Below are 56,537 nucleotides of genomic sequence, written 5' to 3'. Positions count from 1 at the left end.
GGTGGGTGGGTCAGACGCCGAGGGCGGGGAAGACCACGGCGTCGAGATAGGCGGACAGGAACGCGCCGTCGGCGGGGCGGCCCTCCATGAGCTGACAGGCGATGAGCGCACCGACGATCATGTGCGGGGCGAACGGCAGCGCGGGGCAGTCGGCCGCGATCTCGCCACGGTCGATGGCGCGTTGCAGCATCGCCGTCAGTCCGGTCACCTCAGGGTCGAGGAGCACGTCACGCAGGGCCTGATGGAGATCGGGGTTGCCGTGGATGGCCATCCCCAGACCGCGCATCAGCGCGGCGTCCTTCTCGACCTGTCCGTGTTCATCGGCGCGGCGCACCAGTTCGGCGAAGTCGCCGCGCAGCGTGCCGGTGTCGACATCGCCGGTGCTGACCGGTTTGCAGTGCCGCAGCGCCCTGGCCACCAGCTCCGGCTTGCCCTGCCACTGGCGGTAGAGGGTGGCCTTGCTGGAGCGGGTACGGGCGGCGACGGCGTCCATGGTCAGGGCGTCGTAACCGACCTCGCGCAGCAGGTCGAGTACGGCGTCGTAGAGCTCGGCCTCCCGCTCGGGAGTCAGCCGGCTGCGTCCCATGGCACACACCTCCGTCCGGACCGTATCAGCGCCGTCGCCCCGTCGATGACGAACGAAACTGTTTCGTACACTTCGACTGTAGCCACAGGTTCAGCGAAACGGAACCGTTTCGAAAGTGGTCTGCGTCACCCGATCGACTTGCCGCGGCTCCCCCGTCTCGAAACGATGGGGGCGTGAGCGAGGGCAGCGAGCGAACCATGAAGAGGTGCGCGCCTCGCGAATGCGGGGCCGAGCGAAGCGAGGTTTCGGCATGAGCGATGCACCCGAGGCCGTCGGGCCGCGCCCGGAGCCGAACCCCGCCAAGCCTCGCGGACGGCTGCGCCGCATGCCCGCCACCCCGGGCCCGCCCGCCGGCTCGTATCTGCGCTTTCCGCATCTGCACGGCGATCTCCTCTGCTTCGCCGCCGAGGACGATCTGTGGGTCGCCCCGCTCGCCCCGGAGGGCCGGGAGGCCGACCGCGCCTGGCGGCTGACCGTGGACCGCACCCGCGTCGGCCACCCCCGCTTCTCCCCCGACGGGCAGCACATCGCCTTCACGTCCTGGCGCAGCCTCGACCCGGAGGTCCATCTCGCGCCGGTCGAGGGCGGCCCGGCCCGCCGGCTGACGTACTGGGGCAGCACGGATGCCCGGGTCTGCGGCTGGACACCGCCCGACCACGAGGGCAACGCCCATGTCCTCGCGGTCTCCTCGCACGGCCAGCCGTTCTCGTACTACTCGTGGGCCTACAGCCTGCCGGCCGACGGCGGCACCGGCGGCAAGCTGCCCTGGGGGCCGGTCTCCGACATCGCGGTCACCGATGTCGACGGCGAGCGCCGCACCCTGCTGCTCACCGGCAAACCGCCGCACGAGCCCGCCTCCTGGAAGCGCTACCGGGGCGGTGCGACGGGGCGGATGTGGCTGCACGGCACCCGGCTGATGCCGGATCTGCACGGGCATCTCGACTCGGTGATGTTCGTCGGCGGCCGGATCGCGTTCCTCTCCGACCACGAGGGCATCGCCAACGTCTACTCCTGCCTGCCCGACAGCACCGATCTGCGCCGGCACACCGACCACGCCGACTTCTACGCCCGGCACGCCTCGACCGACGGCTCGCGCATCGTCTACCAGTGCGCCGGCGACCTCTGGCTGATCGACGATCTGAGCCCGGACGCCGTGCCGCGCAAGCTGGCCGTGCGTCTGGGCGGTCCGCGGGCCGGCCGGCGCGTGTACCAGGTCCCGGCCGCCTCGCACGTGACCGGGCTCGCGGTGGACACCACCGGGCGGGCCAGCGCGGTCGGCATCCGCGGCAGCCTGTACTGGCTCACCCACCGCGACGGCCCGGCCCGGACCATCCACGACACCCCCGGCGTACGGGTCCGGCTGCCCGCCATGCTGGGCTCCACCGGCCGGATCGCCTACCTCACCGATGCCGAGGGCGCGGACGCGATCGAGATCACCGATCTGCCGCGGGCCAGCGAACCGGGCGAGCCCCGGCGGCTGGCCGCCGGCGAACTGGGCCGGGTCCACGAGATGACCGCCTCGCCCGACGGTGACCGCCTCGCGGTGGCCGCCAACGACGGCCGGCTGCTGCTGGTGGAGGTGGCCCGCCCGGAGGAGGAGGGCGGCACCGGCGAGGAGCCCGCCGACGGCACGGTCACCGAGCTGGTCCGCTCCGCCAACGGCCCGGTCCGCGACCTGGCGTTCTCCCCCGACTCGCGCTGGCTGACCTGGTCGCACCCCGGCATCGGCCGTACGCTGCGGCAGATCCGGATGGCCCGGCTGTCCGACGGGCACATCGTGGACGTCACCAACGGCCGCTTCGAGGACGAGCAGCCGGTGTTCACCCGCGACGGCCGCTATCTGGCGTTCCTGTCCTGGCGCGGCTTCGACCCGGTCTATGACGTGCACACCGGCGACCTCTCGTTCCCGCTGGGCTGCCGCCCCTATCTCGTCCCGCTCTCCTCGGCGACCCCCTCCCCCTTCGCGCTGTCCCCGGAGGGGCGGCCCGCGGCCGGCGGCCTGGACCCGGACGAGAATCCGCCGACGCCCGGTGAGGGGCCCGTGCTGGTGGAGGTGGAGGGGCTGGAGAACCGGGTCACCCCGTTCCCGGTGGCGGCGTCCAAGTACTCCTCCCTGGAGCCGGTCAGCGGCGGCGGACTGGTCTGGCTGCGCTGGCCGATCTCCGGCGCGCTGGGCGAGACCTTCGCCAACCCCGCCGACACCTCGGGCCGGCCCACCCTCGAACACTTCGATCTGACCAAGGCCCGGCGCACCGAACTCACCAGCTCCCTGGACGGGTTCGCGCTCAGCGGCGACGGCTCCCGGCTGGTCGTCAACGACGAGGGCGAGCTGCGTGCGGTGCCCGCGACCGAGCCGCCGGACAGCGATTCCACGGTCTTTCTGGACCTGCGGCGCATCCTGCACGACGTCGATCCGGCGGCCGAGTGGCGCCAGGCCTACGAGGAGGCGGGCCGGATCGTCCGGGCGTACTTCTGGGACCCGGGGATGTGCGGCATCGACTGGGACGGGGTGCTCGCGCAGTACCGGCCGCTGCTCGAACGGGTCGCCAGCCCCGACGAGTTCGCCGATCTGCTGCGGGAGGTGCTGGGCGAGCTGGGCACCTCGCATGCGTACGTCACCGGCGCCCGGCGCAACGAGGGGCCGCCGCACTACCAGCGCGCCATGGGCCTGCTCGGCGCCAACTTCGTCTGCCGGGACGGCCGTTGGGTGGTGCAGCGGATCCTGCCCGGCGAGTCCTCGGACTCCAAGGCCCGCTCCCCGCTGGCCGGTACGGGCATCCGCGAGGGCGCGGCGCTGACCCATGTCGACGGCCGCCGGGTGGATCCGGTGGCCGGGCCGGCCCCGCTGCTGGCCGCGGCCGGCGGCACCACGGTGGAGCTCGCCTTTTCCGCGCCCGAGGGCGAGGGGCCGGCCCGCCGGGTCGCGGTGGTCCCGCTGGTCGACGAACGGCCGCTGCGCTACCAGGACTGGGTGGCCAAACGCCGGGCGGTGGTAAGGGAGTTGAGCGGCGGGCGGTGCGGCTATCTGCACATCCCCGACATGGGCGGCTCCGGCTGGGCGCAGTTCAACCGCGATCTGCGCAAGGAGGTCTCGCTGCCCGCACTGATCGTGGACGTCCGGGGCAACGCGGGCGGCAACATCTCCGAGCTGGTCATCGAGAAGCTGACCCGCACCATCATGGGCTGGGACCTGACCCGCGACGCCGAGCCCGTCTCGTACACCAGCAACGCCCCGCGCGGCCCGGTCGTGGCGGTCGCCGACGAGATGACCTCGTCCGACGGCGACATGATCACCGCGGCCTTCAAGCTCCAGGGCATCGGCCCGGTGGTGGGCATGCGCACCTGGGGCGGCGTGGTCGGAATGACCGGCCGGCACCTCCTCGGCGACGGCACCACCATCACCGTCCCGATGAACGCCGCGTGGTTCCGGCTCTACGGCTGGGGTGTGGAGAACCACGGCGTCGAGGTCGACATCGAGGCACTGCGGTCACCGCTGCACTGGGCCGAGGGCCGGCATCCGACCCTGGGCGTCGCGGTGCGCACCGCACTGGAGTTGCTGGAGCGGCACCCGGCGGCGACGCCTCCTGACCTGTCGGACGTCCCGGACCTGCGGCGCCCCGCGCTGCCGGCGCGCGGCGCGGACGAGGCGGAGGCGGAGGAGGCGGCCGGGGCCTGAACCGGAGCAACACACCGGTGGGGCGCACCCGGTCGACCGGGTGCACCCCTCACGCATGGCGCGTACGTCGCCCCGCGTGGTGTTCAGGACGTGCCGAACTCAGCTCTGGTAGCGGCCCTCGGCCGCGTCCATCGAGTCCTGGGCGGGCTGACGGCCCTGCTGGCCGCGCTCCCGCGGCTGGCCCTGACGCTGGCCGCGCTCCTGGTCCTGACGCTGACCGCCGCGCTCGCGCTCCTGGTCCTTGCGCTGGCCGCGCTCGTGACCCTGCTCGCGAGAGTCGCCCATGGCGTGGCGCGCCTGGTCCTTGCGCTCGTTGGCCTTGTCCTGGAACTGGTCCTTGATGCCCATGCTGTTCACTCCTAGTGGGGTGTAGGGGGGTGATAACCCCGATTCAGCGTGACACGCCCGGACATTGCTCGCATTTCGATCACGATCGAACACTCTCCGTGACGCCCGGCCGCTCACGGGCCGGGCGTACGCCCGCTCACCGGCCGGCCCGCGCCTTCTCGTCCGCCTCCCCGCCGGCGCCCATCAGCCCGACCCGCATCCCGTCCAGCCGCGCGCCGAACCGCCGCACCTCCCGCCCGCCCACCGTCCCGATGAGCGAGGGCAGATACCCGCGGACCGACTGCATCCCGCGCAGCCACCACTGCCCGTAGACATGGGCGGAGCGGCGCTCGATGCCCGCGACGATCCGGTCGACGGCCGGGCCCAGCGGATAGGTCTTGTTCGACGGCCAGGGCAGCCGGGAACGCAGCTCGCGCATCACGTCGTTCTCGTCCGCGCCGCGCACCATGTCGGTGTCGGTCCAGCTCAGATAGCCGACGCCGACCCGTACGCCGCGGTGTCCGACCTCGGCGCGCAGGCTGTGCGCGAACGCCTCGACGCCCGACTTGGACGCGCAGTACGCGGTCATCATCGGCGCCGGGGTGATCGCGGCCAGCGAGGCGATCTGCAGGAAGTAGCCGCGGGACTCGGTGAGTACGGGCAGGAAGGCGCGGCCGGTGACCGCGCCGCCTATGAGGTTGACCTCGATGACCCGCTTCCAGGCGGCCGGGTCGGAGTCCGCGAACGGGCCGCCGGTCGCCACCCCGGCATTGGCGACGACCACATCGACCTTCCCGAAGCGCTCCTTGACCTCGGCCGCCACCCGGTCCATCGCCTCGTGGTCGGTGACATCGGCATGCCAGTGATGCGCCGGGCCGTGGAGTGCGGCCGCGACGCCGCGCAGCTCGTCCGGCTCCAGCCCGACCAGCGCCAGCGTCGCACCGCGCGCCGACAGCTTGCGGGCCAGCAGCGCACCGACCCCGCGTGCCGCACCCGTGACGACGACGACCTGGCCCGCCAGGCTCCTGCGTGCGCTCATGCCGTGCTCTCCTTCGTCTGCCGCCCGCCCTCGGGCGCGGTGTCGGTGGCCTCGGCACCGGTGGCCTCGGTGCCGGTCGGGTGCAGATGGTCGCGGACGAGGGCGCGCAGCCGTTCCGCGACCGCGCCCGGGTCCTCGATCGGCGTCATGTGTCCCAGCCCCGGGAGTTCGGTCAGACCGCGGAAGTCGGGGAGGACGGACGCCAGCCGGCGGGCGTGCACCGGCGGGGTGAGCCGGTCGGCACTGCCCGCGAGGACCTCGGTGGGCAGCTCCAGCCGGCCGGCGCCGCCGGTGAGTTCGAGCCCGGCCAGCACCGCGCCCCACCGGGCCCGTACGCCGGCCGGGCAGCCGTGCACGATGCGCGCGCAGGCCGCCACCTGCTCGGCGGTGGCGCCGGGGCCCATGGTGGCGTACTTCAGGGCGCGCCGGGTGAGCGGCGAGACCGGGCCGAGCGGGGCGCGCGAGCGCAGCAGCAGGCGGTGCGCACGGCGGCGTCCCTGCGGGCTGCGCAGCGCGAACACCCGCGCCTCGGCGGCGAGATCGGCGCTGCCGGTGCTGCACAGCAGCGCGGCCGCGGCCCGCTCGTGCAGCTGCGGCCGCCCGGCCGCGGCCATGATCGTCATCCCGCCCATGGAGTGGCCGCCCAGCACGGCCCGTTCGCCCGGCCGCAGGGCCGCCTCCAGGACGGCGACCAGATCGTCGGCGAGCGCGCCGGTGCTGTGGCCCGCCGGCGGGGCGGCGGGGCTGCGGCCGTGGCCACGCTGGTCGTAGACGACGACCTGGTGGTCGGCGGCCAGCTCGCGGACGACCGGGGCCCAGAAGGCGGTGGAGCAGGTCCAGCCGTGTGCCAGGACCACGGCCGGGGCGTCCTGGGGGCCGTGGACCTCGGCGTACAGCCGGGCGCCGTCGGCAGAGGTGACGGTCAGCGTGGAGCGCGGCACCGGCGGGGCGTACGGGCCGCTGGTGACGTGTGCGGGCCGGCGGTTCATGCGGCCACCTCCGCGGCCGTGCCGGGAGTCCGGTCCGCGGGGGTGCGGGCCGGCCGCAGCACCTCGTACTCCGCGAGGTCGACCCGCTGGGTGGCCTTCCGGAACTCCCCGGTCGTTCCCGGCCAGACGGTGGTGTTGCGGCCGTTCGCGTCCAGATACCAGCTGTCGCAGCCGCCGGTGTTCCACACCGTGCGCTCCATCCGGCGCTGGATCGTACGGTTCCACTCCTGTACGGCGGACGGCCGGGCGCTCAGCGCGATCTTCCCGCCGAGGACGTCCAGTTGGCGCAGGTAGTCGGCCAGGTAGTTCAGCTGCGCCTCGATCATCAGGATCATCGAGCTGTTCCCGAGGCCGGTGTTGGGTCCGATGATCGTCAGGAAGTTGGGGAAGCCGGCCGCGCTGGTGCCGCGCAGCGACTCCATGCCGTCCTTCCACTCCTCGGCCAGCGTCGTGCCGTGGGCGCCGGTGACGCGCCGCGCGATCGGCATGTCCGTCACCTGGAACCCGGTGCCGAAAACGATCGCATCGGCCTCCGTTTCGCTCCCGTCGGCCCCCACGAGGGTGCTGCCGCGCACCTCCTTCAGCCCGGCAGCCACCAGTTCCACATTCGGCTGCGCCAGGGCCGGGTAGTACGTGTTGGAGAGCAGGATCCGCTTGCAGCCGATGCGGTAGTCGGGGGTCAGCGCGGCTCGCAGCGCCGGGTCCTTGATCGCCTTCTTCATGTGGTTCCGCGCCAGCAACTCCAGCAGGCCCAGCTCATCGGGGCGCTTGGTGAACGCGCTGACCTGCAACTCCCGGATGCTCCACAGCAGTTGGCGGCGCGCGGCCCGGGTCGCCGGGAGCTTGGTGTGCAGCCATTTCTCGGCCGCGCTGATCTTGCGGTCGGCGCGCGGCAGCACCCAGGGCGGGGTGCGCTGGAAGAGGGTCAGGCGCGCCACCTCCGGCTGGACGGCCGGCACGATCTGGATGGCCGAGGCGCCGGTGCCGACCACCGCGAGACGCTTGCCGCGCAGCGCGTAGTCGTGGTCCCAGCGCGCGGAGTGCCAGACCGCGCCGGGGAAGGTGTCCAGTCCCGGGATGCCGGGGAGCTTGGGATCCGACAGCGGCCCGGTCGCCGACACCACGACATCCGCGGTCAGCGGCCCGCTCGCCGTCTCGATCTCCCAGTGCAGCTCCGCGCCGTCCCACCGCAGGCTCTGCACCTCCGAATGGAACCGGAGGTGCGGACGCAGCCCGAAGGTGTCGGTGACCCGCTCCAGGTACGCGCGGATGTGCGGCTGCCCGGAGAAGTTCCGCGGCCACTCGGGGTGCGGCGCGAAGGAGAACGAGTACAGGTGCGAGGGCACGTCGCACGCACACCCCGGATAGCTGTTGTCCCGCCAGGTGCCCCCCACCGCCCCGGCCCGCTCCAGGACCACGAAGTCGGTGATGCCCTGGCGCCGCAGCCGGACGGCCGCCCCCAGACCACCGAAGCCCGATCCGATCACCGCAACCCGCACATGCCTGCGCTCGCGCTCGGCCATCCCGCCGCCTCCCGAGTCCGACGTTCTTCCGTGCCATCTTCGGTGCCGTGACATCCGGCGTCACAGCCACCCCCGAAAACCATGCCAGCATTCACTGGCACAATGGGAGCGTAAGGCAGCCGCGTACCGAGCGGTAGGGGTCGGGCGGCAGGAAGTTGCCGCCGGCCGCACCCGCGGTCCGGGACCCCGGCCCGGCGCCCTCCCCCCGGCATAGGCTGAACCCGTGGCAGCGAACGAGCACACCCAGGACGAGCACTCCGGGCCCGCGGACCCCCCGGCGCGCGAATTCCGCATGGCCGACCTGGCCAGGGAGGCCGGCATCACGGTCCGTACGCTGCGCTTCTACCGCGAGCGCAAGCTGCTGCCGGCGCCCCGCCGCGAGGGCCGGATCGCCTGGTACAACGAGCACCATCTCGCCCGGCTGCGCACCATCGGCGCCCTCCTGGAGCGCGGCCACACCCTCGGCGGCATCGCGGAGCTCTTCTCGGCCTTCGAGGCCGGCCGCGACGTGGGCGAACTCCTCGGCCTGGAGAACCCCCTCGTGCCGCCCTGGTCCGAGGAGACACCGGTCCGCCTGACCCCCACGGAGCTCGCCGACCACTTCAGCGGGGACATCACCGCCGAGAACCTCAGCGCGTCCCTGGACATCGGCTATCTCGCCGTCGACGGCGACGAGTTCGTGCACATCAGCCGCCGCCTGCTGGACGCCTCCACCGAACTCGTCGACCGGGGCATCCCGCTGGCCGCCGTCCTCGAAGCCGGCCGCCAGGTGCGGGCACACGCCGACGCCCTCGCCGACATCTTCACCACCCTCATCCGCACCCACGTCCTCTCCGACGTCCTGGCACGGGCCCGCGCGGGCGAGCACCCGTGCCCCGACGAGGTCGATCTCATCGCCGGAACCATCGAAAAACTCCGCCCACTGTCCAAGGGCGTGGTCGAGGCCGAACTCTCCATGGCCATGGACCGCCGGGTCCGCGCGGAGGTGGCGCAGTGGCTGCGCGAGCAGGGGTCCACAACGCCCCCCGCCTGAGCGATACTTGGCGGGTGGACGGGCCTTGAAAAGTTCACATGGCACTCAGTGCCAAGCATCTGGCACTGGGTGCCATTCGTCGTCTATCGTGTCGCCATGCCGACCTACACCATGGTGGTCGTAGCCGCCATCCTGCTTCCCCTCCTGACCGCGGTACTGGTCGCCTGCCTCAGCACCAACGCCCACCAACGGGCCGATGCGTACCGGGTCCTGGCCCGCATGTGCAGCACGGTGGAGAAGGTCTTCCGGCGGCGCTCGTAGGGGGAGCCGGCGGCCTATCGCTCAAAGACGACCGTTACCGGCGCATGGTCGGACCACCGCTCGTCATGGCTGGCCGCGCGCTCCACGTACGCCTTGACCGCCCGCGCGGCGAGGCCGGGGGTGGCCATGGCGTAGTCGATGCGCCAGCCCGCGTCGTTGTCGAAGGCCCGGCCCCGGTAGGACCACCACGAGTACGGGCCCACGGTGTCCGGGTGCAGGGTGCGGACGACGTCCACATAGCCGCCGTGGTTCTCGTCGAGGACCTCGGTCAGCCAGGCACGCTCCTCCGGGAGGAAGCCGGACTTCTTCTGGTTGGCCTTCCAGTTCTTCAGGTCGGCCTCCTGGTGGGCGATGTTCCAGTCGCCGCAGACCACCACCTCGCGGCCGTCCGCGGCGGAGCGCTTGCGCAGGTCGACGAGGTAGGGCAGGAACTCCGCCAGGAAGCGTTCCTTCTCGTCCTGCCGCTCGGTGCCGACCTCACCGGAGGGCAGATAGAGGCTGGCGACCGTCACGCCGGGCAGATCCGCCTCGACGTAGCGCCCGCTGCCGTCGAACTCCGTCGACCCGAAGCCCACCTGGACCCGCTCCGGCGTGCGCCGGGTGAAGAGCGAGACGCCGGCCCGGCCCTTGGCGGCCGCCGGGGCGTGCACGGTGTGCCAGCCCGCGGGCTCGCGCACCTCGTCCGGGAGCTGCGCGGTCTCGGCCCGTACCTCCTGCAGGCACAGCACATCGGCCGCGGTCTCCGCCAGCCACGGGACGAAGCCCTTCCTGGCGGCGGCGCGCAGCCCGTTCACATTCACAGAGGTCACGGTGAGCATCCGGGCACGATACCCATCCCCGGCACCTCATCGCGCCGCGCACCCGCTCGCCCGTACGATTTCTGGAATGGAGATACGCCCGTCCCGCTATGACCACCCCGACGCGGTCGCCCTCGACGCGCTGGTGCAGCAGGAGTACGCCCGGCGCTACGGCGACGACGGCGACACCACCCCGCTCACCCCGGAGATGTTCACCCCGCCGCACGGCGCGTACCTGATCGCGTACGCCGGCACCCGCCCGCTGGCCACCGGCGGATGGCGGCGGCAGGAGGACGCGGCCGAGGGGTACTCGGTCGGCGACGCCGAGATCAAGCGGATGTTCGTGCTCCCGGAAGCGCGCGGGCGGGGGCTGGCCCGGCGGATCCTGGCCGCCCTGGAAGCGGACGCGCGGGCCGCGGGACGCTCCCGCATGGTGCTGGAGACCGGCACCAAGCAGCCCGAGGCGCTGGAGCTGTACGCCTCCAGCGGCTATGTGATGGTCGAGAAGTTCGGGCTGTACCGGTGTCACGAGGACAGCCGGTGCATGGCGAAATCGCTGGTGGAGCCCGCCTGACGGGCACCTGGGCGGCCGGCGCCGGCCCCCGGGCCGCTCGGCCGCACCGGCGCCGCCCCGCCCTGCACTGACAGGCCTCCCTTGCTGCCAGGCCTCCCTGCACTGACAGGCTCTCTTGTTGACAGGCATCCGGGCCGCTCCCCATACTCATTCCACTAATGAACTAGCTAAAGGGGGGATCCGGTGAGCGACCCGAGCCCGTGGGCCATCGAGGCCGAAGGACTGGGGAAGAAGTACCGCGGCGGCTGGGCCCTGCGGGACTGCTCCTTCCGGCTCCCCGCCGGCCACATCTGCGCCCTCGTCGGCCCCAACGGCGCGGGCAAGAGCACCTTCCTGGGCACCGCGACCCGGCTGGTGCAGCCGACCACCGGCACGCTGAAGCTGTTCGGCGTCCCGGTCTCCGACCCCGCCGTCCTGGAACGCATCGCCTTCCTCGCCCAGGACAAGCCCCTCTACCCCCGCTTCACCGTGGCCGAGACCCTGCGGCTCGGCCGTGAGCTGAACCCGCGCTGGGACCAGGCGCTGGCCGAGCGGATCGTCCGGTCCGGGAACGTACCGTTCACCGCCCGGATCGGCACCCTCTCGGGCGGTCAGCGCACCCGTGTGGCCTTCGCCCTCGCCTTCGGCAAGCGGCCCGAGCTGCTGCTGCTCGACGAGCCGATGTCCGACCTGGACCCGCTCGCCCGGCACGAGCTGTCGGGGCTGCTGATGGCCGAGGCCGCCGAGCACGGCACGACGGTGCTGATGTCGTCCCACATGCTCTCCGAGATGGAGGTCATGTGTGACTACCTCCTCGTCCTCGCCGAGGGCCGGCTGCGGATGGCCGGCCAGACCGAGGAGCTCATACCGGCGCATCTGCTGGTGACGGGCGTGGCCGAGGGCGACGACGGGGTGCCCGAGGAGCTGCGGCGCCGGCACACCGTGATCGAGGCCCGGATCACCGGGCGGCAGTTCAGCGCCCTGATCCGGCCCGGCGGACCGGTGCCGGACGGTTGGGAGACGCTGGCGCCGAGCATGGAGGAGGTCCTGCTCGGCTATCTGCGCTCGCCCGACGCACCCGGCCTGATCGCGGACGAGGCCCGCCTCGACGGCCCCGGGAAGGCCGCGGCATGACGCGCACGAGCTCCGCCGGCCCCCGGGCTGCGGCCACAGCGCCTGCCGGCAGCGCCCCCGACGGCCCCACCGCCCGCCGCACCCTGCTGCACGGTCTGCCCTGGCTGGTCTGGCGCCGGCACCGCACCGTCCTGCGCATCCTCCTGCTGACCACCGCCGTGGGCTGCGCGGCCTTCGCCTACGAGCGCGCCGGCCTGACGGACTTTCTGCACACCCACGGAGCCGGCCCCGCCGTCCACGGGACCCTGGGCACCGACTTCTCGAACGCCTACGGCGGGCTGTTCCGCAGCGGCACCCAGCTGATGACGTCCCTGCCCGTCCTGCTCGGCGTCTTCCTCGGCGCCCCGCTGATCGCCGCCGAGCAGGAGCACGGCACCGTCAAGCTGATCGGGACCCAGTCGGTGAGCCGCGGCCGCTGGATCGCCGCCACCCTCGGCCTGCCGCTGGCCGTCGCGGTGCTGTGCACCGCCCTGCTGTCGGCCGTCTTCACCTGGCTGTGGACACCGGCGCGCCTCCTCGTCATGGACGGCGACTGGCTGACCAGCGGGATCTTCGAGAGCACCGGCCCGATCCCGGTCGCCCGGACGTTGTTCCTGACCGTCTGCGGCATCGCCCTCGGCATGCTGGTCAAGCGGGCGGTGCCGGCCATGGCCGGCACCTTCGTCCTCGCCCTGGTCACCTCCGTGCTCTGGTCCGAGCAGCTGCGCGACCGGCTGGGCTCCCTCCGCGGCGTCAGCTACCCGTACGACGGCAACGGCCCCGATCTGCCGCCCGGCGCCGTACGGATGGACGACTGGGTGTCCACCGCGGGCGGCAGGCTCTACGGCTACGGCACCTGCACCACCGGCGACACCGGCGCCTGCCGGGCCAAGCTGGGCATCGTCAACCGCGTGACCCAGTACGTCGACTACGGGCAGATGGCCGGGATGCAGTGGCTGGGCGCGGGGATCCTGCTGGCGCTGACCGTCCTCGTGCTCGCGTGCGTGGTGTGGCGGGCGCACCGGCGGCCGCTTTGAACGGGCGGGCGCGCGGCGGCCGGAGCGGACGGCGGCCCACCGGGACCGCGCGCACCCGACCTGCACCGGGCGGCGCTTTGACACCCGGCACGGGCAGTCCGATCATCAAGCGGTCGGGCAGCGCGGCAGCCGCGGAAGAAGCAGAGAGGTGGTGAGCGTCGTCGAATTCCGAATCGACCGCCGCAGCGGTGTCGCCACCTACCTCCAGATCGTCCAACAGGTCCAGCAGGCACTGCGGTTGGGCACCCTGGTGGAGGGTGACCGCCTGCCGACCGCCGCCCAGGTCGCCGCGACGACCAAGGTCAACCCCAATACGACCCTGAAGGCCTACCGCGAACTGGAGCGGGAGGGCCTGGTCGAACCACGCCCCGGCCTCGGCACCTTCGTCAGCCGTACGCTCGCCCGCCCCACCTCCGCGGCGGACGCCCGGCTGCGCGAGGAGCTCCGCGCCTGGATGGGCCGGGCCCATACGGAGGGGCTGGACCGGGAGGACGTCCGGGCGCTGGTGAACTCGGTGCTCCAGGAGCGCTATCCCGACGGCTGACGGGGCGGGGTCGCCGGGCCGTGCACCGGGCGGGGTCGACTGGCCGTCACCGGCCGCGGTGCCCCTGCCCGCTTGACCCTCACCCGACGTCAGGTTCCACCCTGAAGGACGGCACGGCACGGCACCACCCGGCGGCCGGCGGCACCACCGCCGTACCGCCCGGGCGGGGGCCGGACATGACGGGACGAAAGGCGCTGCGATGGGCTACTCGGTCGGGCAGGTCTCCGGTTTCGCGGGGATCACGGTGCGGACCCTGCACCACTACGACAAGACCGGCCTGCTCTCCCCCAGCGACCGCAGCCCGGCCGGCTACCGCCTCTACAGCGACCCCGACCTGGCCCGGCTGCAACAGATCCTCTTCTACCGGGAACTCGGCTTCCCCCTCGACGAGATCGCCACCATCCTCGAAGACCCCCAGGCCAACGCCCTCGACCACCTGCGCGCCCGGCACCGCCTGCTCACCGAGCAGATCACCACGCTCCAGCGGCTGGTCGAGGTCGCCGAGCACGCCATGGAGGTCCAGCAGACCGGGGTGGAGCTGACGCCCGAGGAGCGGTTCGAGGTCTTCGGCGAGGTGACCTTCGACCTCACCTACGCCACCCAGGCCCATCTGAAGTGGCAGCACCACGAGGGCCACCAGCGCTCGATGGCGCGGGCCGCCACGCACTCCAAGGAGGACTGGACGACGATCATGGCCGAGGCCGCCGGCTGGCGGCTGCGGCTGACCGCCGCCTTCGATGCCGGGGAACCGCCGGACGGCGAGCGCGCCATGGACCTCGCGGAGGAACACCGGCAGCACATCAGCCGCTGGTTCACCCCCTGCCCCACCGACATGCACGGCCGGATCGCCGACGACTTCGCCACCGACACCCGCGCCTTCGCCCTGGTCGTCCCGCCCACCGCACAACGCCCCGGCCTCGCCCCGTACCTGCACACCGCCGTCCACGCCAACGCCGTACGCCGCTCGTCACCGGCCTGACCCCCGCCCGCGGCGGCTCCACCGGCACGTTCCCCTCGCGAGAGCCCCCTGCTCCCACGGCACACCACACCCCCGCTCTCCCACCGCCCACACCCCCTTGCCCCGAAGGCTGACCCACCCATGCCCAAAATCCTCCTCACGGCCGCCGGTTCGTACGGCGACGTCGCCCCGTACACCGGTGTGGGCGCCCGGCTGCGCGAAGCCGGCCACGAGGTCGCCCTCGCCACACACGACAGCTACGCCCCCCTCGTCCGGGCCGCCGGACTGGAGTTCCGCCGGCTCCCGGCCGACCCCCGTACCCCGCAACCCGACGCCGCCGGGCCGGCCCGGACCGCGGGCCCCGGCGGCACCCGCGCCCTCATGGGCAAGGCCGCCGCCTTCCTCCGGGAACTGAGCGGCGGCCTCGCGGACGCCGCCCTCCAGGGCGCCGACCTCCTCCTGCTCTCCACCACCACCGCACCGCTCGGCCACCACCTCGCCGAGGCGATGCGCGTCCCGTCCCTGGACCTGCCCCTCGTGCCCGGCGCCCCCACCGGCGACTTCGCCCCGGTCGTCGGCGGCGGCCGCTCCCTGGGCCGCTGGGGCAACCGCACCGCCGGCCGGCTCTCGCTCCGGGTCCTCGACCGCCTCTACGCCGACGCGACCCGCGAGCTGCGCGCCCGCCTCGGACTGCCGCCCGCCACCGCCCGTACGGTCCGCCGCCGCACCGAAGCCGCCGGCCGGCCGGTCCTGCACGGCTTCAGCGAGGTGCTGCTGCCCCGCCCGGCGGACTGGCCGGCCCGCCTGGAGGTCGTCGGGAACTGGTGGCCCTGGCACGCCCCGGACGCACGCCTGCCACCCGCCGTCGAGGACTTCCTCGCCGCCGGCCCGCCCCCGGTCTTCCTCGGCTTCGGCAGCATGGCGGGCGGCGACGGCGAGCGGCTCGGCGCCCTCGCCGCGGACGCCCTGCGCCGCGCCGGGCTCCGCGGCATCCTCCAGTCCGGCTGGGCGGGCCTGACCGCGCCCGAGCACCCCGACCTCCTCACCGTCGGCGCGCTCCCGCACGCCCTGCTCTTCCCGCGGGTGTCCGCGGTCGTGCACCACTGCGGAGCCGGCACCGCCGCCGCGGGGCTGCGCGCGGGGGTCCCCACCGTCCCCGTCCCGGTCACCGCCGACCAGCCCTTCTGGGCCGCCCGCCTGGCGGCCCTGGGCGTCGCCACCAGCCCGATCCCCTTCCGGGACCTGTCCGCCGACCACGGCGCCGCCCGCCTGGCACACGCCCTCACCCAGGCCACCGCCGCCCCCGCCCGCCGAGATCGCGCCCGCGCCGCCGCCCACCGGCTCGCCGCCGAGGACGGCGCCGGCGAGGTCGCCGGGGCGGTCGACCGACTGACGACATGAGGCCGCGGGCCGCCGGCCTCACCCGGCCCGGGCCACAAACACCCGGCCGGCGGACCGTGTGCCACCTGTTCGGCGGCCCGGTGCCCGCCCCGGGATGCGTCCCCCCGCCACAAGGCGTGGGCTCGCAAGTATGACGACGTTCCGCACCCGCACCCCGCTGCGCAGAATGCTGCTGCACGCCATAGCCCCGGCGGCCCTGGGTTCCGTCCTCACCCTGGTGGCGCCCCAGGCCGCCCTCGCCGCCTCCGCCGGCAGGCACTGGACGCACCCCACGACCGCCCGCTACCGCATCAGCTCGCCCTACGGCGTCCGCGGCCACTGGCTCGCCGGCCACCACACGGGCGTCGACCTCGCCGTCCGCGCCGGCACCCGGATCAGATCCGTGGGCTCCGGCACCGTCGTCCTGGCCCGGCGCTCCGGCGCCTACGGAAAAGCCGTGACCATCCGCATGAACGACGGCCGCTACGTCCTCTTCGGCCACCTCTCCCGCATCACGGTCCGCCCCGGCCAGAAGGTCCACGCCCGCACCCGCCTCGGCTACAGCGGCGCCACCGGCCGCGCCACCGGCCCCCACCTCCACTTCGAGGTCCGCACCAGCCGCCGCTACGGCACGGACATCAACCCCCTGACCTACCTGGCCAAACACGGCGTACGCCTCACCTCCGGCCCCTTCCGCCGATAACCACGGAACGCCACCGCCGATGGGCGTCCCTGACGCCCCCGGTCAACGGCGCCACCGACACCGGGTGGGCAAGTCCACGGGGAATCCCTTCGGGCCACCGCACTCCGCACAGCGATGGCGGGCAGGCCGGGGTGACCTGCCCGCCGTCGGGGCGGTCAGTGGTGGGCCGCCAGCTCGCCGGGGATGATGAGGTGCACCAGGTCGTCGACGGTCCGTGCCGCATTGAAGGAGCGCAGGTCGAAGTCGACGCCGAGCCGGTCCTCCAGAAGGGTGAGGACCTCCAGGGACCTCAGGCTGTCCCAGGCATGGGCGGCGAGCACCGGGTTGGCGCGGAGATCGTCCACCGGGGTTTCGAGTACCTGGCCGAGGGTTTCCAGCACGGCCAGCCTGGTCGCTGCGAGTTCACTCATGATGACGCCCTGCTTCCTTCGATTTCGACAACGTTGATCCATGCGGGCGTCGGGCCGTCCCCGGTGGTCAGGTCCAGCTCGAAGACGCCGTCCCCCTCAGTGGGGGTGAATCCGGCTTTGGTCCAGAACTCGCCGGCCACGCCGTTCCTTCCGGAGGGCACGAACCTCCCCTGGAGGGTCGCCGCTCCGGCCGTCCTGGCCCGGTCCGCGAGCCAGCCGGCGATGGCCAGTTCGACACCGCGGCCCAGCACCCGGCAACTGAGCACCATGTTGGCCACCCGCCAGGTGTCCGCGCCGCGCTCCACCCATGCGGCGCCGGTGATGCCTTCGTCACCGAACCGGTCGCGCACCGAGAACGCGGCGACCAGATGCGCCGGGTCGGTGCTCATCGCCGCCGTGGCCGGCTCGTCGTAGCGGATGCCGGTGAGGTTGAACTGGTTGGTCCGGGCGGCAAGTTGGGCGATGCGGGGCACGGAGTAGGCCGTGGCCTCCGCCGCCGTCAGCTCCAGGCCCAGGGCGTGCAGATACTCCTCGGAGGAGCCGAAGCCGCCGGAGAACTCATTGCGCCGGGCCCGGGTGCGGTACAGCTCGGGACGTGTGCGGTCGGTGGCGGTCAGCTCGATGACGTCGAACCACCCGTCCCGCAGCAGCGAGCGCACCAGGTGCGCCGGATCGCCGTCGGCCGGCACGAGCGCGACTTCCGGCAGCTCGGCGGCGACCTGACCGCGCTCGAAGGGGGAATCGTCCATGAAGACGAACGAACCGGTCGCCAGGTCGAGAGAATCGGCCATGGCACGCAGGTTCCCCGCCTTGGGCCGCCAGTTGACGGCAGTGGCGGAGAAGGACTCGGGCCGCAGCAGCATCTCCGGGTGCTCGGTCAGGGCCTTCTCGACGGGTTCGGCGTCGTTCTTGCTGGCCAGCGCCAGTACGACGCCCTGGTCGCGCAGGCGGGCGACGGTGCGCTGAAGTCGCTGGTAGCAGTTGCCCGGGTACAGCCCGCCGAGTTGTACGCCCTCGGCTCCGACCTCGCCGAGGACGCCGCCCCACAGGGTGTTGTCCAGGTCGAGCGCGAGGACCTTGCGGGACAGGCCGAGTTTGGCCTGCACGAACCGGCGTACCTCGTGGGCGAGGACGAGCAGCGCCCCGTCGGTGTACGGCAGGTCGCCGAAGGCATGGAGGCGATCGTCGCGGGCACGTACCGCGTTCTCGGCGAGCGCGCCCGCCAGGTCCACGGCCTCGATCCGGTTGCTGTCGTCGGCCAGGGCGAGGATGTCGGCGTTCAGCCGGTGCCACGCCTGCGCCAGCCGGGTACGGGCCCGGCGGCTGATGATGCTGTCGCCGACCCGGGCGGGCAGCGGCAGGGTGTGCACGAGCAGGGTCGCCGAGGACAGTTCGTTGCTCGTACGCAGCAGCTGCCGCAGATCGGCGAGGCGCGTCGCGAGGTGCTCCTCCAGGGCGGGGACGTCGGTGGCGTCCCACTCCTCCGGCAGGAAGTACGACTCGTCGAGCAGGCAGCTGACGACGTCGGGATCGCCGTTCTCGGCGAACGCGGCGGTGGCGAGGGATATCTCGAACATCCCGTACGTGCCCGGTTCGAGGGTCGGCAGCGCGCCCGTGCCGACCAGGGCGGTCCGCAACAGGTGCGGATAGGAGCCGATGGTGCAGGTGGCGAGGATCCCGACGCGTACGGGCCGGAGTTCGCCGCCTTCGGGTGGCAGGCCCTCCAGGATCTTGCCCGCTCGCAGGGCCGTCTTCGGGTCGTCGAGCTGGAGCAGTTCGCTGCGGACCGCGGGTCCGGGTGGCGTGCCGGCCCCTGTGGCCTCACGCAGGAGCGCCAGGAGATCGGTTTCGATGGTGTCGGTCATGTCTTCCCCCTCGCAGTCCGCTAGATCTCGAACAGGGTGCAGATCCAGCGCATGCCGGCCGAGATACCGCACAGCGCCACGATCTCGCCCGGTTTGAGATCGCCGCGTTCGAGATGCAGGCCGAGCGATACGAGCTGGTCGGCGGCGCCCATGTGGCCGTGCGTGCGGGCGAATTCGGCGTTGGTGCGCTCGATCGGCAGGCCGAGCGGATCGGAGACGGCCTCGATGGCGCCCGGCCGCGCGTCATTGATGTAGATGACGTGGTCCAGGTCGGCACGGGTGAGGCCGACCCTGGCGCAGGCCCGGTCGACGATCTCCGCAACCCGTTCGTCACGCTGGACGAGGAATTCCCGCAACCGCTTCGGGTCCTTGCCGAAATGCGCCTGGAACCATCCCACACTGGAGCCGTCGACATTCTTCCAGTCCGCCGGGGGAACAGGATTGACCGCACCTCCGTATTCGCCGCGGAAACCGTCGACCAGGTCGGGGTCGGTGAACTGCTCGGTGGTCAGCCAGCGGTTGCTGCCGTGCCCACGACGCAGTACAACGGCCACCGCTCCGTCACTGTGTACGCACTGGTTGATGGCCATGCGGTTGCGGCGGTATTCGTCGACGCGGTTGACGACGACGAAGAGCGCGGTGTTCAACTCGGGCTGAAGGGCCAAGGTGCCCGCGATCTGGCCGAAGGCGGTGGTGCCCGAGCCGCAGCCCTCGTTGTCGAAGAGCAGGGTCTGCGTCTTCTTGATCTTCAGCGCGCCGGCGAGCGCGGAGGCGGAGTCCCAGTACAGGTACTCAGGGTTTTCCGCGGTCGCCAGCGCTACCAGGTCGACCTCGTCGACACCGACACCCGCACGTTCCAGCGCCTGTTCGGCCGCCTCGGCGGCGAGGTCGACCGCGTACACACCGTCCGGGGCCCGGTGGAACGTGGTGCAACCCCACTGCAGAACACGCTCGGGGTCGTCGACGTAGTCCTTGGCGACCTTTTCGACGTCCTGGTCCTCTCCGAATGCGAATCCGAAATCCGATATGCCGAACTCCACTAGCCGGCCGCCCATCAGACATCTCCTCCAAATTGCCGGTCACTCTCTCGCACTTTGACCATGCTAGGGGCAAAATAGCGACGGAGCGAACAACGTTCGAGCAATTACAGAGGAATTGAATTCATTCGAGAGATCGAATATGGAGCCAATATAGAAATGGCCGGGAAAAGGCGTCGGCCCCGGCCTGTGGAGGCCGGGGCCGGGGGCACCGGTAGCACGGGGGATGTTGCTACCGGTCGTCAGTTGCCTTCGGCAGGCTTGATGTTGTGGGTGAAGCGGAACAGGTTGTCGGGGTCGTGGAGCGCCTTGATGCGTGCGAGCCGCTCGTAGGCGTCCGCGTCGAACAACTCACGCACCTGCTCCTCGTCCACGGGAGTGCCGTCGTGGTAGACGAAATTGAGGCTGCGTCCCACGGTCCACTGCTTCATCGCGTCGTAGACCCGCTGGTGGGCCGAGCGCACCGCGTCGGCAGGGGCGGGGGACCCCCCGGTCATCACCCGCAGGATGTACTGGGCGTCGCGGCCGCCGACCGCGCTGGGGTGGGCCGGCGGGCGGGAGAACGCGCCGCCGAGGTGGCGGATGTCGATGATGCACGGGATTGCAGAGCCGGGGCCTGCGAGGTCCACAAGAGTCTGCAGTGCGCTGGGATCGAGCTCACGCAGCAGCACGTTCCCGCCGAAGTAGGGGTGGGAGAAGTCCGGGTCGTGGTAGACGGAGCCGGCGTCCTCGTACGGCATCTCCCGGAGGGAGTCGATGAGGCGTGGCCCGATCGTGCGCAGGGGCGCCACCAGCCGCTCGCCCTCCGCCGCGGCACCGTTGAAGACGACGCGGACCTCGGCGACGTACCGTCCTTGCAGCTCCTTGGGGAAGACCGGCATCGGCGGATAGAACATCATCCCGATCGAGGAGGTCAGCTGCTCGGGCACGGTCAGCGTCCACTCCCGGTAAGCACGCAGCACCTCGACGGGGTCGTCCGCCTCGAAGTAGAGCCCTCCGCCGTAGAACCGGGCGACCGGGAACAGGTCGGTCTCGACGGCGGTGACCACGCCGAAGTTCCCGGCGCCGCCGCACAGCGCCCAGAACAGGTCGGGGTCGGAGTCCGCGGTGACATGGTGCGGTGTGCCGTCGGCCGTGACGAGGTCGACGGAGCGCAGATGGTCACAGGAGTAGCCGAACTCGCGGCCCATGATGCCCGTTCCGCCACCGAGCAGATAGCCGACGACCCCGACGTGCGGGGCGGAGCCGTTGAGTGGGGCGAGCCCGTGCGGAGCGGTCTTCTCGATCACCTGGCCCCAGCGCGCACCGGCCTCGATGCGGACGGTGCGGTTCTCGGCGTCGACCTCGATGCCCGTCATACGGCGCGTGCTGATCAGAACGCCTTCGCCGTCCAGGGCGGTGACGATGCCGTGTCCGGTGGAGTGCACGGCGACGGGTAACCCGCGCTCGGCGGCGAAACGGACCGCGGCGCGCACGTCCTCGGCGCCGGTCGCTCCGACGATGACAGCGGGGCGATGCTGGAAACCGGCCTGGAAGCCGGCCCGCTCCTCGTCGTAGCCGTCGCTGCCGGGTTGCAGGACTGGGCCTCGCACCGTGGCGGTCAGCGCTTCCACGTCGACGCTCATCTGCTCGTTCCTTTCCGGAGGGCGGGTCATCACCCTGCCCCCGTGTCCGTCCGAAGTCCACTGTCCGGCCCTTGCACATCCGCGGGGTTGCTCAGGCGGCGTCGCCGGCGATCCGCCGCCAGTGCAGGACCCGGCGCTGTACCGGGCCGACCAGGGACGTTCCGTGCAACACCAGGTCGTCGCCGTCGAGTTCGAGGTCGCGGGACTGTTCCGTACCCAGCCAGCCCGGCTCGGGGGCGACGTCGATGGTGTGGACGACCCGGTCACCCTCGCGTCGCCACGTGCCCGCGTAGCTCATGTAGGCGCTGCGTCCGCGGTGGGCGGGCCCGGTGCGCATCATGGTCACGGAGACGTGGCCGTCGGCCGAATAGAAGAGCAGTCCCCGTGGCTCGGGCCCGAGTGGCCCTTCGTTCAGCGCCCCCGTGCTGTCGATGTCGTGGAAGGCCTCCAGCCGCCATACCCCGACGAGTTCATGCGCCGTCATCATGTTCGTCACTCCCTCCCTTGCCTGCGTCCTTGCGTCTGCGTGTCCCCGTTTCACGGCACGGGGACAGCGGGTGTGGCCATCCGGCCCGGATGGCCGCCGATGACGGCGTTCCACGCGAGGGCGTTGACCTCGTGAGGTGCGCCCGCGGGCACCGTGCCCGCCGCACACAGGCGGCCGTACTGCTCGTCGGTGAGCGTGAGATCGAGGGCGGAGAGGTAATCGTCGAGTTGTTCGGGGCTGCGGGGACCGATGACGGGCACCAGGGTGGTGGCGGCCCGCCGGGCCCGCTCGCGCACCCAGGCGACGGCGACCTGGGCGGCCGGGGCCCCGGTCTCCTCACCGACGGCCCGCACCACCTCGACCACCTTCTCCTGGCGGCTGCCGTCGCCGCGGATGGCCCGCTTGCCGTCGCTGACCCAGCCGTCGGCGCCCCGCCGGTACAGGCCGGTGAGCAGCCCGCCCCCCAGCGGCGACCACATGGCGACGCCCAGCCCGAGGCTCTCCGCCATCGGCAACAGCTCCCGGTCGGGGGTGCGCTGCGTCAGGCTGTACTCGGTCTGCACACCGATCAGCGGCGACCAGCCCCGCAGGTCCGTCATCGTGGCGGCGCGGGCGATCCGCCACGCGGGGAAGTTGGACAGCCCTGCGTAGAGGATCTTCCCGGCGCGGACAAGGTCGTCGAAGGCCGCCAGTATCTCCTCGACGGGCGTGAGGTCGTCGGGAAAGTGCGCCCAGTACAGGTCGATGTAGTCGGTGCCCAGCCGTTTCAGGCTGGCCTCGACGGAACGCACCATGGTCTTGCGGCTGTTGCCGGTCCGGGTGACCCGGGGTTGCGGCGAAGAGCCGTTGGTGAACTTGGTCGACAGGACGAAGTGGTCCCGGTCGGCAGCGAGGAACTCGCCGAGCAGTTCCTCCGCCTCTCCGAACTGATAGCAGTCCGCGGTGTCGACGAAGTTGCCTCCCGCCTCGGCGAAGCGCTCGAACAGCGCGCGGGCCGTGTGCCGGTCGGCACCCGCGCCACGCCTGGCCCACAGCAGCTCTGAGCCCTTACCGGTCTCGCCGCAGCGGGTGCCGAAGTTGCCCGTCCCCAGTGCGTACTCCGACACGCGCAGGCCGGTGTTCCGTCCGAAGGTCTGATAGCGCACGGCATGCCTCCTCAGGCGGCCAGGGGAACGACGGGGGCGTGTTCCTCGCAGAGTGCCTGCCAGTCCACGCGGGCGCCGGCCGCCCAGAGCGTGCCGAGCGTCGCCAGCAGGCCCGCCGGCTCCGGGGTGCGGCCGCCGGGGTGCGGCAACGAGGAGAGGGCCAGGGTGTGCGGCGGCAGATCCGGGCGGCGTTTGACGAGGCTGGTCAGGGCGGGGCCGGGGCCGGTCTCCAGGACCACGTCCGGGGCTTCGGCCAGCACGGTGCCCACAGCGTCCGAGAATCGCACCGGCTGCCGCAGATGGCGGGCCCAGTAGTCGGGGTCGGTGGCCTGCTCCGCGGTGATCCAGGTGCCGGTGACCCCTGAGACGAAGCGCTCGGCGGGCGGTCGCAGGCCGATCCGGGCGGCAGCCTCGCGCAGTTCGTCCACGCAGCCGTCCATGAGCCTGCTGTGGAAAGCGTGCGAGACACGCAGCCGCCGGCCGGGGGAGCCTGCCGCGGTGAGCATGTCCTGGACGCGGGCGATGGTCTCCTCGGTACCGGCCAGCACACAGGACGCCGGGGCGTTCACCGTGGCGAGGTCGGCGCCCTGTTCGAGATACGGGGCCAGCTGTTCCTCCGGCAGCGGCACCGCCAGCATCGCGCCGGTCGGCGCCCGCTGCATCAGCCGGGCCCGCAGGGCCACGAAGCCCAGGGCCTCGCGCACCGGCATGACCCCGGCGAGGGTGGCGGCGACGTACTCGCCGAGGCTGTGCCCGATCATCGCGGCGGGCCGCACACCCAGCCGCTGCCAGGTCCTGGCCAAGGCGTACTCCAGGGCGAAGATGGCCGGCTGGGCGACGCCGGTCTGCTGGAGGCCGTCTCCGGCCGCGGCCTCCAGCACGGGGCGCAGGTCGTGCCCCGACTCCTTCTCCAGCAGGGTCAGGCACGCGTCGAGCTCAGCCCCGAACAGCGGGAGGTCCTGGGCGAGCCGCAGTCCCATGCGGGCGTACTGGGAGCCCTGACCGGGGAAGACGAAGGCGACTCGGGGGCCGTCCGCCTTCGGCGTCGGTGCGGCGGACTTGGCGAGGGCGCTCGCCAGGGCCTGGTGGGTCTCCCCGACAGCGAACCTGCGGTACGGCGGTACCGCGCCCTCTTCCACGCCGGCGGCGGCGGGCGCGGGCCCCGCTCCGGCGAGGTGGTCCCGCATCCGTCCGGTCGCGTCGTCGAGGGCCTGCGGGGTGCCTGCGGCCAGCGTCAGCAGGTGGTAACCGCCGGCCCGGGCGAGCCCGGTGACCGCTTCGGCGACCACGGCCGTGGTCTCGGCCGTGCCCGCTGCGCCGGGCGGGGCGGCCATGGACTCCCGTACCCGGGCGAGCAGTTCGCGGCGCTGTTCCGGGTCGCGGAAGTAGAAGTGGCCGCCCGGCAGATGGGTGACGTCGAACGGGCCGGTGGTGTGGGCCTGCCAGTTCTTGATGTTCAGGGTCGTGCGCTCCTGGTCGCCCGCGAAGACGGAGACCGGTATCTCCAGCGGCGGGCCCGGCTCGTACCGGTAGGTCTCGAAGAGCGCGAGGTCGGCGCGGAAGACCTCCAACACCATCTCGCGCAGCGTGGCGTCGGTGTGGACCGGTGCGGGCAGCTCGCCCCAGCGCCGTTCGATCTCGGCGAGCAGTTCCTCGTCCGGGAGGGTGTGGACGACGGTCGTGCCTCGGGTGTGCGGGGGCGGCGGGCTGGACGACAGGTACAACCGTCGCGGCAGCTCCCGGCCGCGGTCCCGCAGCGCCCTGGTCACCTCGAAAGCGACCAGGCCGCCGAGGCTGTGCCCGAGGAAGGCGAACGGCCGCTGCGGGTCGAGGGCCTCGACCACCGCGTCGACGAGCTCCGGCATGCCGGTGACGGCGGGCTCGGCGCGCCGCGCGGCGCGGCCGGGCAACTGCACTCCGTACACCTGGAGTTCGGGCAGCTCGTCGCCGAAGCGCACGTACTCTCCGGGCGATCCCCCGGCATGGACGAAGCAGTACAGGTCCGCGACGGCGTCCGGGCGGCGGGTACGGGTGACCAGCCACCGGCCGCCGCCGCGGGCAGCTGCGGCCCTCGGCGTACCGGCATTCATTCTTGGTGCTCCTTTCAGGACGTGGGGGCGCCGGGGCCGGCACCCTGTGGTCACGCCGCCGACGCCGGCTCGGCGGCGCCCCGGCGGTCCATCCGTTCATCGATCAGCTCAGTGAGCTCGGCGGCTGTCTGAGCGTCGTAGAGCGCGCCGGTCTCCAGATCCACCGCGAACAGTTCACGGGCGCGGGCGAGCAACTGGGTGGCGATGAGGGAGTCGCCGCCGAGGTCGAAGAAGCTGTCGTCGGGGTCGACGTCGTCGAGTCCGAGCGTCTGCGCGAACAGCCCGACGACGGCGGGGAGGGTCGCGAGGGCACCGGTGTCCCCCGCGGCCGGGCCGGCTGCCGCGGCGACCGGGGGTGCCTGCGCGGTCGTGGCCTGCCGTTCCGCCGGCTCGACGACGTACCGCTCCCGCTGGAAGGGATACACCGGCAGCGGGACCCGCAGGCGCGGCAGTTCCTCATGCACGCCGTTCCAGTCCACCGGCGCGCCGGCCAACCACAGCCGGCCGAGGGTGTCGAGGAGCGCGGCCAGGACACCGGGGTGGTCCGTCGCGTCGGTGAGGACGGGCAGCACGGTGTGGCCGGTGTCGTCGGCAGGGGAGCGGGGCACGTCCGGCAGCACGGGGATGTGGGGGGTGCCCTTCGTGCTACCGCCTGGCGTGTCGGAGCCCGTACCGGCACCCGCCATGACCCTGCGCACCGCCTCCTGGAGGGGGTATGCCCCGGCCACCGTCTCGGCGACCAGGACACCGGCGCCGTGCCCGGCGACCGCGGCCGGCCGCACACCCCACGCCTCCCACATCCGGGCCAGCGCGAACTCGGTGGCGAAGACGTCCAGTTCGGCGGGTACCTCTTCGCGGACGCCGGCCAGGGCCAGACACTTGTCGACCGCCCGGCGGAACGCCGGCTCCCACTCGTACAGTTCACGGGTCTGTTCGGAGGTCGCCGTGCCCGGGAACACCAGGGTGACCGGACCGGGCGCAGGGCTGTCGCCGGAGCCGACCAGCCGCCCGCGGTCCAGCCCGCCGAGCACCCGTACCGCGTCCTCGGAGCGGCCGACCACGGTGTACCGCCGGACGGGAAGCTCACGCCGGCCGGTCTGAAGGGTCCAGGCCACGTCGGCGAGCGGCACTTCGGGGTGGGTCCGCAGATGCTCGGCGAGCCGGTCCGCCGCGGCTTCCACGGCGGCTTCGGTGCGGCCGGAGAGCACGAGCAGTTGCCAGGGGCGGGCGGGGCCCGACGGAGCACGTTCGGGAGCCTGTTCCAGGACGACGTGGGCGTTGGTGCCGCCGATGCCGAAGGAGCTCACACCGGCCCGCCGTGGGATCCCGCCCTCGGGCCGCCATTCCTCCAGGGCGGTGGCCACGGTGAAGGGGCTCGACTCGAAGTCGATGGCGGGGTTGGGCGCGGTGAAGTTGAGGCTCGGCGGGACGGCACCGTGTTCGAGGGCGAGCACGGTTTTGATGAGCCCCGCGGCACCGGCCGCGGCGTCGGTGTGCCCGATGTTGGACTTCACCGCGCCGATCCGGCAGAAGCCGGTGCGGTCGGTGTCCGCACGGAAGGCCTTGGTGAGGGCGGCGATCTCGATGGGGTCGCCGATCGGGGTCGCCGTGCCGTGTGCCTCGACGTACGTGATGGTCCCGCCGCCGACCCCGGCGACGAGCTGGGCGTCACGGATCACCGCGGCCTGCCCCTCGATGCTGGGCGCGGTGAACCCGACCCGGTTCGAGCCGTCGTTGTTGACGGCCGAGCCGCGTAGCACGGCGCGGATCCGGTCGCCGTCGGCCAGCGCGTCACCGAGCCGCTTGAGGACGACGATGCCGGCGCCGTCGCCGCCCACGGTGCCGCCCGCGGCGGCATCGAAGGTGCGGCAGGTGCCGTCGGCGGAGATGATCCCGCCCTCGATGTACGGGCTTTCCTTGGCCGGAACCCGGACGGCGACGCCGCCCGCGACGGCAAGGTCGCAGTCGCCGGACAGCAGTGCCTGAACGGCGGTGTGCACGGCGACCAACGAGGTGGCACAGGCGGCCTGCACCACGACGGCGGGACCGCGCAGCCCCAGCTTGTAGGCAACCCGGGAGGCCAGGTAGTCGGGCGCGTTGGCGACCAGGATCTCCATGTCGGTGACCGAGGGCAGCTCGTCCTGCCGGTCCTTGAGGATCTGCGCGTACGCGGTGTCGGTGCTACCGGCGTAGACGCCGATGGAACCAGGGTGGCGCGCGGGGTCATGGCCGGCGTCCTCCAGCGCCTCGACCGCGCACTCCAGGAAGACCCTGTGCTGCGGATTGAGCAGGCGCGCCTCGCGCGGCGAGTAGCCGAAGTATCCCGCGTCGAACCACTCGGGATCCTTCAGCAGCCCGCGGGCGGGGGTGTACTCGGTGCCGCCACGCGGCGCGGGGCGGCGCGGGAAGCGGGTGACGGTCTCCAGGCCCTGGCTGAGGTTGTGCCAGAACGCGTCGGGGCCGTCGGCACCGGGGTAGCGGCAGGCCAGGCCGATGACGGCGACGAGCGAGTCGTCGCCCTCGTCGTGCTCCTCCTGGTGCACGGGGTCACTCGCCACTGCCGGTGCCTCCCGCTTCGGTACGCGTCCGGCGGTCACGGCGGCCGGCCAGCCGGGCGCGGCCGCCGGCGCGCAGGGCTTCACGGCGCAGCGGCTCCCCCGCGGCGCCCCCGTCGAGATGGCTCGCGAGACCGCGGACCGTGGGGTATTGAAAGAGGTCCACGAGAGGGGCGGTCTTGCCGAGCCGGGCGGCGATCCGGTCCTGGATCATGTGCAGCAGGACGGAATGGCCACCGAGGTCGAAGAAGTTGTCCTCCACCCCGACCTCGGGAATTTCGAGAACCTCGCTCCAAATGCCGGTGAGGACACGCTCGGTGTCCGTGACCGGGGGATGAGAAATCACGGTCTTCTCCCATGTCTTTCGTGGCTTGACGAATTCAGGACTGATAAGTCCGGGGGGCGGCCAGCGGCTGCGGCAGCGGGTCCGCGTGTGCGACTGGCGCTCCTCCTCGGTTGAACGTGGGCCGCCCCGCGCACATGCACAGCAGTACGGCGACGACGAGGGCGCCGATGCTGATGAGCAGGGTCGCGTTGAGCGCCGGGAGCACGGTCGCCACGAGCAGACCGCCCAGGACCGAGCCGAACTGGCGGTTGCTGTTGATGACGCCGGAGGCCGCCCCGGCGAGTGAGGACGGAATGCTGTGGGTGGCCACGGTCTGCAACGGACCGAAGGTGCCGCCGACTCCGACGCCCGCGATGAGAAAGCCGGGCAGGTAGGCGTACCAGGGCCCGTTGACGGCGATCACGAGCGGGACCGTCGCGGTGCCGAGGGTGTAGAGGGTGAGTCCCGAGGTCAGGACGTACTTGCCGCCGATCCGGTCGGCCAGCCGTCCCGCGAGCGGCGCGACGAAGGCCGAGACCACCGCCTGGGGGGCCATCAGCAGGCCCGCCCGCAGGGCGCTGTAGCCCAACGCGGACTGCATGTGCATGTTCAGCGGCAGATAAATACCGACCACCGCGACCGAGATCAGCACGATGACCGCGTTCATCAAGGTGTAGTCGCGATGGCGGAACAGGACGAAGGGAACGAGCGGATCGCGGCCCGGTTTGCTGTACCGGCCGTGCTTGCCCCGCACCTGTTGCTTGCGTGCCTGGTCCAACAGGAACAGGAGCAGGAGGACGGCGCCGCCGGTGACGATCCCGGGAATGGTCACCGGGCCGCGCACGGTACCCCAGTGGTAGCGCCCGCCCTCGGTCAGTCCGTACGTCAACAACAGCAGTCCGGCGGTGGAGAGCGCCACGCCGAGGAGGTCGATCCGGCCCTTTTTGCCGGGGCGGACGTCCGTCAGCAGCAGCGGGCCGAGGATCAGGACCGCCAGCCCGATGGGCACGTTGATCAGGAACACCCAGCGCCAGCCGGCGAAGGTGACGAGCAGCCCGCCCGCGGTCGGGCCGACCACGGTGGCGATGCCGGTGATGGAACCCCACACGCCGAGGGCCGTTCCCCGCTTCCCGGCCGGGAAGGTGGCGATGATCGTGGTCATCGTCTGGGGCAGCAGCAGTGCGGCACCCAGCCCCTGGAGGAAGCGGCTGGCGATGAGCTGCCCCGGGGTGGCGGCGAAACCGCAGGTGACGGAGGAGAGGGTGAACAGGGCGGTCCCGGCGAGGAAGAGGTTCCGCGGGCCCCACACGTCGCCCAGCCGGCCAGCGGTGATCAGCAAGACGGCGAGCACGAGCACATAGCCGTTGACCACCCAGGCGATGTCGTCGAGCGTGGCGTGGAGGTCGTCGGAGATGCTCGGCACGGCGACATTGATGATCGTCACGTCGAGCATGGTCATGAAGTACCCGAGGGAGAGCGTCACCAGCATCGCCCACGGGTTACCGCGCCACTTCTTCACGTCGGTGCTCCTTGTCGCGTCGTCGCGTCCAGCGCCGGTCACCCGGTCCGCGTCAGGCGAAGAAGGGCCGGTCGAGGACGATCAGCCAGGTGCCGTCGGACTGCCGGTGGGCGACCTCGGCCCGGGCCCCACCGTCATCGGTGCGCGAGGCGGTCTGTGCCCAGTCGCCGCTGACGAGGGTGGGCAGTGCGGTGCCGGCACCGAACTCGGGCTTCCTGGCCAGCATCTGCTCGTACGCGGCACGGATCGCGGCCTGTCCGGCGACCGTGCGGCCGCCGGGGAGGGCGACGGTCGCGTCGGGTTCGTAGAGCTCCACCAGGCCTTCGAGGTCCCCGGCGTTGGCGCGCTCGACGAAGAGCCGGGCCAAATCCTCGGGAGCTGCGGCCTTTTCGCGTACAGCGGTCATTTCCAGCTCTTTCCTTACGGGATCCGGTAGTACCGGCATCCTCGGCCGTACAGCCTCCAGAAGTCCCATAGCGGATCTATAGAGCAACTGACGCCCCGGCGACCGGTGCTGCTTTTCGACGGGTGAATTCCGTGGGCAACTGCGGATCCTTGCCCGCCGTTGAAGCCGCCGCGTACGGTTCCGGCCGCTGCGTTCGAACGGGAGGAATCTGAATGATCGCGACGAGCACGACCGGCCGGCAGCTGCCGGAATTCCCGCTCCGAGGTACCGAAAGGCGCGCGGACGCGGCCGAGGACTACGCCAGGATCGCGGCCGGGGAACCGGTCACCCAGGTACGGCTGCCCAGTGGCCGCCCTGCCTGGCTGATCGCCGGGTACCGGGAGGTGCGCACCGCACTCACCGATCCGCGGTTCTCCCGGCAGGAGGCGGTCCGCGACCCCGGGGGCCACCTGCTGGCCGTCGAGGCCGTAGGCACCTCGATACTCAATCTGGACCCGCCGGACCACACCCGCCTGCGCCGGGTCGCCGCGCGGGGCTTCACGGAGGCCCGGATCGCGCGCCTGCGGCCGCGTATCGCGGAGATGACCGGTGAACTGCTCGACGGCCTCGCGCAGCAGCCGGCCCCCGCCGACCTGTGCGAGAGCTTCTGCATGGTGCTGCCGGTGCGCGTCATCGGCGAGATCCTGGGCGTACCCCTGGAGGACCGGCACCGGATCGAGAAGTGGCGCGACGGGCTCAACGCGCCGATCACCGGCACGGGCGCCCCCGACACCACGGACCACAGCCAACTTCTCGCGTACATCGGGGAGTTGGTGAAGCAGCGGCGCGCGGACCCGCGGGACGACCTGCTCAGTGTGCTGGCCCGCGGGGGTGAGGACGGTGAGACCGAGGACGTGCTCACCGATCAGGAGATCGTCGCCCTGGGCGGCACCCTGCTGGTCGCCGGGTTCGAGACGACCGTGGCCCAACTGGGGCTGGTCCTACGGGAGGTGCTGGCACGCCCGGACGGGCTGCGCGGTCTGCCCGAGGCCCCCGAGGAGCTGGCGGCGGAGGTGGAGGAGCTGATCCGGAGGCTGCCGATCGGTGACTACGGCGGGACTCTGGCGCGCAAGGCGACCGAGGACGTCGAACTGGGCGGGGTCACGATCAAGGCCGGCGACATCGTGATCGCCGCGACCCAGGCTGCCAACTTCGACGCCGACGCCTTCCCCGGGCCGCGCCGTCACGACCCGGCCCGCGACACGGTCGCCCATCATCTGGCGTTCGGCTACGGGGTGCACCGCTGCCTGGGTGCACCGGTGGCCCGGATCGAACTCCAGGAATCGCTGCGGGCGCTGCGCGAGCGCTTCCCCGACATGCGGACGGCCGTACCCGACGACACCCTGCGCTTCCACCCGGCAGCGGTCAACAAGCGACTGGTGGAACTGCCCGTCGTCTGGTGATCGCAGGATGCGCAACGGGTGATGCCCGGCTCCTTCCGGAGTCCGGGCATCACCCGTTGCGGGCCGGGCCCGTTCAACCGCGGATGACACCCTTGGTACGCATCAGGAAGTGCGCGAGGTAGCCGTCGTGCGGGATGCCGGTGGCCGTCCAGTACGTGGGGTGGTCGCCGAGATACACATTGGCGATGGTGGGCTCGTCGAGGAACGCGTCGATGAGCCGGTCGTCATCGGTGTACGCCCCGAGGATCAGGGTGTCGCGCAGCGGCGTGACACCGTCCTCGCGCGACCAGGGCGCCACCCACACGCAGGGGAAGGGGAGTTCGGCACCGGCCCGGGGGTCGTCGGCGCGTTCCAGCTGGTGGACGACGGGGCGCAGCACCGCGCTGCCGTCGCCGAGTTCCTCGACGAAGCCGTCGCCGCCCAGATGGGCGCGAGCGCCGGCGGCCCGGTCGCGCACATACCTCTCCAGGGCCCGTGCGGAGACGGCCGACTGGACCGGAAGGATCGCCTTGTCGTCCTCCGGCGGCAGACTGGGGAGCACCGAGAGGCGCCCTGCGATCGCCTCGGCGACCGGGGCGGGATCGCCCTCGACGAGGACGGCGGTGGCGTTGACGCAGCCGGTGCCGCCATGGTGGGCGATCGATTCGACGACGGTGTCCAGATGGTCGCGCCAGTCGGTGTCGGCCGTGAGCAGGATCTTGGAGCGGCCCGGGATGAGCGGCAGCACGGCGGGGTCGTCGGCATACCGGCGGATGACCTCGTCGCTGCCGTAGGCGAGATCGGCGCCGCGCAGCAGGGCCTCGGCGGCGGCGTGGTCGGTGGGCAGCAGGACCACCTGGTCCTCGCCGAATCCGGCCATGCGCAACGCGGTCACGAGGCGGTGCGGGGTGAACGGCTCACGGCGCGAGGGGCGTACGGCGACGCGATAGCCGAGGGCCAGTGCCTCGGGCCAAAGAGTATGGGTGCCCGGGTGGTTACCGGCGGCGTGCACGGCGAAGACCTCGCCGCGCCGGGTCCACACGGCCCGCCCGGCGCGGGTGAGCGGGTCGCGCCAGTCGCCCACCGCGCCCCAGGGACGGGCGTGCTGCAACCCGTGATGGAGCTGTGCGGAGCGCTCCAGTGCGGTGCGGGTGGCGGCGCGGACCACCTGGATGGGCACCCCGCCCACCCGGCTCACCGCGTGCTCGTACTCCCCCACGGTCAGACCGTTGATGGTCTCGGTGGCGAACAGCCGCCCGGCGCGGACGATCGCGGCGACCCGCTCGTCCGCCGACAGCGGACGGGCCCGGCGCAGCGCGGCCATGGCCCGGTCGACGTACACGGTGGGTGCCAGGGAGAGTTCCGCGGCCGGCCGGCCGGAAACGTCCGGCACGGTGGCCCGGCTACGGGAACGGTAGGACCCCGACGGCCCCAGTACGTCCAGCTGGATCAGACCGTCGGTCCGGTCGGTCTCCTGCGACGACACCATCAGTACACCCCCTCGATGACCGCCTCGTTCTCGAACCGCCCGACCGGGGCGATGTCGGCGGCCGCGTCACCTACGCGGCCGCGCACCGGCTCGACCCGGGTGGCGAGGTCGCGCTCCAGGTTGTTGGGGAGGAACAATGCCTTGGAGACATGGTTCATGACGACCTGTCCACGCGCGCCGTAGGGCACTGGGCGACGAGTGACCGGGTCGACGACCGAGAAGGTGACATACGGCGAGAAGGTGTCGAAGACACAGGAGTCGCCGGAACCGGGCCGCTGACCGGCGATGCCCATGATCATGGTGCTCCCGTAGTGGCCGTACAGGACGGTCTCGGGAAAGATCTCGGTGCGGTAGAGGTGGTGGGTGTCGGGGTCCAGCTGGGTTCCGCCCCAGCGGATCGCCCTCACCTTCTCATTGACGAGCGCGACCAGGTCCTCGCGGCGCACCAACCGTTCCAGTAGGGCGGGGGTGATGGTGAGGACGCCGATCTCCTGGGTGCGCAGGATGAACTCGGCCTGGTCGATGACGTGTTCCGCGTAGGCGTCGGCCTGGTCGGCCTTGCCGTCGGCGATGAGCTTCTTCACCCACCGCGGATCGAGGTCGACCTGGAAGCCGTGGCGGCCGTGGGTGGCTGCGGACCGGCGGAAGATCTCACCGACGATGTGCGGCCCGGAGGGGGTCAGGCCGAGCCAGTCGACGCCCCTGGGGAAGTCGTGCTCGTCCAGGTTGGCGTTGCTCCAGTCGACCAGGCGCTCCATCCAGTCCCGGGGGCACACCACGCGTTTGGGGGCGCCGGTGGTGCCACCGCTCTCGTAAACACCCACGATGTCGGGGCGCGGCCCGTAGCCCTTGGGGATCAGGGCGTGGACGGGCACCTTGCGCATCTCGTTGACGACGTTCGGGAAGAGCTGGAGGTCGTCGTGGCTCTTGACGTCCGTACGCGGATCGAAGTCCAGCGATGTGGCCCGCTCCAGCCAGTAGGGCGAGCCGGTATCCGGATGAAAGTGCCACTCCATCGCGGCCCGGATGAACTCCTCCGGGTCGGGGGGAGTGTCGAACGGGAGGTCCAGAACCGGATGGGCTGCTGTCGACACGGTCTCTCCTTGGTCGCGGGACTGGCTGCTCCACCAGAGCACGCGGGGGCCGGCCCGGGCGTGAGTAGCTACCACTCATCCACCCCACCGGTCGCTTCACGGCGAACCGGCCGACGGCTACCGGCACTTCGGCCTCCTCACCCGGAACGGCCGTCCTGATCTCCCTGTTCCTCGGCTCGCTGCTGCTCCGCCGGTCGCTGCCCATCACCGTGGAGACGCCCGCCACACCTGTCCGGTCCCGCCCCCGGTACCTGCCGGTTTTGAGTGACGGCCACTCACGAACTCCGGCCCTCCGGATGTTGTGCTCGTCGGTGCCGAGGGCGAGCCAACTCTCGCCGCCCCCACTTCAGGCCCGTGACACCAGGCCATTCGAAGGAGACGACTCCATGGCCGACGCCGCCATCCCCGTCATCCCCGCCTATGCCATGCCGACGGCCGACCGACTGCCGGAGAACACCGCCTCGTGGACGGTCGACCCGCGCCGTGCGCTGCTTCTCGTCCACGACATGCAGCACTACTTCTTGAGATTTTTCGCCGGCCGGTCCCCGGGAGCCGAACTGACGGCCAACGCGGCCGCCCTGCGCACAGCAGCGGCCGCAGCCGACGTACCGGTGGCCTACACCGCGCAGCCCGGCGACATGCGCCCCGAACAGCGCGGCCTGCTCAAGGACTTCTGGGGCCCGGGCATGAGAGCCACGGCCGCCGACCGGGACATCCCGGGGGCGCTCGCGCCGGCCGCCGAGGACACGGTCTTCGTCAAGTGGCGGCCCAGCGCATTCTTCCGCACCGGCCTGCTCGACCTGATGCGCGCGAAGGGCCGCGATCAACTGGTGCTGTGCGGGGTGTACGCACACGTCGGGCTGTTGCAGACCGCGTGCGAGGCCTTCGCCAACGACATCCAGCCGTTCCTCGTCGCCGACGCCGTCGCCGACTTCTCCGCCGAAGAGCACCGGATGGCGCTGGAGTACGCCGCGAAGCGCTGCGCCATGGTCGTGCCCACCGATGCCGTGCTGGACGCGCTGGCCCTCGAAACGACAGGAGCCCTGCGATGACCGGACATCCGTACCACTGCCTGCTGGACGAGTTGACCGGCTCGGCGCCCCCGGCCGCCTTCGCGCTGCTGCACCGCCCGGAGTCGGACGGCGGCCGGGTCGAGCTGCTCACCGGCGACCTGCGCGAGGCGGACGCCCTCGCAGAGGTACCGCTCCCGCCCGAAGGCGGCCGCAACCGCCACGAGGCACTGGTGCTGCTGCCGTACCGGCAGATCGCCGAGCGGGGCTTCGAGGCCCCCGACGACGGCACGCCACTGCTCGTCATGGACATCGCCCGGCAGGCCGCCGCACCCCTCGACGAGGTGCTCGACCGTCTCCCCGACGTCCCGGTCACCGCCCACGACATGGGTTTCGACTTGGACGACGACGCGTACGCGGACGCCGTGCGCCGGGTGACCGACGAGGAGATCGGCACCGGCGCAGGGGCAAACTTCGTGTTGAAGCGCACGTTCACCACACAGGTCGACGACTGGTCACCGCGCACTGCGCTGGCGCTCTTCGGCCGGCTGCTGCGCCACTCGGCGGGCGCGTACTGGACCTTCCTGGTCCATACCGGGGACCGCACTCTGATCGGCGCAAGCCCGGAGCGCCACATCACGATGGACTCCGGTACCGCGGTGATGAACCCGATCAGCGGCACCTATCGCTATCCGCCGTCCGGCCCCACGGCGGACGGGGTGCTGGAGTTCCTGGCCGACCGCAAGGAGGCCAATGAGCTGTACATGGTCGTCGACGAGGAACTGAAGATGATGAGCCGGGTGTGCGAGGGCGGGGGCAGGGTGGTCGGGCCCCGGCTGCGCGCGATGGACCGGCTCGCGCACACCGAGTACTTCGTCGAGGGCCGCTCCCACCTCGACGTACGGGAGATCCTCCACGAGACGCTGTTCGCGCCGACCGTCACCGGCAGCCCGCAGGAGAGCGCCTGCCGGGTGATCTCCAAGTACGAGCCCGATGGCCGGGGTTACTACGCCGGCGTGGCCGCGCTGGTGGGCCGTGACCCGGGCGGGAACCGGGTGCTGGACTCGGCCATCCTCATCCGTACAGCCGACGTCGACCGCTCCGGACGGCTGCGGCTGAGCGTCGGAGCGACGGTGGTGCGCGACTCGGACCCGTACGACGAGGCCGCCGAGACACGGGCCAAGGCCGCCGGGCTTCTCGGCGTGGTCCACGGCAGAACCGGCGCGGGCCGGGCCACCGGGCCGGGTGAGGTCTCCCCGGCCGCGGCGACGGCCCGCCGGCTGACCCTGGTGCCCGCGGTGAGCTCGGCACTGGCCGCCCGCAACGAGCCGCTGGCGCCGTTCTGGCGCACCGACCCCGAGCGGCGGTTGCGTGATTCCCCATTGGCGGGGCTGCGCGTGCTGTTCGTCGATGCGGAGGACACCTTCACCGCTATGGGCGCGGACCTGATGGGTGCGCTGGGGCTCGATGTCCGCATCCGCCGTTTCGACGAGGCATACGAGATCGACGGCAACGACCTCGTCGTGGTCGGCCCCGGACCGGGCGATCCCCGGGACTCCGGTCACCCGAAGATCGCGCATCTGCGGTCCCTCACCCGGGAGTTGCTGGCGCGCGGCACCCCGTTCCTGTCCGTGTGCCTGGGTCACCAGGCACTCAGCGGCGTCCTCGGCCTGGAACTGGAGCGCAAGGACGTGCCCCACCAGGGGGTGCAGCGCAGCATCGAACTGTTCGGGCAGCGCGAGGACGTCTACTTCTACAACACGTTCACCGCCGTGAGCGCGGCGGATGTCTTCCCCGGCCCGCCCGAACGGCCCGGCCCGGTCGAAGTCGCCAGGGACCCCGTCACCGGTGAGGTGTACGGGCTGCGCGGCGCGGGGTTCGCGTCCGTGCAGTTCCACCCGGAGTCGGTCATGTCACGCGACGGCGTGCGCATCTTCGAACGGCTGGTCAGCGGCGTCCTCCCGTACGGGCAGGCGTTTTTGGGATCTCCTTCTTCCACGAATCATGAGGTAGTCGCATGAGTACGCTCCTGGTCAGTTCGCCCACCGCCGCCCCAAAGGCTTTGCAGCAGCCGGCGTGGCCCGATGCCGCCGTGCTGGAAAGGGTCACGGAGCGACTCGGCGCCGGGCTGCCACTGGTGCTGGCCGCCGAGTGCGACACACTGCGGCGGCGGATGGCGGCCGTCGCACGCGGCGACGCGTTCGTGCTGCAGGGCGGCGACTGCGCCGAAACCTTCCGGGACCTGTCCCTCGATACCGTCTCGCGCAAAATGGACACCCTGTTCGCCACGGCGGACGAGCTGAGCGAAGCCATGTTCCTGCCCGTCGTGGTCGTGGCCCGACTGGCCGGCCAGTACGCCAAGCCGCGGTCCCAGCCCGTCGAAACCAAGGACGGGGTGACACTGCCGTCGTACCGCGGCGACGCGGTGAACGGCCTGGAGTTCACCGCCGAGGCACGCACCCCCGACCCGCACCGGATGCTCCAGATGTACGCGGCGTCGGGCGCGACGCTCAACGTGGTGCGTTCGCTGCTCGCCGAGGACGGCGGGCAGGCCGCGTGCCGGGAGCTGTTCGTCTCACACGAGGCGCTGCTGCTCGACTACGAGCGCCCGCTGGCCCGCACCGACGCCCGCACGGGTGAGACGTACTCCGGCTCCGGCCACCTGCTGTGGGCGGGAGAGCGGACCCGCAACGCGGACGACGCGCACATCGAGTTCCTGTCCCGCATCAGCAACCCCGTCGCCGTGAAGGTCGGGCCGAGGGCCACACCGCAGGAGTTGCTCGCCCTCGTGGACCGGCTCGATCCCGGCCGGGAGCCGGGCCGGTTGACCTTCATCGCGCGGATGGGCGCGGACCGGGTACGGGACGCGCTGCCGGACCTGGTGGAGACCGTCGCCGCGGCCGGGGCGCCGGTCGCCTGGGTGACGGACCCGATGCACGGCAACACCGTCAGCGCGCCGTCCGGGCACAAGACCCGTCACTTCGACACCGTTCTGGACGAGGTCACCGGCTTCTTCGAGGTACACCGGGCGCTCGGCACCCACCCCGGGGGCCTGCACCTGGAGATGACGGGCGAGGAGGTCACGGAGTGCGTCGGCGCCGGGGTGGGGCTCGGGGATGTGCCGCGTCGCTACGAGTCGGCCTGCGATCCGCGTCTCAACCGCAGCCAGACGCGGGAACTCGGCCGGCTGGTGGCCGAGTTGGCGACTCCGGTGGGCGTGTGAAGCGGGGCACCATGAAGGAGGGCCCCGGCCGGTCGCCGGCCGGGGCCCTCCCGCTGCCCTCCCTACAGGTGGTGTGCGAGGTCGCTGCGTGCGGTGACACCGAGCTTCCCGTAGACGCGGTGCAGATGGTTCTCGACGGTACGCACCGACACCACCAGCCGGTCCGCGATCTCCTGGTTGGACAGCCGGGAGACGGCCAGCGCGGCCACCTCACGCTCGCGGGTGGTCAGCCGGGCCGGGTCGGCGGCGGGCTCGGCCGCGGGGGTCGCCGCCCAGGACGGAAGCCGGCCGCCGAATCCGGCGAGGAGTTCGGCGCAGCGCACCCGTGCCCTGCGGCTCATGCGGCGGCGCCCCGCCACATGGTGGGCCCGGGCTGCTTGCGCGGCGGCCTCCGCTGCCAGCGGCAACACGCCGAGAGCGGCGAACCGGTCGGCGACGGCGTCGAGCGCGTCGCCGTCGCACCGGGCGAGGGAGCGCACATGAGCCGCCAACAGCGCGAGGTATCCGCGGCCCTCGGCCGGTGCCGCCAGGTCGGCGAGGCGTGCCGCGGCCGGTCCCGGGTCGCCGACACGGGCCGCCAGGTGCCAGGCGGTGACCGCCTGCTGGAGGCGTCCGGCGGCCGCCGCGCCGACGGCTACCCGCTGGGCGTGGCGTACCGCTCCGGAGCGGTCGCCGACGTGCGCGAGGACCAGGGCATGCTCCAGGGCTGTGCCGTCGGCGGCGAGCGGGTAGTGCACCGCCTGCCGCTGGACGGCACGGGCGTCGACGGCGGTGCGTACCGCCTCGGCGTGTTCCCCGGCCTCGGCCAGCGCGCCGGCGAGCTGCGCCGTCGTCCAGGAAGGGGTCGTGAACCAGTCGAAGGGGTCGGCCAGGGCGCACGCGCGGCGCAGGAGGGCCACGGCCTCGGCGTAACGCCCGGCGCTTCGGTAGGTACGCGCCCGCATGACGGCGGTCCTCGTCTCACCGCGGTGCCCGGTGTCGTACCGGCGGGTGCTGTCCAGCGCCGTGACAAGCTCGGCCGTCTCGCCGGTCTGGAAGGCGGCGCGAGCGGTGAGCAGCTGTGCGGCGAGCCGATTCTCCCCGTCCCAGCCGCCGAGTGCGGGGCGTACCTCCCGCAGCAGGGCGAGGGCCCCCGCGGCGTCGCCGCGCTCGATGCGGGCGAACGCCGCGAGTGGCACCAGGGCAGGTGCCGCAGGGGAGTCCGAGGAGCCGGCCGCCGCCACTTCGTCGGTACGGTCCCGCAGCAGCCGCAGCTCGGACTGCGCGCCGAGCAGCCCGGCCTCCTGTGGGCGGGCCACCACGGCCGCCGCCGCGAGGCCGGCGGCCTCCTCGACCCGGCGCAGTCCCCAGGCCATGTTCACCACCCGTTGCGCCGCGTACCTGTCAGCCCGCGCGAACTCCTCCTCCGCCTCGTCGTGGCGCCCCTGTCCGGCCAGCGCCCTGGCGAGCACCAGCCCGGTTCCGGTGGGGACCGGGTCATCGCCGACGGCCCGCGACCGGCGGCTGAGCCGTTCGGCGAGAACGAAGTCGCCACAGTCCAGGGCGGATCGAGCCGCGGCCGCCAACTGTGCGGGAGGCGGTTCATGGCCGGCGGCGAGCCGGAGAGAGACCATCCGGGAGCCGTCTTCGGCGCGGCGCCCGCCCGTGGCCTCGATGGCGTCGGCCAGCCGCAGCCGTAACCGGCGGGCCGTGAGTTCGGGAAGGTCCGCGGTCAGGACCGGCGCGAAGAGCGGGTGGGCGAGACGCAGCCGCAGCCGGCGGCCGGCCCGTTCGGCCACGACGATGCCGCGCCGGTTCAGGGACTCCGCGGCGCGGGCGAGTTCTTCGACGGGCGCCAGACCCGCCTCCAGGGGCTCGGCGAGAGCGATCATCCCGGCGAGTTCGGCCTCATCCGATTCGAGCCGGCCGAGGTGCAGCCGTACCACCTCGGCGAGCCGCGGATAGGGCTCGCGGGGGAGGCCGGGCCACTGCCAGGTCTCCCCCACCGGCCGCAGGGTGCCCGCTTCGAGGGCGGAGTCCACCAGTTCGCGCAGGAACCGCGCGTTGCCGAGGGTGAGTGACCACAGGCGCTCCAGTGCCGCCTGGGCAACATGGCCGCCGAGCCTCGCGTGCAGAATCCGGGCGACCGCCGAGCGGTCGAGCGCGTCGACGTCGACGCGCTCGACCAGCCGCTCCACCCAGAGCCGGGAGATCCCTTCCGGCATCGCGGCGCCCGCCGGGGCGGCCGCGACCAGGGCGGCCCGGCCTGCCCGCACCAGGCCGTAGAGGCGCTCCGCCGCGCCCGGGGCTGCGAGGTGTACGTCGTCGGCGCCGAGCACCAGCCGGCTGCCGCCGCCCCCGCCGGCTGCGGCCTCGTCGAAGTGCCGGTCGAGGTCCGCGTCGAGCGGGCCGTGCAGCCACGCGATGGCGTGCCCGGCCCGTTCTGCGCGTTCCAGGGCGGCGCGCAGCAGCCTGCTCTTACCGGCGCCCGGCCCTCCTGTCAGCAGCACGCCGCCCCGCTCCAACGCGGCGGCAGCGCATTCCAGTTCGCGCTCTCTGGCCGTCAGGGGCCATTCGGTTCCGCTGTCTTGCGGCATGACTGTGCCACTCCCCCGTCCCTCAAACCATGAGCCCGGCGCGGGCGACGATGACCGCCGAACCGCCCACCTCGATCGACTCGACGTGTTCGGCCTTGCCCGTGGCCGTGGCGAACATGGTGGAAAGGCGCCCCATTTCGACGCCCTGCTGGATTTCGATCTGCTCGTCGAACCTGATCAGGCCGTGCCGCGCCAGATGCAGCGCAAGGGGCCCGGCGGCCGATCCGGTGGCCGCGTCCTCCACCACCCCGTAAGCGGGCGAGAACATCCGGTTGCGCCAGTGGGTGCCGGAGCCGGCGAAGCAGTTCGCGGCCATGTCGGTGAACTTGGCGAGTGCCTTGTGGTCCGGTTCGAGAGCCGAGAGCGCCTCGATGCTCTCCAGTCCCACGTAGACGTGACGAGGGCCGTTGCGGTACGCCGTCACCGGCAGTGTGGAGGCGTCCAGGCCGAGCGCGGCCAGCAGCTCCTCGTCGTGCTCGTAGATCTCCCAGGTGGGTATGGGCTGTTTCATCCGGGCCGAAACGATCTTGCCGTCGTCGCCCCGGTCGAAGACGAACGGGATGACGCCCATCCCCGTTTCGAGCCGCAGCCGGTTTGCGCGGATGGACTCACCCAGGACGATGGCAGTACCCAGCATCGGATGACCCGCGAACGGCAGCTCGTTGACCGGGGTGAAGATGCGGATGCGGGCGTCGCCACCCTCCTGCGGAGGGAGCACGAACGTGGTCTCCGACAGGTTCATCTCCCGGGCGATGCGCTGCATGCGCGGGCCAGGTATGTCGGCCGCATCGAGGAAGACGGCCACCGGGTTGCCTTCGAGGCGCGTGCTCGTGAAGGCGTCTGCGACCATGTAGGCGTGCATCATCCGTCCATTCGCGCGGGCGCCGGAGCCATGTCCGTCACCTTTCTGTCGGGTGGTAATAGTGGGTCGAGCGCAGAATGGCGAGCCGAAGCGCCCGCTGGCGCGCGCGGGCCGAGCGGGCGGGCTTCGGACTCGCTCGTCAGGGCTGGAGCCGGCGTGTGGTCCAGCCGCCGTCGGTCCTGAGGTAGACCAGGCGAAGGTGCAGCCGGTCCTGGCGGGACTGCCAGAACTCCACCGATTCGGGGGCCAGCAGATAGCCGGCGAAGGGCGCCGGCCGGGGCAGCACCCCGAGCGCGGACAACCGGGCCGACTCGGCACGCAACGCCGCCTCGTCGTCGAGGATTTCGCTCTGCCGGGAGACGGTGGACATCGCGTGGGTCTGCACCGGGCGCGAGAACCACAGTTCGTCCGCCTCGGTGTCCGGCAGCCGTTCCACCGGTCCGGCAAGGACGATCTGCTGGCCGGTTTCGCGCCAGTAGAGCACCCCTGACGCCCAAGGCCGGGCGGCCAGTTCGCGGCCCTTGCGGCTGTTGTCGTGGCTGGTGAACACCAGCCCCCGGTCGGTGACGCTATTGATCTGGACGATGCGGCTGGAGGTGCGCCCGGCCACGTCGGCGGTGGCCAGTGCGAGGGCGCCGGGCTCTCGGACCCCGCGGTCGGGCGCCGCGTCGAACCATGTTCGGAAGAACTCGATCGGGTCGGCGGGAAGGTTCTGGAATTCGGACGAGTCGCTCACGTACGCCTCCACCGTGCTCATGCTTGAAGGGCGAGGCCCAGGCCGGCGAGGCGGGGCAGCGCATGGACGCCTTCGGCCACGGCCTCGATGTCGAACACCCAGCGGTGAGTGGGCGGGTAGCCGATGAGTTCGGCGGCGCTGCGCGGGTGCGGTGGGGCGGCCGCCTCGGCCGACTCCCAGATGAAGACGGCGCCCCAGCGGTCGTTCTCCTGGTCGGCGACCCAGTACTTGTGGATCAGCCCCGGCACGCGGTTCCAGGCTTCGACCGCCTCGTCGCGCAGGAAGTCCCGCAGGGACTCGATGGTCTGGTCGGATTCCTGCAAATCCCACCAGGCGACCATTGCCCTCATGGCGTATAAACCTTTCTACGGTAGCGGTGGGCGACGGGTGCCGCCCCGGTCGGCGTACGGCTCTCGTTCTCGGTCGGTGCCGCGCAGAAAACGTGTCGCGTACGCCACGTCCGCGCAGCCGGCCAGCTGGATCGGAGCGCAGCGCACCCAGACCTAGGTCGGAATTCCCTTCCGCTCGATCGCCGGTACATCGATGCCCAGCGCGCGGAGCTGGTTGAAGGGGTTCATGAATTCCCGGGCCTGCTTGATCTTCCCGTTCTCCAGCAGGAACGAGTGGATGAAGTGGTTCTCGTAGTAACCCTCGGGATAACCAGGGAAGAGAATTTTCCCCTTGCCGTCGCATTCAACCCAGAAGCGGTTGGGGTCCTGCGTCTCGTGAATCTCGATGTTGTACCAGACCCAGTCCGGAAAACACCGCAGCGACCAGACGGCGTGCTCGCCGAGCCGGTCCCGGCCGTGTATGGCTATCGGGCCGGGGGTGTCGGCGGTCCACAGGCCGCCGACACCGTCGTCGGTGAAGAGGTGGTGCCGTTCCAGGCGGTCCTGGCCCAGGGTGTGCATGTACTGCTCGACCACGGACCGGTTGGTGCGGCGGAGTTCGACGTCGGTTGCGGTGTCGCCCAGCTGTGCGGTGTCGGACACGGATGACCTCCGGCGGATGGGGGATGGATTCTGCCGCCGGCCACCATGGGCCCGGCGTCTATACCCGCGGGCACCGCGCCCATATTTCCTCTATACGGCCCTGGCAGTGTCCTGCCGTCGCAACTTCCTGACTCCGGGGTCCGCTGTTGCGCAGGGGACGTACGCCCAGAATGACGAGTGCAAGGATCCCACTGATCCTTCCTCAGTCCGGGGGGAGCCATGAAATTACAGCTGCTCGGAAATATCGGGGCGGTCAACGCGGACGGCAGTGTCATGCTCGCGGGGGCGAAAGTTCGGACTGCCCTCGCCGCACTGGTGCTGGCGCGCGGGTGGACCGTTCCCGACAGCACGCTGAGCTCGGCGCTTTGGGGCTGGAACCCGCCGGAGACAAAGACCGCGCAGCTCTATACCTATATGTCACGGCTGCGCGGACTCCTGGGTCCCGAGGTCGAGTTGGTGCGCCGCCAGTCCGGCTATCTGCTCCGTGCCGAGGACGCCGTCGTCGACGTGCTGGAATTCGAGCGGCTGGCCGCAGAGGGAGCCCGGGCGCTGCGCGACCGCCACTTCGAACGGGCAGGCCGACAGCTGGCGCTGTCCTTGCGGCTGTGGCAGGGACGTGCGCTGGCCGATGTCACGGAGCACTTCGCAAACGCCGAGCGACCGCGGCTCGAAGAGGCCAGGGCGGTCGCCCTGGAGGACCGCCTGGAGGCGGATCTGGCGATGGGCCGGCACCGGGAGCTGATCCCGGAACTCACCGGTCTGGTACACACCTTCCCGGTACGCGAGCGGCTGCGCGCCCAGTTGATGACGGCGCTGTACCGCTGTGACCGGCAAAGTGATGCGCTGGCGGTGTACCACCACGGACGGCAGCTGCTCGCCGACGAGCTGGGGGTCGACCCGGGCGCCACGCTGAGTGCCACGTACTACGCGGTGCTCAACAACGATCCGGCCCTGGCCGCCCCTGCACCGGGTGCGACGGAGGCCGTCCGTATCGACGCCCGGGGCGCACCGTCCGCGGCGGACGCGCCCGGTTCCGTACCGGCGATGCTCCCGCCGGAGGTCGGTGACTTCACCGGGCGGCAGCGGGAGGCGACCGAACTGCTGCGGCTGCTGCCGCCGGAGCACCCGGGCGGCGCGGTCGACGGGTCGACACGGCGGCCGAGGCGTTTCCTGCTCACCGGCATGGCGGGAATCGGGAAGTCCACGCTGGCCGTCCATGTGGCGCACACCGCGGCGCCGGCCTTCCCCGACGGCCACCTGTACGCCGATCTCACCGACGGGGACGGCTCGGCGAAGGATCCGCGCAGGGTGCTCGTGCCACTGCTGCGCGCGCTCGGCGACGACGCCCCCGGCAGCCTGGCCGACGCGGAGCTGACCGAACTCGTGCAGCGCTACCGCACGAGGACCGCGGGCCGCGCGCTGCTGGTGGTCCTCGACAACCTGGTGTCCGAGCTCCAGTTGGACGCGCTGCTGCCCGGCGGGAGCCGGTCCGCGGTGATCGTCACCAGCCGCACGCACCTGGCGGCCACCCCCGGCATCCACCCGGTGCTGCTGGAGCCATTGCGGCCCGGTGAGTCACTGGCCCTGCTGGAGGCGGTGGCCGGACCGGAGCGCCTGGTGCGGGAGCCGGATGCGGCCCGCGACGTGGTGACGTACTGCGCCGGGCTGCCGCTCGCGTTGCGGATAGCGGGCGCCCGGCTGGCCGCCCGCCCCCGTCTGCCGATGGCCTGGCTGGCCGACCGGCTCGCGGAACCCGCGGCGCGACTCGGGGAGTTGCGCTACGGCGGGCTGTCGGTGGCGGAGAGCATGGCGCGTTCGGCCCGACAGCTGGACGAGGAGTCCCTGGCGGTGCTGCGCGCGCTGCCGGGTCTCGGCGGGCGGCCCTTCACCACCCGGGAGGCGGCGGCGCTGCTGGGCCGGGGCCCGGCCGAGGCGGAACGGATGCTGGAGGCGCTGGCGGATTCCCGACTGCTGGAGCTGCCCGGCACGGACGAGCGGGGATGGCCTCTGTACCGGTGCCCGGAACTGGTGCGGCTGTTTGCCGATGCGCTGGGTGGAGGTGCCCCGGCCCCGGCCGGACCATCGGTCCGGCCGGCGAAGAGTGGCATGTGACGAACGTGAGCGCCGGCGGAGCGGGAACCGTTGCGGGCCCCGTCACCTCCTCGGCGCCACCACCGGGTGGGTACCCGGATCGAGCCAGCCGCGGGCGGCGGCGAGCGCGCCTGCCTGGAATCGGCTGCGGGCGGACAGCCGATTCATCAGCTCTGCGGTGATCCGGCGGCTGGTGCGCACGGAGATGCCGAGATTGCGGGCGACGACCTCGTCGGTGTGCCCCGCCACCAGCAGTTCCAGCACGGCCCGCTCCTGGCCGTTGGGGCGATCCCCGTCGGCCGGTGCCGGGGCGGTGTCCAGCGGCTCGGCCTGCTGCCACAGCTGCTCGAAGAGGGCGCGCAGGGCCGTGACCACACCGCCGCCGTCCATCACGAGGATGCCCTTGTCGGCGGCCTCGGGGTCGATGGGCACCACTGCGGTGCGGGTGTCATAGACAGCCATGTGCAACGGCAGTTGGGGCACACACCGCACATCGCCGCCGTTGTGCCGCAGCCACCGGGCGTGCGCCAGCCCGGCCCGGTCGTTTCCGAGGCTGGCGAGGCAGACGTACCGGGCCCGCAGGCCCCGGGCGAGCACCGCCTGGTCGAGCTGGCGGGAGGCCTCGGGCGGACCTCCGATCTGCGCGCCGCGCGGGGCGAACACGGCGATTTCCCGCTCACAGCTGTGGGCATGCCGTTCCAGCTGCGAGCGGATGGCATCCGTGCCGGTGAACTGCCGGACATAGGGCGTGCGGGGAGCCGGTGCGGCGTCGACCAGGTCGAGCAGCAATTTGCCGATCTCCATCCGTGCGTCGGCCACCGCCTTCTGGCGGGCGAGCACCTGCCGTTCCTGGCGCACGAGCAGGTTCTGCAGGCTCAGTTCCGGGTCGACCAGCCGCATCCGCCCGGGCTGTTCCGCAGAGGGGCGCACGAGCGACAGCCGGCTCAGCTCGTCCCAGGCGTCCTCCACCCGGTCGGGCGCCCAGCCCAGTGTCCCGGCCAGCTCCGACCTTCCCAGCTGCGGGGCCTTGAGCATGACGCCGTACACGGTTTCGGCGTCCGGCCCCAGACCCAGTTCGTCAAGCATCAATCCCCCGTTCGGTGCGGCAACACGGTTCTGCGTGCGCAAACTCGGATGTCCGGCCCTGTGGTGTGCGACTGCTGCAATGACGCGGTCGCACAGCGGAACCGGCCTCAGTCCTGCTTGCCGTCCAGGCTGTGTGCGAGGTCGAGCCAGGCGGCGGCGCAGTGACGGGCCAGTGCGGCCGCCATGGGGGTGCAATGGGACGGGACGCTCTCGGCGAGCTGCCGACGCCGCGCAGCCGGGACGGCGTGGGTGGCCATCAGCCGCAGCAGGTACCGGCCGTTCTCCGTGAGGCGCACCGAGGGGTCCCGGCTCAGCATCTGCAGCAGCTCGCCGCTGTCCTCAGACGTCGGCTGGGCGGCTCCGGTACGGGCCGTGGCGCGCGGCTCCGGCCGCCTGCCTTCCTGGTGTACGGCGGCCGCCCGGGATTCACGACACTCGCGCTGGCCCGGCGGAACGGGGTCCTCGCCGCGCAGCAGCCGGTTGCGTACGTCCCGGACCGTGCCCGGTGAGATGCCCACCGCCGCGGCGACCTCGCGCAGCGAGGCCGCCGGGTGCTCGGCGATGAACTCGCTCGCCTGCCGCCGGGCGGCCGCCGTGCTGAGCGGACGGACCCGCCCGTCCCGGCCGACCCGCGAGCCGGCCTGCGGCTGTGCCCCTTCGGTGCGCTGGCGGATGGCACACACGGTCCGGGCCGAGAGTCCGGCCGCCGCCGCGATGGCACGGTCCGACCACTGCGGGTGCGAGCGCAGGATGCGGGCGGCGGCCGCGGCACGGTCCGCGGTGGAGAGCGGCAGGCCGTGCTTGACGTTGAGTTCCACGGCGAGCACGAAGGCGTCCTGCTCGGACCCCTCGAAGAAGCGGACCGGCAGCCGCTCCCGGCCGAGCAGAACGGCGGCGCGCAGCCGGTGCATCCCGTCGACCACGCGCATCGTGCCGCGGTGCACGATGATCGGCGGGAGGGTCGCGTCGGATCCGGCGAGGGCTCGGACATGGCCCGCGTCCTCCCCGCCGAGCCGTGGCGAGGTGGCCGGCAGCAACGAAGCGATGGGGATCACGTCGACCGGCGAGAGCCGGCCGTACTGCGGCTCCTGTGCGCCCTCGGAGTCCATGTGCAGGCTCACGGAGTCCGCCGGGGCGAACGGCATGCGGACCGCGCCGCCGATGCCGGTGCTGATGTCGGTGCTGATGTCGGCGATGCTCACCGGACCGCCCCCTCTAACACTGGGTCATGGAACAGGCCGGAGCACAGTTCCGAACGGACGCAGGACCCTGCCCCGCGCGCGGTCCGACAGGCCGTTGCCACGTATGCCTCCTGCATGGTGCGTCTGCCCCTCTCATACGGACCGCGTGCGCGGTCCCCCGCGCCCTGCGGCCGGGGCGGCCGTCCGGAGCTGCGGCACTCTCCCCTTCTCCACAGCTTAATACCTTCGCGAAGGAATTTTATGCCCCAAGCGAGGCGCCCGTGGTAGCCAGGCCGCCAGTTCCGCGTCGTCGCCCACGACCACGGGGTGACCGACCTCGGTCAGCATCGGCAGATCGGAGACGTGATCGCCGTAGGCGAAGCAGTCCTCGGGGTCCACGCCCGGGTAACAGCCCAGCAACTCCCTTACGAGACGGCGCTTCCCTTCGGCGATGACGGGCCCGCCGACCAGTTCGCCGGTGAACACCCCGTCCCGCGCCTCCGGCCGCGCGCACAGCAGGTGGTCCGCCCCGACCACAGCCGCGATGGGGGCGAGCACGGCCGGGAACGAGCCGGAGACAAGGGCGATGACGGCGCCACGGGTACGGTGAGCGCGCAGCGCGGCCCGGGTGTCCGGCCGGAAGAAGTCCGGATCGCGCGAGCGCTGCGCATACCAGCGCAGCCCCGACGCGGCGACCGCGGCGACCCGCTCACCCGCCCAGCCCCGGTAGAAGCTTCGATTCGCCTCCTCGCGCGATGCCCCTGCCGCCTGCTGTGCGCCCAGCGCGTCCACGACGGCACTGCTGTGGCGCGCCCCGCTGACGCCGTAGCGTTCGGTGAAATAGAACCGGAGGAAGTCGAGCAGGCTCTTGCAGCCGATCAGCGTCTCGTCCACATCGCAGAACGCCAGTAACGAAGGGTGCACCCTGCCCGCAGCCCCGGTCCCGGCCGTCACCAACCCCCTCGCGGTCACGCCCGGATCACCGTCCCTGCGCCAGCACCGCGGCCGTCGCACGGCCGTACGCCTCCGCCGCCGACCCCAGCCGAAGCGCCGCATGACCGGTGGCGGTGTGCACGTCGCGCCAGGCGCGCTGGAGTTCCCCCTCGGCGCAACCGCCGTGCGAGCCTCCGGTCCTGAACAGCCGCTCGACGGCGGTGACCACCAGCTCCGCGGCAACGGCGGCGTCCCGCCGGCCATGCGCGACGCCGCCCTCGGCTCTCGGCTCACGGTCCGCGCGGCGTGCCACCTCCCGCAGCAGCAGTGCCGCGGCGTCCAGTTCGGCCGAGGAACGGGCCAGCGCCTCCCACACGGGGACGGCGAAGTCGGCGGCACCCTTGGCGGCCTTGCCCACGACCAGGTCGCTCCAGACCCGCAGCGCGCGCCGGGCCGCGCCCAGCGCCGGAGCCATCATCAGTACCCCGCCCACCAGTTGGGCCGGCGCCGCGTAGCAGCCGGCCCGGCCGAGCCGCGCGTCGCCGTTCATCATCCGGCCCATCTCGAAGGAGCGCCGCTCCGGGACGAAGACCGACCGGAGGACGACCTCGTGGCTGCCGGTGCCACGCAACCCCACGCTGTTCCAGGAGTCCACGATCCGTAACTCCTCGCGCGGCACGGCGAGGACCAGCACCTGCCCGCCCGCCTCGCGCAGCTCCGGTACGGCGACCAGCAGCCAGTCGGCGTGGTCCACTCCGCTGGCGAAACGCCAGTTGCCCTGCACGCGCCAGCCGCCGGGCACCGGCTCCGCGCTGCCCGCGGGCGGCACGACCGCGGCCGAGATGCGCACATCGGGGGACTCTTCCCACAGGTCCCGCTGTCCCTCCTCGGGCAGGAACGCGGCGAACCTGCCGTGGCCCGCCCACAGCACCCCGCACCAGGCCGCGGACGCGCAGCCCTCCGCCACCTCGACGGCCGCATCGAACAGTTCGGTAAAAGCGCCCTCACCGCCGCCCCAGCGCCGGGGCACGAAGTGCCGGGCGAACCCGGCCTCCGTCAGTGCTTGCGCGGTAAGCACGTCGATGCGCCGCTCCCGCTCGGCGGCCGCACCGGCGCGGGAGGCCACGTCGGCGGCACGGGCCGCGGATATCACTCCGGGGGACTCGGGAAGGGCACGGGAAACACCGGGGGCAAGGGGGTGGGTGAGCTCGGTCATCGCTTGAACTCCTGTGGAGGTTGAGGTTGGTTTATGTCTTTCATCACGCGAAGGCCTGTCCACTTCAACGCAAAGAAAATTCCTGCGTGAAGGTATCTTTAGAAGGGCGGGCCAGAGAAGGGGAGAGCGGATGGCCGGGAAGCAAGCACGGTCCTTGCAGACATACGAGCGGGTACTGGACGCAGCGGCCGTCGAGTTCGCCCAGCAGGGATACCCCAACACCAACCTGCAGCGGGTCGCCGAGCGCACCGGCCTCACCAAAGGGGCCCTGTACGGCCACTTCTCATCGAAGGAGGAACTCGCCGCGGCCCTGGTGGAGCGGCTGGACGAAGCGGTACGGACACTGGCCGACACCGCGGACGGCTCCCAGGCCCCGGCACTGGAAAAGCTCCGCTCCCTGACATTCTCCCTGGCCGACCGGCTCAACACGGACATCCGCGTCACCGCTGCGCTGCGCCTGGTGCTGGACAACGCAAGGGCCGGAGCGGAGCCGCCGGCGGTGCTCTCCCAGCTACGGGAGCACGCGGTGCGCCTGGTGGGCGACGCTCAGCGCGAGCAGGACATCAGCCCGGAGCTCCCCCCGGGAACGGTCGCCGATCTGCTGCTCGCCGTACTCCTCGGCGCGCACTGCACGGCGCCCGTCGCGGGCTGGAAGGAACTGCCGGGCCGGGTACGTGAGATGTGGGACATCCTGGCCCCCGCCCTGTGCAACCACTGAGAACGGTCAGGGGTTCACGGATCAGGGCGCCGACTCGGCCCACACCATCGTCGAGGAGGCGATGACCCGGCCGCACTGCACCGCGTCCACCCTCAGCCGACGCGTCCCTGCCGTTCGGCGGTCTTCGCGGACGGCCAGGGACACCGGCAGGTCCAGCTCGGCAAAAAGGTGACATGTGACGGCACATGAGCCAAGGATGTACGGTGCCGCGGACGCCCGGCCCGAATCCCCTGACAGGCCGTCATTGGCGAGCAGATGGCCCAGCTGACGGAACCCCTCCATGGCGACCATGAGCGGCAGATGGTCGCTGGGGTGGTCGAAGAGGATTGCGTGATCCGTGTCGATCCGCATCCGCCACTCGCCGCCCGGCTCCACCCGCTCCAGCACGCAGTCCTTGCCGCGGAGCCTGCCGACAGCCTCTGCGGACACGCTCGTCGCGGAGGCTTCGCCGCCGCCCGCCGATGCCGTGGCGGCCCGGTCCCCCGGCACGGAGTTGCGGGCTCGCAGGAGGCAGTAGGTGCGCTCGTCCACGGCGACGAAACGGAGACCGCCATGGCCGCAGACCTCGCCGTCAACCGTCAACACGGCCTCCATGCGCAGGCCGTGACGGCGCGGGGGTCTGTGACCCACTGTGGCGCACCGCGCCTGGAGCACCACGGAATGCGGTTCCCCGGCCACCTGCAGCACGGAGGCGTCCGTGATCTGGAAGTCAAGGTCATACGCCACGAACCGGTGGCCGAGCGGTACGTCGTAGTACTCGTGCGCGAGATAGACCAGCGCCTGCCGAATGGTTTCGGCGAAGAGCAGCGGATCGGTGCGGCCGGACCGGTCAGGGTGGTAGAGGGAGTGGTCCCGAGGCCACTGGGCGGCCACCAGGAAGGCGTCGTCCCCGACCTCGACCGCGTCGGTGAGGAAGACCTCGGTCATGGCTGCACGGTGCACGAGGGTGCGCGGCACAGGCTGGAGGAACTCAAGAGATCGCGCGGTGCCGACGGACGAGCCGCCGCCGGGTTCCCCTTCCGTCACTTCGGTTGCTGCTGATCCAGCCACACTTAAACCCTTGAGCACGTATTCCCCCGTAGCCTCGTGGTGAACGCTGTGTGGATCGTTGCTGTGCCGGTCGGTCCGACCGGCAGAAAATATACCTTCGAGAAGGAATATTGCAATGGCCCTTCCCGCACCGGACGATGTAGGCAGCACGCGAGAACTGCGTCAAGTAGAGGAGCACTGTGAAAGCCGCAGACAAGCCACTGGGCCGGTCCTCGGCCGGGGGCAGCAAGCCGCGGGAGCTCAAGCAGGAGCGAGCTGTCCGCACCCGGGAACAAGTCCTCAGCGCTGCCGCGACGGCGTTCGCGAAGCGGGGGTTTCCCGCTGTGACGATCCTCGATGTCGCCGAGCTGACCGGGATGACGAAAGGCGCCGTCTACTTCCACTACGCGAACAAGGAAGCTTTGGCGATCGCCGTCGCCGAGGAGTTCTACCAGCGGCTTCCGCTGATCTTCGAGGACGTCCGGAAAGCCGGACTGCCGCCGGTGAAAGCCGTCGCCGAGCTGCTGCACCGTACGGCTGTCGCCTTCCGCGACGACACGATCATCCAGGCGGGGGCGCGCCTGCAGATCGAGTCGTCACTCATCGACGCAACCCTGCCGCGGCCCTTCGACGGCTACACCGACTCCATCACCGAGTTGCTCCACGAAGCCAAGGAAGCCGGGGAGCTGCCCGCCTCCTGCAAACCCGAGGTGCTGGGACGGGTCCTGGGCGCGGCCTTCTTCGGGGTGCAGCACATCTCGTGGCGGCTCAACAACCGCGCAGACCTGGCCGAGCGCGTGGAGGAGATCATCGAGGCCGTCCTTCCCCAGACCACGCAGGGACCGGCACGCAAGGCAAGCTGACGAACTCCACGACGGATCACGGCGGCGCCGCCACGGTGACCACTACCCTCGGGCGCCCTGCGCGGGGCCGCAGCCACAAGTAGCGACCGCCGTGAGCCACATCGTGCACGGATGACGGCGACACCCCCGTCACTTCATGCCATGACCGCGGCCCGCTCATCGGATCCGGAGGTGGTCGAGGTACGACTGCACGTTGCGACGGGTCTCCGGCACGCTGTCACCGCCGAACTTCTCCGCCACCGCATCCGCGAGGACCAGCGCGACCATCGCCTCCGCCACGATTCCGGCAGCCGGCACAGCACACACGTCCGAACGCTGGTGATGCGCAGTGGCCGCCTCCCCCGTCGCCACATCGACCGTGGCCAACGCGCGCGGCACCGTCGCGATCGGCTTCATCGCCGCACGTGCCCGCAACACCTCACCCGTCGTCAGGCCGCCCTCCATGCCACCGGAGCGACCCGATGCGCGTCTGACGCCGTCGCGGGTCGCCCGGATCTCGTCATGGGCCCGGGAACCGGGCACCCGGGCCAGGTCGAACCCGTCCCCGATCTCCACGCCCTTGATCGCCTGGATGCTCATCAGGGCCGCCGCAAGCCGCGCGTCCAAGCGGCGGTCCCAGTGCACATGGGAGCCGAGGCCGACCGGCACGCCATGGGCCAGCACCTCGACCACACCGCCCAGCGTGTCGCCGTCCTGGCGGGCCCGGTCGATCTCCGCGATCATCGCCCTGCCCGCGTCCGGGTCCAGGCAGCGCACCGGATCCGCGTCCAGCCTCGGCACATCGGCCGGGGCCGGGTAGACCCCCTGCGGCACCTTCACCGACGCCAGCTCCACCACGTGCGAGACGACCTCGATCCCAGCCGTCTCCTTCAGATACGCCCGGGCGACCGCGCCCAGTGCCACACGGGCCGCGGTCTCCCGCGCGGAAGCCCGCTCCAGCACCGGACGCGCCTCGGCGAACCCGTACTTCTGCATCCCCGCCAGGTCGGCGTGGCCCGGCCGGGGCCGGGTCAGCGGCGCATTGCGCGCGAGTGGGACCAGCTCCGCCGGATCCACGGGATCCGGCGACATGATCCGCTCCCACTTCGGCCACTCGGAGTTCCCCACCATCACCACGACCGGAGACCCCAGTGTCCGGCCGTGCCGCACCCCGCCGAGGATGGTCACCTCATCGCGTTCGAACGTCATACGTGCGCCACGCCCATGGCCCAGCCGCCGCCTGGCCAGGTCGTCCGCCATCGCCTCCGTGGTGATCGGAACACCGGCGGGGAGCCCCTCCAGCGTCGCCACCAGTGCGGGTCCGTGGGATTCCCCCGCGGTCAACCAGCGCAGTCTGCTGCCACCCATGCCGTTCACGCCGCCGTCCGCCATCCTGGCCACGGGCCCGCGGCCCACGACGTGGCCGTTGCCGCCCCATACGCGGGAGTCGGGGGGTGCCAGGGAGCCCCGTGCCGCGCGCCGTTCACGTTCGTGTGCACCGTCCCGTTCTGCGCCCCCGCGCGCAGGGACAGCATCGTGCCGAGCACCACCGCCAGCGCCGCCACCTCCTCCGCGGTGGGGTCCCCCCTGACGATCCGCCAGGAACCGGCCGCCAGCAGTTCTCGTACGGGTGCCTCCTCGGCCCGCGCGCTCACTGGGGCTGGTTCCCGTGCTTGCGGCTCGGCAGGGAGGCGTGCTTCCCGCGCAGCATGGCGAGCACGCCGATCAGCACCGACCGGGTCTCTGCGGGATCGATCACGTCGTCGACCAGGCCGCGTTCGGCGGCGTAGTAGGGATGCATCAGTTCACGCCGGTACTCCTCGATGCGGAGGCTGCGGGTGGCCTCCGGGTCCGGAGAGGCGGCGATCTCACGCCGGAAGACGATGTTGGCTGCGCCTTCGGCACCCATCACGGCGATCTCGTTGGTCGGCCAAGCCAGTGCCACATCCGTGCCGATCGACCGCGAGTCCATCACGATGTACGCGCCTCCGTAAGCCTTGCGCAGGACCAGGGAGACCCGGGGCACGGTGGCGTTGCAGTACGCGTACAGCAGCTTTGCTCCGTGCCGGATCACACCGTTGTGCTCCTGATCGACACCCGGCAGGAAGCCCGGCACGTCGATGAGGGTGACCAGCGGGATGTTGAAGGCGTCGCAGAACTGGACGAAGCGCGCGGCCTTCTCGGAGGCGTGGATGTCCAGCACCCCGGCCATGGCCAGCGGCTGGTTGGCCACGATCCCGACCACCTGGCCGGCAAGCCGGGTCAGCGCGCACAGGATGTTGGGCGCCCACGCCTCGTGGACCTCGAAGAGCTCTCCGCCATCGGCGATCTCCTCGATGACCCGGCGCATGTCGTACGCCTGGTGGGGATCGGCGGGCACCAGGTCGAGCAGGGCATCGGTGCGCCGCTCCGGCGAGTCGCCGACCGGTACGACGGGCGGCCGCTCACGGTTGTTGGCGGGCAGGTACGACAGCAGATGCCGTACGTCCTCCAGAGCGCTCTTCTCGTCGTCATACGCGAACCCCGCCACACCGGAGCGGCCCGCGTGCACATCGGCCCCGCCCAGGCCGTCCTGGGTGATCCGCTCACCGGTGACCGTCTGGACCACGTCGGGCCCGGTCAGAAACATCTGAGAGGTGCCGCGCACCATGAACACGAAGTCGGTCAGCGCCGGACTGTAGGCGGCACCGCCCGCGCACGGACCCATGATCACGCTGATCTGCGGGATCACCCCGGAATTGCGGACATTGCGCTGGAAGATGCCGCCGTACCCGGCCAGCGCTGTGACCCCCTCCTGGATCCGGGCGCCGGCCCCGTCGCACAGCCCCACGATCGGAGCGCCGGCCTTTTCCGCCAGGTCCATCACTTTGTGGATCTTCTGGGCATGCGCTTCACCCAGGGCCCCACCGAAGATGCGGAAGTCATGGGCGTACGCGAAGACCTCGCGGCCCCAGATCCGGCCCCAGCCGGTGACTACGCCGTCCGTGTGCGGCCTGTTGTCCTCCAGGCCGAAGCCGGTGGCCCGATGCCTGCGGAACGCTTCGGTCTCCGTGAACGCGCCCTTGTCGAAGAGGAGTTCCAGCCGTTCGCGCGCCGTCAGCTTTCCCTTCAGCTTCTGCGCCTCGGTGGCCTTGGCGCTCGGTCCGGCCAGCACACGTTCGCGCACCGCCGTCAGTTCGGCCGCCTTGGCACGCAGTCCGGGTCGCTGCTCCGGAGGCGCGAGTACATGCGGCCCGGCGGACCGGCACAGCAGGTCTTCCTCGACAATGCTCACCCATGCCCCTTCCGGAAGCGGTCGGGCCGAGCAACCACGACCTTCGTACGACGGACGTCCCTCATCGTGAGTGCCCGTCATTGCAGGGACCTTGCAAAGTTCTGCACCCAAGGGCGCAGCAGGCGCAGAAAGGCTGCTGCGCCCGCCCTCACACCCGCAGGCGCTCCGCGCCGGAGACGAGCGCCAACCGGCACCACAGGGGCGGCGGCCGCAGCCGTGCCGCCCACCCCGCCGCACGGCCCACAGTCCAACTGCCCGCCGAGGAATGGCTCAGCCTTCCACCACCTGAAGAACTGCCGGCCGTCTGCGGCAAGTCCGACATCACGGCCAGCCCTGGCTCCCTGGGACTGGCCGTTGTGCTCACAAGACCGCATGACAGCAAATCAGGGCCCGCACAGCCGCGATCCGCTGCCATCCACCACCCCGAACAGACCCCGGAAACGACAAAGATCCCGCACGATCACCATGATCGGCGGGATCTCGTCAACCACTCCTGAGCCAACTCAAGAACGGTCCGCTGTGGACCTGAGGGGATTCGAACCCCTGACCCCCTCGTTGCGAACGAGGTGCGCTACCAGCTGCGCCACAGGCCCTTGCGACGAGTGAAACTCTAGCATCTCGGTCGCGGTGCTCGGAAATCGCTTCCGGTGCTGGTCAGCGAAGGGCCGTCACTCGTTCGCCGCGCGCGGGCGGTCCTCGTCCTCGTACTGGTCGAAGAGCGGGGTGCGGCCGCGGGTGCGGCGGCCGCACCCCGCTCTTCGACCAGTACGAGGACGAGGAC

49 protein-coding genes and 1 tRNA gene are annotated in these 56,537 nt (G+C 71.8%); 17 read left to right on the top strand and 33 right to left on the bottom strand.

Features of this window, described 5'->3' with window-relative positions; genetic code table 11:
• Positions 1-10: 10 nt before the first annotated feature.
• A complete protein-coding gene (locus EST54_RS16085) occupies positions 11-586 on the bottom strand; it encodes a TetR/AcrR family transcriptional regulator (protein ID WP_129248314.1) in 576 nt (191 codons plus the stop codon).
• A 325-nt stretch (positions 587-911) separates the two neighbouring features.
• Between EST54_RS16085 and EST54_RS16080 the strand changes: the two genes are divergently transcribed.
• On the top strand, positions 912-4,262 hold the full coding sequence (locus tag EST54_RS16080; protein WP_129248319.1) for a S41 family peptidase: 3,351 nt from the start codon (positions 912-914) through the stop codon (positions 4,260-4,262).
• A gap of 99 nt (positions 4,263-4,361) precedes the next feature.
• Here the strand turns inward: EST54_RS16080 and EST54_RS16075 are convergent, their stop codons facing one another.
• The 4 genes from EST54_RS16075 to EST54_RS16060 form a co-directional block, all read right to left on the bottom strand.
• Positions 4,362-4,610 carry a hypothetical protein gene (locus EST54_RS16075; RefSeq protein WP_129248313.1) on the bottom strand — a complete coding sequence of 83 codons (249 nt, stop codon included), beginning with the start codon at positions 4,608-4,610 and terminating at the stop codon, positions 4,362-4,364.
• A gap of 136 nt (positions 4,611-4,746) precedes the next feature.
• Positions 4,747-5,628, bottom strand: coding sequence for an SDR family oxidoreductase (locus tag EST54_RS16070; protein WP_129248312.1), 882 nt, complete (start codon positions 5,626-5,628; stop codon positions 4,747-4,749).
• Positions 5,625-6,617, bottom strand: coding sequence for an alpha/beta fold hydrolase (locus EST54_RS16065; protein ID WP_129248311.1), 993 nt, complete (start codon positions 6,615-6,617; stop codon positions 5,625-5,627). The genes EST54_RS16070 and EST54_RS16065 overlap by 4 nt, the downstream gene beginning before the upstream one ends.
• Complete coding sequence (locus EST54_RS16060) at positions 6,614-8,140, bottom strand: flavin-containing monooxygenase (RefSeq protein ID WP_129248310.1); 1,527 nt, start codon at positions 8,138-8,140, stop codon at positions 6,614-6,616. The genes EST54_RS16065 and EST54_RS16060 overlap by 4 nt, the downstream gene beginning before the upstream one ends.
• Positions 8,141-8,363: 223 nt before the next feature.
• Between EST54_RS16060 and EST54_RS16055 the strand changes: the two genes are divergently transcribed.
• Both EST54_RS16055 and EST54_RS34065 read left to right on the top strand, forming a co-directional pair.
• Positions 8,364-9,173, top strand: a complete 810-nt coding sequence (locus EST54_RS16055; RefSeq protein ID WP_244942533.1) for a MerR family transcriptional regulator — start codon at positions 8,364-8,366, stop codon at positions 9,171-9,173.
• 96 nt (positions 9,174-9,269) lie between these two features.
• On the top strand, positions 9,270-9,434 hold the full coding sequence (locus EST54_RS34065; protein WP_154074019.1) for a hypothetical protein: 165 nt from the start codon (positions 9,270-9,272) through the stop codon (positions 9,432-9,434).
• Between the two features lie 14 nt (positions 9,435-9,448).
• On the opposite strand, the gene EST54_RS16050 is transcribed toward EST54_RS34065, so the two are convergent.
• On the bottom strand, positions 9,449-10,252 hold the full coding sequence (locus EST54_RS16050) for an exodeoxyribonuclease III (protein ID WP_129248309.1): 804 nt from the start codon (positions 10,250-10,252) through the stop codon (positions 9,449-9,451).
• Positions 10,253-10,319: 67 nt separating this feature from the next.
• On the opposite strand from EST54_RS16050, the gene EST54_RS16045 reads away from it, so the two are divergent.
• The 7 genes from EST54_RS16045 (at position 10,320) to EST54_RS16015 (ending at position 16,519) form a co-directional block, all read left to right on the top strand.
• Positions 10,320-10,805: a GNAT family N-acetyltransferase gene (locus EST54_RS16045; RefSeq protein WP_129248308.1), complete on the top strand. Its 486-nt coding sequence runs from the start codon at positions 10,320-10,322 to the stop codon at positions 10,803-10,805.
• Positions 10,806-10,988: 183 nt separating this feature from the next.
• On the top strand, positions 10,989-11,918 hold the full coding sequence (locus EST54_RS16040; protein ID WP_129248307.1) for an ABC transporter ATP-binding protein: 930 nt from the start codon (positions 10,989-10,991) through the stop codon (positions 11,916-11,918).
• Complete coding sequence (locus tag EST54_RS16035; RefSeq protein ID WP_129248306.1) at positions 11,915-12,934, top strand: ABC transporter permease subunit; 1,020 nt, start codon at positions 11,915-11,917, stop codon at positions 12,932-12,934. The genes EST54_RS16040 and EST54_RS16035 overlap by 4 nt, the downstream gene beginning before the upstream one ends.
• A 148-nt stretch (positions 12,935-13,082) precedes the next feature.
• On the top strand, positions 13,083-13,478 hold the full coding sequence (locus EST54_RS16030; RefSeq protein ID WP_129248305.1) for a GntR family transcriptional regulator: 396 nt from the start codon (positions 13,083-13,085) through the stop codon (positions 13,476-13,478).
• A 199-nt stretch (positions 13,479-13,677) separates the two neighbouring features.
• Entirely contained in the window at positions 13,678-14,457 is a 780-nt protein-coding gene (locus EST54_RS16025) for a MerR family transcriptional regulator (protein ID WP_129248304.1), read from the top strand.
• Positions 14,458-14,577: 120 nt separating this feature from the next.
• Positions 14,578-15,837, top strand: a complete 1,260-nt coding sequence (locus EST54_RS16020; RefSeq protein ID WP_129248303.1) for a glycosyltransferase — start codon at positions 14,578-14,580, stop codon at positions 15,835-15,837.
• Positions 15,838-15,967: 130 nt separating this feature from the next.
• Positions 15,968-16,519 carry a M23 family metallopeptidase gene (locus EST54_RS16015; protein ID WP_129248302.1) on the top strand — a complete coding sequence of 184 codons (552 nt, stop codon included), beginning with the start codon at positions 15,968-15,970 and terminating at the stop codon, positions 16,517-16,519.
• Positions 16,520-16,674: 155 nt separating this feature from the next.
• Here the strand turns inward: EST54_RS16015 and EST54_RS16010 are convergent, their stop codons facing one another.
• The 11 genes from EST54_RS16010 to EST54_RS15960 form a co-directional block, all read right to left on the bottom strand.
• Positions 16,675-16,929: an acyl carrier protein gene (locus EST54_RS16010; protein ID WP_129248301.1), complete on the bottom strand. Its 255-nt coding sequence runs from the start codon at positions 16,927-16,929 to the stop codon at positions 16,675-16,677.
• Entirely contained in the window at positions 16,926-18,794 is a 1,869-nt protein-coding gene (locus tag EST54_RS16005; RefSeq protein WP_129248300.1) for an HAD-IIIC family phosphatase, read from the bottom strand. Before EST54_RS16005 ends, EST54_RS16010 begins: the two co-directional genes overlap by 4 nt.
• A 20-nt stretch (positions 18,795-18,814) precedes the next feature.
• Positions 18,815-19,849, bottom strand: a complete 1,035-nt coding sequence (locus EST54_RS16000; protein ID WP_129248299.1) for a 3-oxoacyl-[acyl-carrier-protein] synthase III C-terminal domain-containing protein — start codon at positions 19,847-19,849, stop codon at positions 18,815-18,817.
• 224 nt (positions 19,850-20,073) lie between these two features.
• Positions 20,074-21,456 carry an FAD-binding oxidoreductase gene (locus tag EST54_RS15995; protein WP_129248298.1) on the bottom strand — a complete coding sequence of 461 codons (1,383 nt, stop codon included), beginning with the start codon at positions 21,454-21,456 and terminating at the stop codon, positions 20,074-20,076.
• 91 nt (positions 21,457-21,547) lie between these two features.
• A complete protein-coding gene (locus EST54_RS15990; protein ID WP_129248297.1) occupies positions 21,548-21,943 on the bottom strand; it encodes a lipocalin-like domain-containing protein in 396 nt (131 codons plus the stop codon).
• Between the two features lie 50 nt (positions 21,944-21,993).
• The gene (locus tag EST54_RS15985; RefSeq protein ID WP_129248296.1) at positions 21,994-23,088 is read right to left on the bottom strand and encodes an aldo/keto reductase; all 1,095 of its coding nucleotides are present in this window, start codon (positions 23,086-23,088) and stop codon (positions 21,994-21,996) included.
• 11 nt (positions 23,089-23,099) lie between these two features.
• Positions 23,100-25,178: an acyltransferase domain-containing protein gene (locus EST54_RS15980; RefSeq protein ID WP_129248295.1), complete on the bottom strand. Its 2,079-nt coding sequence runs from the start codon at positions 25,176-25,178 to the stop codon at positions 23,100-23,102.
• A gap of 50 nt (positions 25,179-25,228) precedes the next feature.
• Positions 25,229-27,736, bottom strand: a complete 2,508-nt coding sequence (locus tag EST54_RS15975) for a type I polyketide synthase (protein WP_129248294.1) — start codon at positions 27,734-27,736, stop codon at positions 25,229-25,231.
• A complete protein-coding gene (locus EST54_RS15970; RefSeq protein WP_161989292.1) occupies positions 27,726-28,079 on the bottom strand; it encodes a phosphopantetheine-binding protein in 354 nt (117 codons plus the stop codon). The genes EST54_RS15975 and EST54_RS15970 overlap by 11 nt, the downstream gene beginning before the upstream one ends.
• Before the next feature lie 34 nt (positions 28,080-28,113).
• The gene (locus EST54_RS15965) at positions 28,114-29,577 is read right to left on the bottom strand and encodes an MFS transporter (protein WP_129248292.1); all 1,464 of its coding nucleotides are present in this window, start codon (positions 29,575-29,577) and stop codon (positions 28,114-28,116) included.
• A gap of 52 nt (positions 29,578-29,629) precedes the next feature.
• Positions 29,630-29,983 carry a YybH family protein gene (locus EST54_RS15960; protein WP_129248291.1) on the bottom strand — a complete coding sequence of 118 codons (354 nt, stop codon included), beginning with the start codon at positions 29,981-29,983 and terminating at the stop codon, positions 29,630-29,632.
• 212 nt (positions 29,984-30,195) lie between these two features.
• On the opposite strand from EST54_RS15960, the gene EST54_RS15955 reads away from it, so the two are divergent.
• Positions 30,196-31,425 (top strand): cytochrome P450, encoded by a 1,230-nt coding sequence (locus EST54_RS15955; protein ID WP_129248290.1) that lies wholly within the window; start codon positions 30,196-30,198, stop codon positions 31,423-31,425.
• 73 nt (positions 31,426-31,498) lie between these two features.
• Here EST54_RS15955 and EST54_RS15950 read toward each other — a convergent pair whose 3' ends face one another.
• On the bottom strand, positions 31,499-32,893 hold the full coding sequence (locus EST54_RS15950) for an aldehyde dehydrogenase family protein (protein WP_129248289.1): 1,395 nt from the start codon (positions 32,891-32,893) through the stop codon (positions 31,499-31,501).
• Positions 32,893-33,987, bottom strand: coding sequence for a phenylacetate--CoA ligase family protein (locus EST54_RS15945; protein ID WP_129248288.1), 1,095 nt, complete (start codon positions 33,985-33,987; stop codon positions 32,893-32,895). Before EST54_RS15945 ends, EST54_RS15950 begins: the two co-directional genes overlap by 1 nt.
• A gap of 386 nt (positions 33,988-34,373) precedes the next feature.
• Here EST54_RS15945 and EST54_RS15940 point away from each other — a divergent pair, with 386 nt between their 5' ends.
• From EST54_RS15940 to EST54_RS15930, 3 genes are read left to right on the top strand one after another with little or no spacing between them, the layout of a single operon-like run.
• The gene (locus EST54_RS15940) at positions 34,374-35,039 is read left to right on the top strand and encodes an isochorismatase family protein (RefSeq protein ID WP_129248287.1); all 666 of its coding nucleotides are present in this window, start codon (positions 34,374-34,376) and stop codon (positions 35,037-35,039) included.
• On the top strand, positions 35,036-37,018 hold the full coding sequence (locus tag EST54_RS15935; protein ID WP_129248286.1) for an anthranilate synthase family protein: 1,983 nt from the start codon (positions 35,036-35,038) through the stop codon (positions 37,016-37,018). Before EST54_RS15940 ends, EST54_RS15935 begins: the two co-directional genes overlap by 4 nt.
• Complete coding sequence (locus EST54_RS15930) at positions 37,015-38,220, top strand: 3-deoxy-7-phosphoheptulonate synthase (RefSeq protein WP_129248285.1); 1,206 nt, start codon at positions 37,015-37,017, stop codon at positions 38,218-38,220. The genes EST54_RS15935 and EST54_RS15930 overlap by 4 nt, the downstream gene beginning before the upstream one ends.
• 62 nt (positions 38,221-38,282) lie before the next feature.
• Here EST54_RS15930 and EST54_RS15925 read toward each other — a convergent pair whose 3' ends face one another.
• From EST54_RS15925 to EST54_RS15905, 5 genes are all read right to left on the bottom strand, one after another.
• Complete coding sequence (locus EST54_RS15925; protein WP_129248284.1) at positions 38,283-40,796, bottom strand: helix-turn-helix transcriptional regulator; 2,514 nt, start codon at positions 40,794-40,796, stop codon at positions 38,283-38,285.
• A 22-nt stretch (positions 40,797-40,818) separates the two neighbouring features.
• Entirely contained in the window at positions 40,819-41,646 is an 828-nt protein-coding gene (locus EST54_RS15920) for a PhzF family phenazine biosynthesis protein (RefSeq protein ID WP_275416082.1), read from the bottom strand.
• 151 nt (positions 41,647-41,797) lie between these two features.
• Positions 41,798-42,394, bottom strand: a complete 597-nt coding sequence (phzG, locus tag EST54_RS15915; protein ID WP_244942532.1) for a phenazine biosynthesis FMN-dependent oxidase PhzG — start codon at positions 42,392-42,394, stop codon at positions 41,798-41,800.
• A 17-nt stretch (positions 42,395-42,411) separates the two neighbouring features.
• Positions 42,412-42,744: a hypothetical protein gene (locus EST54_RS15910; protein ID WP_129248282.1), complete on the bottom strand. Its 333-nt coding sequence runs from the start codon at positions 42,742-42,744 to the stop codon at positions 42,412-42,414.
• Between the two features lie 153 nt (positions 42,745-42,897).
• Positions 42,898-43,386, bottom strand: coding sequence for a PhzA/PhzB family protein (locus tag EST54_RS15905; protein WP_129248281.1), 489 nt, complete (start codon positions 43,384-43,386; stop codon positions 42,898-42,900).
• Between the two features lie 219 nt (positions 43,387-43,605).
• Here EST54_RS15905 and EST54_RS15900 point away from each other — a divergent pair, with 219 nt between their 5' ends.
• Positions 43,606-45,498, top strand: a complete 1,893-nt coding sequence (locus tag EST54_RS15900; protein ID WP_129248280.1) for an AfsR/SARP family transcriptional regulator — start codon at positions 43,606-43,608, stop codon at positions 45,496-45,498.
• A 42-nt stretch (positions 45,499-45,540) separates the two neighbouring features.
• Here the strand turns inward: EST54_RS15900 and EST54_RS15895 are convergent, their stop codons facing one another.
• The 4 genes from EST54_RS15895 to EST54_RS15880 form a co-directional block, all read right to left on the bottom strand.
• Entirely contained in the window at positions 45,541-46,563 is a 1,023-nt protein-coding gene (locus EST54_RS15895; RefSeq protein WP_129248279.1) for a helix-turn-helix domain-containing protein, read from the bottom strand.
• 107 nt (positions 46,564-46,670) lie between these two features.
• The gene (locus EST54_RS15890) at positions 46,671-47,765 is read right to left on the bottom strand and encodes a ParB/RepB/Spo0J family partition protein (protein ID WP_244942531.1); all 1,095 of its coding nucleotides are present in this window, start codon (positions 47,763-47,765) and stop codon (positions 46,671-46,673) included.
• A gap of 216 nt (positions 47,766-47,981) precedes the next feature.
• A complete protein-coding gene (locus EST54_RS15885) occupies positions 47,982-48,668 on the bottom strand; it encodes an HAD family hydrolase (protein WP_244942530.1) in 687 nt (228 codons plus the stop codon).
• Between the two features lie 55 nt (positions 48,669-48,723).
• Positions 48,724-49,893, bottom strand: a complete 1,170-nt coding sequence (locus EST54_RS15880) for an acyl-CoA dehydrogenase family protein (protein WP_129248277.1) — start codon at positions 49,891-49,893, stop codon at positions 48,724-48,726.
• A gap of 130 nt (positions 49,894-50,023) precedes the next feature.
• Between EST54_RS15880 and EST54_RS15875 the strand changes: the two genes are divergently transcribed.
• Positions 50,024-50,611 carry a TetR/AcrR family transcriptional regulator gene (locus EST54_RS15875; protein ID WP_129248276.1) on the top strand — a complete coding sequence of 196 codons (588 nt, stop codon included), beginning with the start codon at positions 50,024-50,026 and terminating at the stop codon, positions 50,609-50,611.
• Positions 50,612-50,632: 21 nt separating this feature from the next.
• On the opposite strand, the gene EST54_RS15870 is transcribed toward EST54_RS15875, so the two are convergent.
• Positions 50,633-51,568, bottom strand: a complete 936-nt coding sequence (locus EST54_RS15870; RefSeq protein WP_275543269.1) for a ScbA/BarX family gamma-butyrolactone biosynthesis protein — start codon at positions 51,566-51,568, stop codon at positions 50,633-50,635.
• A gap of 272 nt (positions 51,569-51,840) precedes the next feature.
• On the opposite strand from EST54_RS15870, the gene EST54_RS15865 reads away from it, so the two are divergent.
• Positions 51,841-52,503, top strand: a complete 663-nt coding sequence (locus EST54_RS15865; protein ID WP_244942529.1) for a ScbR family autoregulator-binding transcription factor — start codon at positions 51,841-51,843, stop codon at positions 52,501-52,503.
• Between the two features lie 156 nt (positions 52,504-52,659).
• Here EST54_RS15865 and aroC read toward each other — a convergent pair whose 3' ends face one another.
• The 4 genes from aroC to EST54_RS15845 all read right to left on the bottom strand — a co-directional run bounded on the left by aroC (position 52,660) and on the right by EST54_RS15845 (position 56,349).
• Complete coding sequence (gene aroC / locus EST54_RS15860) at positions 52,660-53,850, bottom strand: chorismate synthase (RefSeq protein ID WP_129248274.1); 1,191 nt, start codon at positions 53,848-53,850, stop codon at positions 52,660-52,662.
• 5 nt (positions 53,851-53,855) lie between these two features.
• Positions 53,856-54,137, bottom strand: a complete 282-nt coding sequence (locus tag EST54_RS15855) for an acyl-CoA carboxylase epsilon subunit (RefSeq protein WP_129248273.1) — start codon at positions 54,135-54,137, stop codon at positions 53,856-53,858.
• Positions 54,134-55,732, bottom strand: coding sequence for an acyl-CoA carboxylase subunit beta (locus EST54_RS15850; protein ID WP_372448261.1), 1,599 nt, complete (start codon positions 55,730-55,732; stop codon positions 54,134-54,136). The genes EST54_RS15855 and EST54_RS15850 overlap by 4 nt, the downstream gene beginning before the upstream one ends.
• A gap of 544 nt (positions 55,733-56,276) precedes the next feature.
• Positions 56,277-56,349, bottom strand: a tRNA-Ala gene (locus EST54_RS15845).
• Between the last annotated feature and the right edge of the window lie 188 nt (positions 56,350-56,537).

Origin of the sequence: Streptomyces sioyaensis, assembly GCF_004122735.1 — a bacterium.
In the GTDB taxonomy this organism is placed as follows: domain Bacteria; phylum Actinomycetota; class Actinomycetes; order Streptomycetales; family Streptomycetaceae; genus Streptomyces; species Streptomyces sioyaensis.
The sequence above is the reverse complement of the archived record's forward strand: the minus strand, read 5'-3'. Positions and strand labels throughout refer to the sequence as shown.

Bases quoted from the DNA above. Each gene is read 5' to 3' on its own strand.
- EST54_RS16085 (WP_129248314.1), bottom strand. From the start codon at position 586: ATGGGACGCAGCCGGCTGACTCCCGAGCGGGAGGCCGAGCTCTACGAC.
- EST54_RS16080 (WP_129248319.1), top strand. From the start codon at position 912: ATGCCCGCCACCCCGGGCCCGCCCGCCGGCTCGTATCTGCGCTTTCCG.
- EST54_RS16075 (WP_129248313.1), bottom strand. From the start codon at position 4,610: ATGGGCATCAAGGACCAGTTCCAGGACAAGGCCAACGAGCGCAAGGAC.
- EST54_RS16070 (WP_129248312.1), bottom strand. From the start codon at position 5,628: ATGAGCGCACGCAGGAGCCTGGCGGGCCAGGTCGTCGTCGTCACGGGT.
- EST54_RS16065 (WP_129248311.1), bottom strand. From the start codon at position 6,617: ATGAACCGCCGGCCCGCACACGTCACCAGCGGCCCGTACGCCCCGCCG.
- EST54_RS16060 (WP_129248310.1), bottom strand. From the start codon at position 8,140: ATGGCCGAGCGCGAGCGCAGGCATGTGCGGGTTGCGGTGATCGGATCG.
- EST54_RS34065 (WP_154074019.1), top strand. From the start codon at position 9,270: ATGCCGACCTACACCATGGTGGTCGTAGCCGCCATCCTGCTTCCCCTC.
- EST54_RS16050 (WP_129248309.1), bottom strand. From the start codon at position 10,252: ATGCTCACCGTGACCTCTGTGAATGTGAACGGGCTGCGCGCCGCCGCC.
- EST54_RS16045 (WP_129248308.1), top strand. From the start codon at position 10,320: ATGGAGATACGCCCGTCCCGCTATGACCACCCCGACGCGGTCGCCCTC.
- EST54_RS16035 (WP_129248306.1), top strand. From the start codon at position 11,915: ATGACGCGCACGAGCTCCGCCGGCCCCCGGGCTGCGGCCACAGCGCCT.
- EST54_RS16025 (WP_129248304.1), top strand. From the start codon at position 13,678: ATGGGCTACTCGGTCGGGCAGGTCTCCGGTTTCGCGGGGATCACGGTG.
- EST54_RS16020 (WP_129248303.1), top strand. From the start codon at position 14,578: ATGCCCAAAATCCTCCTCACGGCCGCCGGTTCGTACGGCGACGTCGCC.
- EST54_RS16015 (WP_129248302.1), top strand. From the start codon at position 15,968: ATGACGACGTTCCGCACCCGCACCCCGCTGCGCAGAATGCTGCTGCAC.
- EST54_RS16010 (WP_129248301.1), bottom strand. From the start codon at position 16,929: ATGAGTGAACTCGCAGCGACCAGGCTGGCCGTGCTGGAAACCCTCGGC.
- EST54_RS16005 (WP_129248300.1), bottom strand. From the start codon at position 18,794: ATGACCGACACCATCGAAACCGATCTCCTGGCGCTCCTGCGTGAGGCC.
- EST54_RS16000 (WP_129248299.1), bottom strand. From the start codon at position 19,849: ATGGGCGGCCGGCTAGTGGAGTTCGGCATATCGGATTTCGGATTCGCA.
- EST54_RS15995 (WP_129248298.1), bottom strand. From the start codon at position 21,456: ATGAGCGTCGACGTGGAAGCGCTGACCGCCACGGTGCGAGGCCCAGTC.
- EST54_RS15990 (WP_129248297.1), bottom strand. From the start codon at position 21,943: ATGATGACGGCGCATGAACTCGTCGGGGTATGGCGGCTGGAGGCCTTC.
- EST54_RS15980 (WP_129248295.1), bottom strand. From the start codon at position 25,178: ATGAATGCCGGTACGCCGAGGGCCGCAGCTGCCCGCGGCGGCGGCCGG.
- EST54_RS15960 (WP_129248291.1), bottom strand. From the start codon at position 29,983: ATGACCGCTGTACGCGAAAAGGCCGCAGCTCCCGAGGATTTGGCCCGG.
- EST54_RS15955 (WP_129248290.1), top strand. From the start codon at position 30,196: ATGATCGCGACGAGCACGACCGGCCGGCAGCTGCCGGAATTCCCGCTC.
- EST54_RS15950 (WP_129248289.1), bottom strand. From the start codon at position 32,893: ATGGTGTCGTCGCAGGAGACCGACCGGACCGACGGTCTGATCCAGCTG.
- EST54_RS15940 (WP_129248287.1), top strand. From the start codon at position 34,374: ATGGCCGACGCCGCCATCCCCGTCATCCCCGCCTATGCCATGCCGACG.
- EST54_RS15935 (WP_129248286.1), top strand. From the start codon at position 35,036: ATGACCGGACATCCGTACCACTGCCTGCTGGACGAGTTGACCGGCTCG.
- EST54_RS15930 (WP_129248285.1), top strand. From the start codon at position 37,015: ATGAGTACGCTCCTGGTCAGTTCGCCCACCGCCGCCCCAAAGGCTTTG.
- EST54_RS15925 (WP_129248284.1), bottom strand. From the start codon at position 40,796: ATGCCGCAAGACAGCGGAACCGAATGGCCCCTGACGGCCAGAGAGCGC.
- EST54_RS15920 (WP_275416082.1), bottom strand. From the start codon at position 41,646: ATGGTCGCAGACGCCTTCACGAGCACGCGCCTCGAAGGCAACCCGGTG.
- EST54_RS15910 (WP_129248282.1), bottom strand. From the start codon at position 42,744: ATGAGGGCAATGGTCGCCTGGTGGGATTTGCAGGAATCCGACCAGACC.
- EST54_RS15900 (WP_129248280.1), top strand. From the start codon at position 43,606: ATGAAATTACAGCTGCTCGGAAATATCGGGGCGGTCAACGCGGACGGC.
- EST54_RS15895 (WP_129248279.1), bottom strand. From the start codon at position 46,563: ATGCTTGACGAACTGGGTCTGGGGCCGGACGCCGAAACCGTGTACGGC.
- EST54_RS15880 (WP_129248277.1), bottom strand. From the start codon at position 49,893: ATGACCGAGCTCACCCACCCCCTTGCCCCCGGTGTTTCCCGTGCCCTT.
- EST54_RS15875 (WP_129248276.1), top strand. From the start codon at position 50,024: ATGGCCGGGAAGCAAGCACGGTCCTTGCAGACATACGAGCGGGTACTG.
- aroC (WP_129248274.1), bottom strand. From the start codon at position 53,850: ATGGGTGGCAGCAGACTGCGCTGGTTGACCGCGGGGGAATCCCACGGA.